Below are 57671 nucleotides of genomic sequence, written 5' to 3' on the forward strand. Positions count from 1 at the left end.
ATGGGTGCCTTGCTCGCGCTCGTTGGTGTGGTGGGCGGGCTATGGGTGACCGGCACGACACTGAACATTGTGTCGATCTTGGGAGCGATCATCGCGATGGGGATTGTTCACAAGAACGGCATCTTGATGTTTGACTATGTCGAACATTTGCGTGCGCAGGGCCTACCACTCAAAGAGGCGATGGTGCAGTCGGGGCGACGACGGCTTCGCCCCGTCTTGATGACGTCGCTGACCACTTTTCTCGGGCTGTTACCGCTGGCGTATGGGATCGGTGCCGGAGCTGACATGCTCCGTCCGATGGCCATTGCGGTCATCGGTTCCCTATGTATGTCGCTGCTGCTGTCGTTAGTGGCGACTCCCGTGTTTTACTACATGCTTGTCCAAATCTTCCGTCTCGATCAATCCGATACCCAGTCGGATTCCGTTTCAGCCGGAGCAGAGCCAATCTTATGAAACTGAACTCACTACTAAAATCTATTCTAATCGTTGCCGTGCTGGCCGTCGCCATCGGTGCCGCATTGATGATTAAATCGAATTTTGTGAAGGCGGGTGACGAACCCGTGGGTGCCGAGGCCGCCGCCGATCCCACTCAACCCGAGCCCGTTCCTGTACAAGTCGCGACTGTTCGGCGAGTCACGATGCGTCCCACCCTGGATTTGGTGGGTACGATCATGGCGATCCCGGAAAAAACCGCTATGGTCTCGGCACAACTCGGTGGTTGGGTCACCGAACTCAATGCCCACGACGGTCAAATTATTAAAACTGGGCAGCCACTCGTGCATCTGGATGAACGTACTGCCAAGAACAACATTCAGCGCACCAGTGCCGTCGTGGCGGAAAAGGAAGCGGCGTTGAAGCGTCTCAAACGCGGCTACCTGCCGCAAGAACTGGAAGTCGCTCGGCAAGACCGCGATAAAGCCAAAGCGACGGCCAACGGATTGAGATCCGAATTGAAGGCATTGGAAGACTTACGAGTACGCGGTGAGATTTCACCGGTCCAGTATGAATCGAAAATCAAAGCCCTGGAGTCAGCGGATGCGGCGCTCGCATCAGCCGATGCGCACCTCCAGCTCATTGAAGAGGGAACGCCTACGGAATTGGTTGAGGAAGCCCAGGCGTTTCTCGAAGCCGCCCAAGCCGATGAGGAACATGCCAAACTGACGCTACAGTGGTGTACGATCAACAGTCCCATTGACGGTGTCGTGACGCTCATGTCGGCTCATCAGGGGCAGTATTTTGCCCAGGCCCTTCCCTTGGCGACGGTGATGGATCTATCAAATATTTTTGTCCAACTGAGAATCCCCAGTCGTGACTTTGGCAAGGTCACCATTGGCACCCCGGTTGACATCGAATTGACATCGATTCCCGACCGCACTTTTCATGGAAAGATCTCACGGATCAGTGCTCAAGCGGATCCTCTAACCGGCAACGTCATCATGTTTGCCCTGATTGAGAACCCGGACGGCTCACTGCGGCCTGGATTGGCCTGTGACGCGAAAGTTTCGCTACCCGAGATTCCCGATGCACTCGCCGTACCCGTATCCGCCATCGGTGACCATTCCGGCACCTCGGTGGTGACCCTGGTTCGCGATGGCAAGACACAAGAAACGAAGGTGGAGCTGGGGGCGGAAACCAGCGAATTATTCCAAGTCACCAAAGGCCTCTCCGAGGGCGATGTGGTCGCGACTTCCGGCGGCTACGGCCTACCTGACGGATGCCCGGTCCGAGTGCTCGAAGACAAGCCAGTCTCGAAGTGATTTATGTCGCCTGAAAATAATCTATCCCAAGATTCCGGCGATCATCAGTCAGCACGTCCCAATTTTTTTCAGACTTTTCGCTCTTCTCATCTTGTTCTTATGTTGGGCCTCTACAATCCAAAACGTTCGCCGAGCTCACTTGCGAGCTTGGGACAAACCTTGATGACTCGAACGAAGGATTGAAACATGAAACGTTTTGCACTCGCACTGTCTGTCGGCTTGATCGGACTATCGACCGCCTGGGCCATGAAACCTGTTGAAGATGAGAAAGGGGAATCTGGCGACACCAAAATAATGCTAGCTGACGCTCCCAAGGCCGTTCAGAAGACGATCAAGAAGGAGGCTGGTACGGCTAAAATCGAAGAAGTCGCGAAAGAGATCGAGGAGGGCTTCACCGTCTACGAGATCAGTTGGAAAGTCGGCGACGTCAAGCATGAAGTCAATGTAAACGAAGCTGGCGACGTTCTGGAAACCGAAATGGCCGTCTCTGGCAAAGACGTTCCCAAAGCAGTACGGGCCGCTGCGATGAAACACATGCCCAAGGGTGCCAAGCCAGGATTTGAAAAGAAAATGGTGGTACTTTACGAGATCGAAGCAATGGTAGACGGAAAGGAAGTGGAATTGCTGGTCGATCCCAACGGACGTGTCGTGGATCTGGAAGCCGACGACGATGACGAAGAACACGAAGTTCACGGGGACGACGAAGAGGGTGATGAAGACGAAGACAATAACGAAGAAGAAGACTGAATGATTGAGGAAAAGGGGAGGCAAGGAGACAGTTAGTCTTCGTCATCGTACTTCCTTGTCTCCCTGTCTCCCAACTCCCAGAATTTCAATGCGTGTCTTGGTAATTGAAGACTACGAGCCAGTTCGCAGTGCGGTCGTCCAGGCGCTAACAGAGGACGGCTTCGCGGTCGACTCGGCAGAGGATGGGCGCAATGGGATGTGGTTGGCAAAGTCAGGCGAACATGATGTCATCGTTTTGGACATCATGTTGCCACACACCAGTGGTTTGGAAATTCTGGAGTCGATGCGGTGCAAGCAACAGCACACGCCAGTGCTGTTGCTGACGGCACTCGACGAAGTGGACCAACGGATTCGTGGACTCAATTGTGGTGCCGACGACTATCTGGTCAAACCGTTCGCCATTGCTGAACTCATTGCTCGCGTTCGCGCGTTGGTGCGACGCAGTTTCGGTGACGGTGTGCCCGTCATCCAAATTCGCGATCTGAGCATCGACACCGCTGCCCACTTGGTTCATCGCAACGGTGAGCAAATTGAGCTGACCGCTCGCGAGTACAATTTATTGGAACTCCTGGCCCGTCGGCGAGGCAAGTTGGTCACGCGAACGGAGATATGGAAGAGCCTGTACGACATGGAAAACGATTCCACCAGTAACGTCGTCGATGTCTACATCGGCTACTTGCGGAAGAAACTGGATGTTGCCGACAACCCATCGTTGATCGTCACGCGTCGTGGACAAGGCTATCTCATCGAGGCCAGTGATTCATGATCCCGTCCTTACATAGTCGTTTGATCGCATTGGTTGGCATAGGCGTGCTGGTCCTCTTTGCCATCAGCGGTATTGCCGTTTGTTGGTTGATCGAGGCATCGCTTTGGTCTGAATTCGACAGCGGATTGCAGGGCCGCTTGCAATCGCTCAGTCAACTGGTGGAGCAAGACCAGGATGGACTCGTTTTCGAATGGCAAGAAGACGGCGACGTGCAGACGCCATACGATGTCGACCATGAAGTGCTTTCGGTTTGGAAAGATGATCAAGTCATTTCTCATTTTCCTCGCCAAGCTTCGGCGTTTGAGATCCCCTTGGCAAAACGGCACGGCTTCGTCGATGTTCTGCTTGCCAATACGACGCCTGGTCGAGCCGCATTCTTGACATTCGAGCCACGTGTTGAATTTGAAAACATCCAGGACAGTGCGCAAAGCGAGTTGCCATCGGCTCAAGTAACGATGGCGATTGCAAGACCAACCACCGCGATCGAGACCACCATCGGTCGATTGCGGGCGTTACTCACTGCAGTTGGATTCGTTGGCGTACTGACGACCCTGGCAACGACATGGCTTGCCGTCAACCTTGGACTCCGCCCCCTCGGCGAGGCCGCGACTCAAATCGCTTCAATCAGCTCGGAATCACTCACTGATCGTATCGACGAAACTGAGCGGCAACCCAGTGAATTACGTCCGCTTGTACAAACGATCAATCAACTGTTGACACGATTGCAATCGACACTCGATCGCGAACGCGCTTTTTCTGCCGATGTCGCCCACGAATTGCGAACGCCGCTTGCCGGGTTACGAGCCAAACTCGATGTCGCACTCTTGAAACCACGGTCAGTGAGCGATCACGAACAAACGATGCGTCAGTGCTTGGCAATCACTCAGCAAACCGCAACCATTGTTGAAACGCTGCTGGCGACCACGCATTCCCAGCAACGAAAGAGTGCCGCAACACCGATCGATCTCCGTGAAGTGGTAATCGAAAACATCGCGACGCTCGACGGTATATTGACACAACGAGGACTGACGGTGTTATGGGACATCCCCGATGGCACGGTGATCAATGGCCCCGCCCAGGCGATCAGCATGTTGATTCGTAACTTGATCGATAACGCTGTTGCCTACGCCGACTCTGGATCAGCGATCAGCATCGTTGCTCAATCGAAGTCCAATCCTGAGAGACTCTTCGTCGGCATCAGTAATCCGACAGAAAATTTCCCAGCATCGGAGATTGAAAAAGTCTTTGAGCGGTTTTGGCGTGCCGACGGCTCGAGAACAGCAACGGGCAAACACAGCGGTCTTGGATTACCGCTATGCAAACGCCTTACCGAATCCCTCGGTGGCACGATTGATGCAGCTTACGAAGACAAAAAGTTCACGATCCGGTTGGAGTTCTTAAACTATGAAAATTGACGAAACGATTGAGTTGGATCTTGCATCGCCCACGGATCACAGCGATGAAAAAACCGACGTTTCGAACGCGGCTGAGCAGCCACCCAGAGAGCTTGGGGACTTCCAAATCGTTCGCGAACTGGGGCGTGGTGGCATGGGTGTTGTCTTTGAAGCGATGCAATCGTCTCTTGGACGTCTCGTTGCTCTGAAGGTGTTGTCGAAAGCCGGCGCTTTGGACCCCGTTCGAGTCCAACGTTTTCGCAACGAAGCGATGGCGGTCGCCCAACTCGATCATCCAAACATTGTTCCTGTCTATGCGGTCGGTAGTGATGCCGGTGTGTACTACTTCGCGATGCAACTGGTGACCGGTAACACATTGGAGTGGTTGATTGAGACGATGCGGGACGATCCCACGGTTCTCGCTAATTCAACGGTGCGCACTGACTATTTTCGCCGAGTCGTTCGGTTGGTCATTCAATCGGCGACTGCCATCGAACATGCCCACGTGTACGGTGTCGTTCACCGAGACATTAAGCCTGCCAATCTGATGTTCGACGAGCACGACCGAATCTGGGTTACCGATTTCGGTGTTGCACAAATCCAGCAAGCGGATTCGCAACTCACAGGCAGCGGACATGCTCCTGGAACACTGCGGTACATGAGTCCCGAGCAAGCTGCGGGCGATCACGCTGTGCTGGATCATCGAACGGACATCTATTCACTCGGCGTGACACTCTACGAATTGCTGACGCTGACACCTGCGATTGATGGCTTGGGCTACCATGAGTTATTGAGGAACGTCGTCGAGCATGAGCCAGTGCCTCCCAAGCAGATGATGCCGTCGTTGCCAACCGATTTGGATACGATCATTCGCAAAGCGATCGCGAAATCGGCGACTGAACGCTATGCGACGGCGCAGGAAATGGCGGACGATTTACAACGTTGGCTTGATGACATTCCCATCTTGGCGGAGCCGCCCACGCTGCCGCAGCGTTTTGCCAAGTGGCGTCGGCGTCATCGCCGCATCGTTCAGGTGGCTTTCACGGTGTTATTGATAGGATCAATCTTTTTAACGGCGACCACCGTCTACGTTGTCCGCGAGCATTCGCGAACCAAGATCGCACTCGCAAACGAGCGGCATCAACGGCAGGTCGCCGACGAAAACTTTGCCGATGCCAGACGAGCCGTTGATACCTTCAGTCGACTGAGCGAATCCCAGCTCGCCGGGCATCCGGAACTTCTCTCGTTGAGACGCGAGTTCTTGGAAACATCATTGGCGTTCTATCGGGGTTTCATGCTGCGACAAACCGAAAATGCCGCTGCCGTCTCAGCATTGCAAGACGTTTCGCAACATGTCGAAGGGATGGTTGACGAGCTAGGGGAACTGAACCGCAGTGCGATGTTCCTGCGACTCTCCGAACCTCAGGTTCAGCAGGAATTGGGTATCGATGTTGCGAAGTCGCCCCAACTTAAATCAGCCATCGACGATTTAGAGAATGCTTACCGTGAGTTCGGCGAAAAGCTGGCTGAGTTGGACGACGCGAGCATCGACGTGATGGAGAGACAAATCGCCGGACGCGTAGTGAAGGTCGCCAATCAACTGAGTGCAAAGCAGTTGATGCTGCTGGAACAAATCTCAAAACGTCCGTAATCGCAGCCGGTTTTGCCATCGGCTAGCGTATTGGCATCGTAAAGTTTCCGATCACGAAGTAACGCAACAACGGGTAACTCAAAGACAGAAATCGCACTACTACAGGTATGAACGAAATCATTTTTGGGTTGCTGCTGATTATTTGCACGCTTGCTGCGTCGATGCTGTCCGCCGTGACGGGGTTCGGGGGTGCTGCGATATTGCTGCCGGTGCTGGTGCTGGTGCTCATATTTGGCGTTCGAGACGCGGTTCCAATTCTGACAGTGGCCCAATTGATCGGCAACGGAAGTCGAGTTTGGTTCAACCGAAGCGACATTCACTATCCAGTTGTCGGATGGTTTCTCCTTGGTGCGGTGCCGATGGCAATGCTTGGCGGATGGTTGTTCGCTTCGGCCCCCCTTCCGTTGCTGACTCGGCTGCTAGGATTCTTGCTATTGGCTCTCGTCGCCGGACGTCACCTCATTCGGCGAGAGCTACCGCCGATGAGGCTGCCGTGGTTTGCCCCCGTCGGTGGATTGACCAGCTTTCTATCTGCACTCGTAGGAACGGCTGGCCCGATTGTCGCACCATTTTTTCTGGCGTTTGGTTTAGTCAAGGGAGCTTTTATCGGAACGGAAGCACTCGCGGCCGTGCTCATGCACGCCACCAAACTGGTTGCCTACGGCGCCGGTTCCGCACTTTCGACGCAGGCAGTGAAAATTGGTCTGCTTCTCGGCCCTTTGCTGGTGTTGGGTTCGTATCTAGGTAAACGACTAGTTGATCACGTTTCCGAAGAGCTGTTTCGGCGACTCGTCGATGTAACTCTGGTCGTTGTCGGATTGGCGTTCTTGATTTTGGGGTGATTCGGTCACGCAGCTATCATCAAGGGTTAGTGACCTGCGTGTTGATGGACGGCTCGGTGCATACGATTACAGACAGTAACGATCTGAAGACGTAGCGAAACCTGTAGATCTCTTTTGTTTTAAGCGACCGAGTGTTCACGTCTGGACATGCAGTGTGAGGTACCAGAAAGCAGCAGCTAACATCAGCAGCCAAATCGAGACAATGATAACGGCCATCCAGCGGCTCGTCGGTTTCTCGTCAGCCTGTTCGGCCCTGCGGCGACAATCCACCATCACGTTCGGCGGAATCAAACGGACTGCCAGCCAAATGCCGATTGGCAATAGCAGCAAGTCGTCGAGCAACCCGAGCACCGGAATGGGATCGGGGATCAAATCAATCGGACTCAGTGCATACGCAGCGACGGCCGCCGCAATTGCCTTCGCGTACCATGGCGTTCGCTGATCTTTGCAAGCAAGGTACAAGGCATGTACTTCTCGCTTCAATTTATTTACAGCGTTCCTCCAGCGTTGCATCCATTTCATGACTCGACGTCCACGCGACAAGATTCAACGGGGAATCGCATGACAATCCTCGTACCGCTGCCCAATTGGCTGTGCACCGTTATCTCGCCGCCATGCAAACGCACGATGCTGCGGACGATCGCCATCCCCAGCCCAGATCCACCCGAACGTCTCGAACGGTCCCGCTGGACCCGATAGAACCGATCGAACAACTGCGGCAGATGTTCGCCCGCGATCCCGCACCCGTTGTCAGCAACTTCCATTCTCAATTCGTTGGACTCGCGAAAAGCCGCCACTGCGATGGTCCCACCGTCGGATGTGTGTCGGATGGCATTGTCGATCAGGTTACCGAGTGCTCGTTGCAGCAAAGAACGGTTGCCGTGAAAACGCAGCGGCTCTTTGGAGTCAACAACAAAATCGATTCCCGATTCCGACATCACCGCATCATAAAACTCTCGTAGTCGCTCAAGCTCAATGCTCAGAGAAAACCAGTCGCGGTCGACGTCGGCTTGGGGTGATTCGGACCTTGCCAGCAACAGCAGGTTGTCGATGATGGCGGACAATCGGGTCGCTTCTTCCAGTCCCGATGCGAGTGTCTCACGATACTCTCGATCGCTACGAGGACGGCTGAGCACCACCTCCACTTCGCCGCGCAGATTGTTGACGGGCGTTCGCAGCTCATGCGCGATGTCGGCGGAGAACTGTGACAATCGGTCGAACGATTCCTGTAATCGGTCAAGCATCTCATTGAACGTCTCGACCAATCTTAGCAATTCCGACGGAAAGACGCCCGCTTCGATGCGTTCGTGCAGCGTGGTGGAACGAATTCGCCTTGCCGATTGCGTGACCTCGTCAATTGGACGGATGCCGCGATGAGCGATCCAGTACGCCATCACAACGCTGACCAAGACGACGAACACCAGCACGGCCAGTAGGGTGCTGCGGTACGCTCGGATCAACTGAGTCTGTTGCACGCGATCCAAGGCAATTTGGATGATTTGGCCCTCCCCGGAGTCTTTCGTTGAATACGTGGCGGTCATCAATCGATACGGACTTCCGTCGGTGGAAATACGATTGACGCCCACGGATTCTACTTCGCCGATTTCGCGAATCGGAAACGCATTGGCCGGTAAACGCTGTGGCATGCCTGGCGTTTCGATCAGCGTAGTCCCATCGGTGGCCAGCAAGCGGACGTAGACGCGAGCGTATCGCCGCGCCGCGGCTTCGAATTCAATCTCTTGCCGAATCGCATCGTTCTGCTCGCCGTTTTCACTCAACAGGTCACGCAGAATATGCACTTCGTCGATCAGGAATTGATCGTCCTGCTCATCCAAATGAGCGATCAACGTCCAATACATCAAACCGGTGGCGGTGGCGACGATCAGGCACGTTGACGCCGCGTACCAAAGTGTTAGTCGTATCGCCAATGATGAGAGGAAACGCCGATGATGTAGCTCAGGCATCGCCGGAGTCCTCCCGTTCTTCCAAGACATAGCCGACACCACGAACGGTATGAATCAATTTGACATCGAACGGATCATCTACTTTGGAACGCAGACGACGAACGTGAACATCGACCACGTTCGTTTCGCTGTCGAAGTTCATATCCCAAACTTGCTCGGCGATCATGGTCCGTGAGAGAACCTCGCCTTGCCGTCGCGTCAGCAGCGACAACAATGAAAACTCCTTTGGCGTCAGGTTCAACCGCACGGCTCCCCTGTTCGCGCGATGGCGGACCAGGTCCAACGTCAGGTCGGCAATGGTGACTCGTTCGGTCTGCCGAAGCGGACCGCGACGCAGCAAAGTTCGGATGCGAGCCAGCAATTCCGAGAACGCGAACGGTTTGACCAAATAGTCGTCGGCCCCGAGTTCCAATCCGCGAACTCTCGACGGAACATCGTCACAAGCCGTCAACATCAAGATCGGCGTCTGTCGACCGTCGCCACGCAGTCGCGACAAGACTTGCCAACCATCCTGGCCCGGCAACATGACGTCCAAAACGATAGCGTCGTACTGACCCGTCCACGCTTGATCCAAGCCATCGACTCCAGAATTGGCGACATCCACGACAAATCCGTTTTCCGAAAGGCCTTTTTGCAGGTAAGCCGCCGTCTTGGGCTCGTCTTCGACAATCAACAGTTTCATTTTTTCGAATCAGTGTAGAAGCCGCTCATCGACCGTACCATGACAACAAAATGACAATTCCGTCATGTACTGCTATCCAAAAACAGCGCACACCGACTGGCGACAGCCTCCGTCGCTTACGCTTCGGGTTGTGATTTTTGCGAGCGTGTTGCAAAAACGTTGAAATCAACTGTCCAGTACTGGCTACTGCCCAAACAGCAGAAATCGCTGGGTTTGACGGCCTCCTTCGATCTCTGCCTCACTACCGAAGAACGAAGTAGACGCACTATCGAGACTCGCTGGCGGTAGCTTTGCTAGCACTTCATCATAGAATTTCGCAAACCACGCGCCACGCAGCAGATCGCCCGACATCAACGATTGCGGGGTCCAAAATTCCACTCGTGGATGTTCGTCCGTATTCAGAATTGATGGTTGCATGACACGCCAAACGCCAATTGAGTCCAGCCGAAAGTCATTGACCGTCTTCAATTGCCAGTCGTTACCCCCAGGCAGTCGATTGAGTATCGCCAGACGTGATGCCAGCATCCGTTGATCCAGCTCCATTGGCTGCATCGAACCGACTAACCCGATGATTGGTTTACCAGGATCCATTTTCCCCCACCACAACGTCGTCTCGGGAAAAACACTGGCGAACGTGTCCGCGATCATCGTGAACTCCCGCTGGCCCATCTGATAGACCGGCAACCATTGACAGAACAGACCGCCGGGTTGTAGGCAATTGGCGGATGTCACGTAGTGCTCGCGAGTGTATAGGTATCCCGTCTCGCTTTCCCAAGGTACAAACAAATCCGACACGATCACATCAAAAGATTTTTGCCTGCCCAATAGATAATGCCTGGCGTCGTCCGTCGTTACATGCACGCGACTGTCGTCCAATACATGATCATTTCGATGGCCGAGTTCCTTGGCAGCCGCGGTCACATCGGCAATCAGTTCAACGATCTCGATCGTTTCGGTCTCGGAATGCTGGATCGCCCCGGCCGCAGTCACGCCAGTGCCCATCCCTAGAAATAAGACCTTCTCCGGATCGGGGTGAAGCAACATCGGCAGTCTCGCTTGCCTTCGTTCACGCATCGCCGCTGTGCCGGTGCCGCCGAGTCGGTAGTGAAGGTTCTGGCGAATGTACCACGCCTCGCTGTCTTCGCTGCGCGTCACGTCAATCCATCCATAGGCAGACTCTCGCCTCGTCAGAAACACTTCGTCAGGGTCGCGTCCCAACTCAGACCACGAAAATGAAGCAAACCAAGTCCCCAAGATGGATAGTGCCGCGAGAACGACAGAGGCCGATCGCCATTTCAGTGTGTCGATGCGCGCTGGAGAGAGTTGCACCGAAAGTAGCGCGATCAGCAACAATATCACTGCGACGAAGAGAAAGCCTGCCCACAAACCGATCGTCGACAATATGACGAAACTGGCTGCGAGCGAACCCATGGCGGCTCCAATGGCATTGACCATCGCGAGCTTTCCCACGACTTGCCCAGTTGAAAATCCTTTCGCCAGCACCTGCCACGTGGCCGGAAAGATCATCCCGCAAATCGTTACCGGCAACATTACATAAACAAACACCAATGCAAAACCACGCAGCAAATGTCCGACGAACGTCTCGCCCGAAACGAAGTACTGCAATCGCGTGACATTTACAAATAAGGCTAAGCACATGCAGCAACTAACAGTAGCCGCGATCCCACACCAAAACAGCAGCTTGCTAGGCTCGACGCGACGCATCAGCAGGGCAACCAAGCCAGCACCTACGGCCAATGCCAACAGGAACACAGCGACCACGTTGCCAAACGTGTAGGTGCTATTGTGAAACACCAACGAGAACAACCGTGTGTAAAGAATTTCAAGTGCCAACGTGGCAAAGCCGCTCAAGGCAGCAATTGCAAGTGCCACGCTCGTTTGCCTCCCGTATGACTGTTTATCATCCTCGACGCGCTCACGAGGAGCTTCGACTGGGCCTCCATGTCCCCGAGTCGTGATGACTTGCGCTGCCTGCTTTTGCGACAACACAATCGCAATTGCTCCCGCGATCACGCCGACCGCCGCCGCAACATAGCTGCTTCGCGACACTCCTACTTGGACCAATAAAAAATAGGTGCAGACCAACGTACCGGCCATCGCGCCAGCCGTGTTGATCGAATAGCCGATCGCAGCACTACGAGTCGGCTGTTCCGATACGCGGGCTAGCGTCTGCGACATGAGCGGCAGGGTTGCACCGAGTGCCACGGTGGCGGGGAGCAACAGCAACACGCCGACACTTGCTCGACTAGCAAACTGCCAAGGCATGCTTTCGCTCGACATCCATACGACGATCGCCTGCGACTGTAACATGCTCAGGAGGGTCGGAACGCACATAGCCCAGGCGGCTGCGGCAATCTCGCAAATTCCAAACCATCGCAAAGAATTCCCCGAAATGGAAAGCCTGCCGCCAAAGTAATATCCGATCGCTAGCCCCATGAACAAGCTCGCCAGCACGACGCTGCCCGCCAGAACGGTGTGCCCGAACAGCAATCCGGTTTGACGTGTCCACGAGATTTCATAAACCAGTGTGGTCGCACCGGAAACGAAGAACAGCAAGTACAACGGCAGCGCGTGACACGATTTTGCTGGCATCTCTCGTCTTCAAGTGTCGGTAGTTGATTGCAAGGTGCTTTGAGGCACACTTCAACGTATCGAAAACAACGTACCATTATTCCACGTGCATGCCATTGACCGTTCGTGCAACATCTTCAAGCGGCTTTGCCACAATGTCGCCCAGCTCTCCGAGCTGTTAGCGAATCTCGCGCCGTCCGAATGCTTGCAGCTTGGAGAGCTGAGCGACAATCGCCACGAAAATGCATCGAAGCTGGAGCGAGCTGACCTAGAGCATGCGGCGTCCTTGGGAAAGGACCACTTCAAGGCTGACACTTGCGATGAGGAGGAGCATGTTCCGCCAATTCCGTTTCCTCTGGTTCGCGGTTGGGTAATGCGATTGTCCGACGGCTGGTCGCTTGATGGTGCCATCGTCCAAATAACCGTCACGACCGGACTTCGGTGTGGGTTGGAAATATCGGATTGCAGCGATTTCACTTGATATCCGATCCGTGCTGCGTCGATGGGACACGTAGGCTGGTCGATGTCAATCACATGGAGGTGAATCCGATGACCACGTTCTCGAAGACCGGCTTTTTAACCCGGCGGACCAAGCGTTCGCTGCTGCTCGCGTCCTTGGGGCTTACGACAACTCTCAGTTTCACGACCGGGTGCCAGACAATGCGGCAACCAGGCGTAAACACCGACCCGGTGCCATACAACGACAGCATCCATGCCGCCGCTGCGGACACGGAGTTAAGCTCAGATGGTGAGGAAAGCCCCGTCCCGACCCCACCCGTCCAACCGGTTGGCTACACGGACGATGTCGTTGACGTCCCGCTGGATGATCTGACCGCTGATGCTGTCGGCATGGTCGCTGACGACACGTCGATGCAGCTTGGGGACCCGATGGCGCTGGATCCGATCCAGGGCGAAGTCAATCTGGCAACGCCAGTAGTCGACAATTTTAACGCTCCCCCGGAGCAACTCTCTGGCATCACGCTCGAAGCGATCGAGTCGATCGCGCTGTCAAACAACCCAACAATCGCAGAGTTGGTCGCGACGACGCAAAAAGCTGCCGGATTTAAAACACAAGTTGGTCTGCGAGCGAACCCCACGATCGGATACAACGGCAACCAGCTTGCCGATGTGAAGACCGATCAGCATACGGTGTTTATCTCTCAGACAATCATCACCGCAGATAAGCTGCAGCTCAACCGCAACGTGCTCAACGAAGCCCTGCGTGCACAGCTATTGCAGTTGGAGGCTCAGAAATACCGCGTGGCGACGGACATTCGGATTACCTTTTATACTGCCCTCGCCGCCCAACGGCGACTGAGCCTCATCGGTGATTTCCAATCCGTCGCTGACAAGGGACTGGAACTCGCGGAGCTGCGTAAGCAAGGCCAGGAGGGATCTCAACTTGACGTCGTGCAAGCGGAGGTTCAAAAGAATGAGATCGACCTGTTGCTGCAACAGGCTGAAGTCCAGTACCAGGCAGCTTGGCGTGAACTGGCGGCCCTCGCAGGTAGTCCAGAAATGCAACCGGTCCCACTGTTGGGTGATTTGCCCACCGAGGCTGCCGACTTGGACTGGCAGGAGGTCGCGTCGATGATGGTCGTATCGAGTCCTGAGTACGAAGCCGCCCGGGCACGGGTGTCCCAGGCGAGAGCCAACATCAGTCGTCAGGAAATTCAAAAGATCCCTAACCTGAACGTGAACCTCGGTGCTGGGTCGGATCAAGCTACCGGGACGGGACTCATCAATCTCGTCGTCGGCGTACCGATCCCGGTATTCAACAGGAACCAAGGAAACGTGTCGGCGGCGATGGCGGAGTACATCCGAGCTTGCCGCGAGGTGGAGCGAGTACAAAACTCGATCAAAGCACGTTTAGCGGTGGTTTCGCGAGATTATGGATCGTCTCGTGTCGCGGTGGACCGCTATGCCCGGCTGATTCTCCCAAATGCGGCTGAGTCGCTTAAATTGGCTGAGGTCGCATACAAGGCGGGCGAAACGAGCTTTGTCCAAGTCCTGGTGGCGCGGCGGACCTACTTTGATACGAACTTAAGGTACGTCTCTTCACAAGCGTTGCTGGGCCAGGCTCGCGCCCAAGTCGACGGATATGTACTCACCGGTGCCCTGAACCCCGTGTTCGACGGCAGTGGTAGTGCGAGTCTACGTGGCCAAGCACTTAGTCAACAGTAATCGTCTAGCGGGCGACCGTCCGCAGCAGATACGTGTAAGAGTCGTAGGATGAGACCGTTGTCCCGTCCTACGGCTAGCCTGCTTGCTTGGAATAGCGATCCTAAGCAAGCCAAGGTACATTGCAGCACTATCTATTCCATCATCCCCAAAATCAGAAACAACAGGAAGCCGATAAAGAAGGTGGCCGTCGCAAGTGGCGTTTCTGGTTCCTCGTGAGCTTCGACAAGTAGTTCTTCTGTCACTAAATAGAGCAGTGCTGCCAATCCGAACGAGAGAACGATTTCGATGACTTCTGGCGACGCACCTTGCAATGCTACCGAACCGACGACGGCGCCAACCACTACTAACGAAAAAAGCAACGACGTCGTCAGAATAATCCGACCACGACCTGATGCAGCTTTCGCCATGGACGACGCGACGGCCAATCCCAGCGAAAGTAACTCGACTGACAGCGCAAAGGTCAACAATCGACCCGCAGTCGCTCCAGCGGCAAATGTAATTCCAATCAGTAGTCCATCCAACGCGATGTCGATACCGACGGCCACCAGCAGACCCGTTGTGTCTCGATTGTCAGCCTCATCGTTGCCACTGAATCTCTTCGTCAGCCAACGAATTCCAAGCATCACTGCGACGCCAAGCGAGAATCCGAGGGCAACTTCGTATGGCTCATGCTTCGCAACGATCTGCGGCAGCAGCTCAACCGCGACAACGGAAACGACAACTCCTGCAGCCAAGTGCTGAATGTAGCTGCGGGCCATTGCTTGGGGCGGTCGAAATGCTGCAATGACGGCACCAATGAGCGCAGCAAGCATGGGCAACAGCGAAAACAGCAGCGAGTTTGCAATTTGGTCACTCATTTGGCACTTTCCAACTTTTAGTGATCGTGATCGCCATCGTCGTGATGGGTTTCAAAGCCGTTTTGCTTCAGCCATCCCACCAGTTGTTCAGCGATCTTATGATCGGCAACGTGAACGTCGCGCCAGGTTGGTGCGCGGAAGGCAATGTCAGAATGCCCGCCATGCTGGTCAACGCGAACCTCCACGCCCAGCTTTTTGAGCGTATTAATCATCTGTGTTTCTTCAGCCGAACCGTTACCGTGCATCTCCTTCCATTTCACAATGCGGAATTCGACTACTTCCGGCCCCTTAGCGTAGGAGGGATCGGCATGGCTATGAGAGACGTCGAAGCCTGATTTTGAAAGCCAGCTAGCCCATTGCTCAGCCATCTGATGGTCCTTTACCTGCATCTCTTTCCACTGCGGTTGGCGGTAGGACACGTCGCTGTGACCCGAGTGACTGTCCTGCTTGACTTCGCAACCGAGCTTTTTCAGCGTCGCGGCCAACTGAGTGGCTTGGTTGGCGTCATTCACATGCTGCGACTTCCAATCCGGCAAGTAGAACGCGAGTGTTTCGCCGTGCGAGTGATCGCCGTGGTCGTGATCTTGGCCCACATGGTCATGATCTTCGTGACCAAGCTCTTGGGCCGGCAGGTTGGCAGCTCCGAGTGACAAAGTCCCGACTGCGGCAAGAGCGAGAAGAGATTGTGCGAGAGTTAGAGTCGTTTTCATTTTAGTTTCCAGAGGTTTGAAGAAGGGGATATCGTGTTAGTAAACGCATGTCCGAACGCGATGCAAACATAGGTGCAGTGCGCAGCATAGAACGCATAAGCGTTTGTGATGGGGGACATTCTGTCGCCGAAGAGTGGGCGATAATACGTCAGCGTGATTTCGCTACAACACGGTTGCAGCGATCGCTACGTCGAGGAGTGGCAGCTCAAATCTGCCAGGATTGCTGCAGCGCGCAGCGATGCCCCACGAGCGTGAAAGCATTTCGGGGTTCAAACGCGGCTCGATTGAAATGGGATGCGTCCACGTTCGATATGAGACGCAGTTGGTCGATCGCCACAAGTGACATCTCGGCAGCGAAGTCAAGCTGCTGGACGGGGCGGGCCATCACGAATGTGCATGACCCCTCATCACAGGAATGCGTATGATCGCTCGGTGACTGTGTTGGATTATCGCAACCGACCCAAACGGCTACGAAACCGTTGATCAGACTTTCAGTGTGCTCGTCGACACCATCGTGAGTGTGGGAATCGTCATGAGTACTCGAAGCATCGCAGACGTCCGCGTGAACGCACGTGCTGTGCTCGTGCCTGTGATGCCCGCAACATCCAAACAACGCATGTACATTGAATGCAATTAATGTTAGCAGATGGATGACGGTCGAAAACAAACGCGAAAACCAATGGCGTGAGTGATTGAGGCTAGAACTCTCGACTGGCAGAATTATGCTGGTTGTCCCGAATGGGGTCAATCCCAATCCGTCCGCCGGGGTGCATGGTGCATGACCTATCTCTGACTTGGCCTTGACGGCCACTTCAGGCCCCTCTCCGCCTCCTCGCAAGAAGTAGAGAACCCCCCTTGACGGGGGTGGTGCGATGGTGTCTGCTGAGGAGATAGTGGTACCATGCTGCCACGTTCCCTTCGTCACAATCTAAGGCAGGACTCGTGCTATGAATCGGTTCATGTTTTCTTTAAGTGGAATGGCGTTTTCATCCCTGATGGTGCTGTCGGCTTTGCCCGCCTTCGCGCAGCACCTGCATCAACATGGTGGACACTATGATGTTCATCAGAACGTTCCGCACGGCCACGATGCCGCTGGGCACCTAACGGACAGTTGGGGTCATCACATCAATGGGCATGGGCAACATACGGGCTCGACTGGTGTCTACGAGGACGGGAGCTATAGCGTTCCTCGGACGTATCACTATCCGTATCAATCTTCGTATCCGACCTACGTGACACCCTCTGTCGCTACGCCGACGTACTACCCCAGCGTCAGTAGTTCGAATCCGACCGTCGTCGTGTCCTCGCCTCCACCTGCCAGAGTGGTTTCCAATAAAGTCCCGATCGCATCGCCGAGCAATTCCATTCCGGGCAGAAGTACGAGTGGTGGTACTGTGAAGCTGTCAAATCCACTGAACTCGGGCGGATCAATCAGCTATTCCTTGAACCAATATCCCTATACCATCAAGCCAGGTGAATCGCAGACGATAAAACTGACCAAAGAATGGACCATCAAGTTCGACAACGGACTGAGTCGTGAGGTTGTCTATCGCTTAGAAGACGGTCAATACAAGTTCACGGTCAACCCTCAGTCGGGTTGGGATCTCGCCAAAATCGAAGAGGAACTTCCAAGTGCCCCGGTCACAATGGACGGCCCACCGCCCAGCCTTGTCGGCAATACGATCCCTAGGCAATAGTGAGAAGCTGCCGTTGCCCGCTAGATGCCAGAACGCGTCGACGAATGTCGGCGCGGCCGCCTTCGGCAAGGGTCAACTCGATTGGCAACATGCAGCAGTCCGTCTCGTGTACGCTTAGGGCGAATGAGCCGCAATCAGCCGTGTTAATCGAGAATTGTATTGCGTTGACATGCAATCCGTGATGATGCAGACGGATGTTTATCTGGTACGAAGCAATCGCAACCCGTTGGCGATTACTAGAAGCGAGGCTCCCATGTCGGCGGCAATGGCTGCCCACAGTGATACATGACCGGCAAACGTCAGGACGACAAACACGACCTTGATTCCAATGGCAAAGAGAATGTTTTGGCGAATGATGGCGAGCGTGCGTCGCGAGTGATGGATCAACCACGGTAGTTTCGACAGGTCGTCGGACATCAACGCGATATCGGCGGTCTCAATTGCAGCGTCGCTTCCGGCGGCACCCATGGCAATACCGAGCGAGGCGCGGGCGAGAGCAGGCGCGTCGTTGACACCATCGCCGATCATCGCGACGTTTTCATGTTTCTTTACCAATGTTTCTACCACCGCTACTTTGTCTGCGGGTAGAAGCTCAGCATGGACCTCGTCGATGCCAGCTTCTTTGGCGATCGCCTGTGCCGTGCCCTCGTTGTCGCCCGTCAGCATGACAACGTGTTCGATACCGGCGGCGTGAAGCTGCTCGATCGCCGCACGAGATTCTTCCCGGATCGCGTCCGCCAAGGTGATGAATCCACAAACATGCGCATCATTTCCAATGACAACCACGGTACGACCTGCCGTTTGCACTGCCTTGAGCTGCTCGTGGATTTGAGGCGTTTCCTGTCTGCGCTGTTCTAAATAACGATGCGAGCCGAGCCAATAGGCTTTCCCGTCAATGCTACCGGACGCTCCTTTCCCTGGGATTGTTTCAAAATGCTCGACGCGAGGAATGGTAATACTGCGGCGATTTGCTTCTGCAACAATGGCTCGGGCGAGCGGATGATTGCTGTGGGAATCCAAAGCTGCCGCCCGTGACAACAACTCGGCCTCGTCATGACCGTTCATGGGTACGACGTCCACGACGGTTGGTGTTCCCTGGGTCAGCGTGCCGGTCTTGTCCATTGCAATGGCTTTCAATCGGGCTGGCAATTCAATGAACACGCCGCCTTTGATCAGCACCCCGTTGCGAGCGGCTGTGGCGAGGGCAGCGACGACACTGACTGGAGTGGAAATGACTAACGCGCAAGGGCAAGCGATCACCAACAGTACCAAGGACCGGTACAACCAAACCGACCATTCGCCTGCGGACAATAGTGGCGGAACGAGGAACGTGAGCAGCGCCAGAACCAGCACGACAGGCGTATAGACGGCAGCAAACTTCTCGACCCATTTTTCGGATGGCGCACGTTTTGAATTGGCATCACCGACCAACTTGATGATGCGAGCAAGCGTAGTGTCCTCCGCCGCCTTGGTGCTTTCCATTTCCAGCAGTCCGTCACCGTTAATCGTGCCGGCAAAGACTTCGTCTCCAGTTTCCTTTTCAACTGGGATGCTCTCACCGGTGATCGGAGCTTGATCGACGCCGCTGGCCCCTTTGATCACTCTCCCGTCCAAGGGAATTTTCTCGCCGGGGCGGATGATGAGAACGGAACCGACCGTCACATCGTCTGGCGAAACATTCTGGATCTCACCGGACTCGTCACGCAAGTGAGCAAGCGGAGGCGATAAGTCCATGAGAGAGGCAATCGCACGTCGCGCCCGTCCAATGCTCCACGATTCCAGCAGCAACGAGAGCGAAAAGAGAAACGCAACCGTCGCACCCTCGAACCATTCGCCAATCCCAATCGCCCCCAGCACCGCCACGGACATCAACAAGTTCATGTCCGGCCGTAGCGCAACAATCGATCGCCATGCTTTCGGCAATACCAAATACAAACCAGCAAAAATGCCGAGCAGGTAGCAAACAATCGCGACGGGCGACACCGTGTCAACGGATGGCTGCCAGAGGGATTCGATAATCAGCCCCGTCAGTCCCATCACACCGCTCGCGGCGGTGAAGATGACTCTCCGCTGCTGCTCCGTAGAAGGTCCATCACGGGACTCGCTTGCGCCATCCTTCCAAGCTTCCGCCCTCAAGCCCGTTCGTTGGATCGCTGCTAGAATTTCATCAGAGGTCACAGTCGTCTGCGACAAATCGACGGAAAGTTTACTGTTGAGGAGGTCAAAACCCAGTCGCTCGTCGTTGCCCAATAGCGGAACGAGTTCACGTTTCAACAGCGAGACTTCTTCGACACAATCCATGCCGTGAATGCGCAGTTCAAATTGATCCATGATGGAATCTCTCAACCTATACATGACGCAGCGGATTGACGATCGATATGGCCGCCGTTTGCAGGCCGGGAGCGAAGCCAGCGGCCAGGGCAACGAATCGTGAATTGAAGATCATGGTTATCGTTAACCCTAGAGCGCCGAAATGTGATCGCGGCACCTCCGGCACCACTCGCGTAGTCCCAGAGCGGGAGTGCAAACACCGTTCCGGAGACGCCGCTAGCGAGGCACAGCTTAGCAATTTCAGATAGGAACAAACGCATCGCTCGCAGCGAGCGAACACCGATCGTTAGTAGTACAGCGTACTCGTTGAAACGATCCTGCACGCTCCCTCACCGTATTCCCCAAGTGACAGCATTTGATTGAATATTTCAGATCGTTAATTGCTGACTTGGGAACAGGAGCAGAGAGTGGGAGATTGAAAGTGACCTCCCATTCTCCCGACTCCCATTCTCCCAACTTTCTTCTAAGCCTTTGGCTTGGAAGTGAACGTACCTCTTGGCGTGACCATCTTCTTCGGCGTTTTGCCGATGCTTTCCATGATCTCCCAAACGCCCTTCGGACTCAGCCGAACGTCTTTCGTGGGAACCAAGGTGACGGACTGCTTTTCGATACTGCATTGCACCTTAGCGATGCCTTCGACGCCATCAAAACGCTTGGTGATCTTTTTCACACAACCGCCACACATCTCGCCCACCGTCACCACGATGCTCGACTTCGGGACATCTGCCGCCTGGGCAGGGGAACTTGCGACGGAAACCGCCAGCAACATTAGACCGGTCACAAGACCAGTGCTACGAAACAATCTAAACATGCCAAAACTCCATTTTAGATAGGCATCACGAAACACCGTCACTCACCTACGAACGACCACCGCGCGCAGTACAAAAGCCACGGCAACAAAAAAGACAGGACCTAGAGAACTGGGGCCAGAACGATCACTCGCGTATCAGCAACACAAGCTGCGAGCGATTGCGACCAATCACTCAACGGCTTGTTGATTTAGTCGTTTTTGCAAAAGTAGTGTGCAAATCATAACTCGACGGGTCAGCGAGGGATCACATCGAATCCCTCGCTAACGCATCGGGTTACTAAATCAACAGGCCGTCAAGCGGTTCAGATCAACCAAGACTGATGCGCGGCGCGCAACTCTCGACCGCAGAGGAATTGCCCAACTGGAGCACGCGATCGACGTAGAGAAATTTTAATTAAGAGAGCAGCAGTCAGGTTCGCAGTCAGATGCGGGGAAACCCATTGCCCGGAGTGACTCGCCGAGTCAAGCAACTCCACATCCGCCTCGACGACCGCACCTTTACAAATGCAGTTCTGACAATTGCAGTCATCTCTGCATGGTTCAGGTGACTCCGGTGTCGGAGCGTCATCTCCCCGCGAGCAGCACGAACAGGCTGCGGGCGCACCATTCTCAGCCGTCGCCACGTTCGCTTCACACGAAAGGCAACGCAACGGACACGCCAACAGATTGACGATCAGCAGCAGGGCAAAGAGATGACTTCTCATACTAGCAACGATACTAATGGAGGCAGACTACCGCAAGATGAATCTTACCTGCTCGGGCTTTGGATGTTGTGTTCATTCCGATGCGGTCTCGGATTGATTTCAATGTTGCGACGTCCACAGCCGACCTGAATCAACACAAGCGTGGCAACCGCGATGAATAAAGATGGGCTCGAGATTCCGAAGTTGGTTTGGAGTGGAATGGTTTCGTGTTGCTCGGTTGAGGCAACCCACTCGGAACGCCGTGGCTCCAAATGCGGAAGACTTGCGGAGACGAGGGAAAAGCGGAAAAGCTGAAAAATGTGGCTGGGGGCGAGCGTTCTCGCTGGCTGGCAAAGCGCGCTCTTCATGCCCCCAGCCACGACGATCAAATGGGCGACACGCCTATTCGGGCTGTGGGGGTTTTTGCCCTGTCTTGGCTTCGTAGGTCGCCGCAAACTTATCGAATCGTTTGGGACTGCAAATGAAGCACTGTGATTCGGGGCGGTCGTGCTCATCGCACCAGTCGCCAGCCTCTTTGAACGTCGACACCAATGACTTGTCACACCGCGCGCATTCTTCCTCAGGCACGCCGTGCTCGACACACCACCAGCCACCGTGACTGAGATCGACATTCGTTGCCGCGACCGATTCGGCAGTCCCGTCCGATGCTGTCTCGCTCTTACTGCATCCAGCCAAGGCTAGCGTGCCGACCAATACGATCAACGTAGAAGCACGCATTGCTAAAATCCAACTCATCTTCATATCAAGTCTCCTTCGGCATTGCCGAATCAAGGGGGAAAACTAAACCGTCACGGGTTCGGGCGGTTGCTTGCGCTCGGGCGAATGCCCTGGCTCAAATTCCTGCTCGACCTCGGGATCGGTCGGTTCATTCGGTTGACGATGATGACCATCATCATCGCCTCCATCTCCATCAAACTTCTCTACTGGCATATTGAAGACAACGTAGAGCACCCGAAGCACGAGCAAGCTCATCACCATCGCGCTGCAAACGCCACCAATCACGACCGTTGCAAGAGGCCGTTGGACTTCCGCGCCCATGCCGGTGCTGAATGCCATCGGGACGAAGCCAAGACTGGCCACCAGCGTTGTCATTAAAATCGGACGCAGTCGTGTCATCGCGGCTTCTTCCACGGCTTCGTCAAGCGAACGACCAAGCCTGCGCAGTTGCCGAATCGTCGACACGAGCAGCATGTCGTCGAGGACAGCGACACCGGACAAGGCAATGAATCCGACCGCCGCTGAAATCGAAAATGGCATGTCGCGAATCCACAGAGCCAGGATTCCTCCGATCCATGCGAATGGTACACCGGTGAAGACACGTATCGAGTCAATCCAGTTGCGATAGGTCATGTATAGCAATGCCAGAATCATCAGTAAGGCAATCGGCACGACGATCATCAAACGCAATTGGGCACGTTGCAAGTTTTCAAACTGCCCGCCCCACTCGACCCGGTAGCGGCCCGGTGGCAATGGAACCTTCTCGGCAACGACTCGCCTCGCTTCGGCAACGAAGCTGCCCAGGTCACGTCCGCGCACGTTCGACTCGATTGTGATCCGGCGCTGATACCAGTCCCGCTTAATCGTATTGGGGCCATCGACTTTTTCGATGGTCGCCAATCGCGAGAGCGGAATGCGTTGCCCCGATGGCGTTGCGACCAGAATTTGTTTGATGGCTTCCGGATTCGCTCTCGCTTTTTCTGGCAAACGAATGATCAACGGGAAACGCAATTGACCCTCGTAGACTTCGCCCACGTTATGGGTGCCGAGGGAACGAACCAGATTCATCACAGTGCTGGCAGGGATTCCATACCTCGCGATTTCATCTTGCTTGATGCGAATCTGCAACAGCGGTTGTCCCGAGATTTGCTCGACCTTGACGTCTTCGGAACCGGGGACGGAATTGAGTGCCTTCTCAATCTCGCTGGCCTTTTCCACCATCAAATCCAAATCGTCGCCGTAGAGAATCGCGGCAACGTCCGAACGAACGCCTGAGATCATTTCATTCATTCGCATCTCGATCGGCTGCGACATCGCAAGCCGTGGCCCAGGTAAGTCTCGCAATTCTTCCTGAATCGCGACGGTCAACTCTTCCTGTGTCTCGGCACGTATCCATTGCTCACGCGGATGAAGCGTGACAAAGAGGTCCGTCAGTTCGGTTCCCATCGGGTCAGTCGCAACCTCCGCCGTGCCCATACGACTCCACACCTGTGCGATCTCATCGGGAAACTTTTCAAGCAGCACCTGCTCCATTTTCGTGTTGTATCGAATGGATTCTTCCAGCGTCGTTCCCGCCAGCCTGACCACATTGATCGTGATCGCCCCTTCGGATAAACGCGGTACGAACTCGCTGCCAAGGTTGGGCGCCACCAGTCCAAAGACACTGACCAGCAGCAACAGCGCTGAGCCGATTACAAACGTCTTGTGGTGCATCGTGAATCGCAGCACCGGCGCGTAGAGTCGTTTGAGAACTCGAATCAGCAGCGGCTCTTTCTCTTGAATGTTCTTTGGCAGAAACAGGCTGGCCAATACCGGCATCAAGGTGAGCGAAAGAACCATCGAACCGGCCAGAGCCATGATCACCGTCATCGCCATGGGACGAAAGAGTTTTCCCTCCACGCCTTCGAGCGTAAGAATCGGCAGGTACACGATCATGATAATCAGTTCGCCGAACATCGTCGGTTTGCGAACTTCAATCGCCGCATCTCGAATGATTTCGAGCCGGCTTTTTCCGTGTTTGTCATGAGCCAAATGCCGCACGCAGTTCTCGATCATCACGACCGAACTATCGACAACCAAACCAAAGTCGATCGCCCCAAGGCTCAAAAGACTCGCCGCAATGCCGAATTTCAACATGCCCGAAAATGCAAACAGCATTGAAAGCGGAATCGCCGTAGCAACGATCAAGCCTGCTCGCAAATTGCCAAGGAAAATGAAAAGCACCGCGACAACCAGCAGCCCTCCTTCAAAGAGATTCTTTTGGACGGTGTGGATGACGTGGTCGATCAATTCCGTGCGGTCGTAGACGGTTTGAATCTTGACGCCTGGTGGCAACGTAGCTTGGATACTGGCAATCTTTTCCTTGATGGACCAAGTGACTTCGTTGCTGTTTTCGCCCATCAGCATGAAGCCCAGGCCCAGCACGGCTTCACCGCGTCCGTTCGCTGTGACCGCACCCCGCCGAATCTCGTGTCCGAGTTGAACGTCGGCCACGTCGCTCACTCGCACCGGAACGCCTTTGACCGCAGTGATGACGATATCGCCGATCTCCTGAAGATTGACGGTTCGCCCCACGCCGTGGACCAGCAACATCTCACTGCCATCGGTGACCGTCCCACCGCCAACATTTTCGTTGTTAGTCTTAATTGCGTCAGAGACTTCCTCGAACGTCAGCCCGTATTTGAATAGCCGCTCGGGATCGAGTCGCACTTGGTATTGCTTTTCGTAGCCCCCCCAACTGTTGACCTCAGCAACACCACGAACCGATCGCAACTGCGGCTTGACTACCCAGTCATGGATCGTTCGCAACTCGCTCATCCGCTTGACGCGTTCTTCCTGCGTAGTATCCGAGAAATCAGCACCGTCGTAGACCAATACATAGTGAAACACCTCTCCCAAGCCCGTCGAGACTGGACCCATCTGAGGTCGCTGAATCCCGTCGGGTAATTCGACGGTCGTCAACCGTTCGTTGATCAGTTGTCGGGCAAAGTAAATATCAACGTCGTCATCAAAGATCACGACGACCTGCGACAATCCGAATTTGGAAGTTGAACGGAGAGTATTCAATCCCCGCAATCCGCTGATCGCTTGCTCGACCGGAAACGTGATCTGTCGTTCGATCTCTTCGGACGCCAGCGATGGCGCGACGGTATTAATTTGAATCATCACCGGCGTGGTGTCCGGAAACGCATCAATGTCAAGTTGCCTTAGCGAGAAACCACCGACGACCGCGAACAGTAGCGCGGCCAGGATCACCAGAGCGCGATGCCTGAGTGAAAAATCAATGAGCCAATTAAGCATCCGTGCTCTCCCTATTCGGCGACGCAGTCACAGCCTGCACCTAAGTTGTTTTTTAGTAACTGGGCACGCAGCACGTCGCTACCCGCCGTTGTGATGACTTCCCCCGGTAACACGCCAGAAAGCACCTCGGTTCGACTCCCGTTGACGGCTCCCAGTCGGACGCTGCGCACATGAAAAACCTTGTAGCTTTCCGGGCTATCGAAATAATCCTTGTCGCGAACGAAGACGACTTGGCAGCACCCTTCCCAGTGCGATGCACCAGTCGGAATTACGATCGCGTCGGATTCGCTTCGCAAAATGATCTCGCCTGTACCGAAGGTTTCGTTTCGGAGGCGCCCGCCAGGGTTATCCAACACGGCCCGGACCTGAACCATCCGCGTCATCCGATCCGCCGACGTGCTGATCCAATCCAGTTTTCCCACCACCGTTTCGCGGCTTCCATCGGCGTGAAAATAAACTGGCTGACCAATCGCGAGTTGGTTCATATTTTCGAGTGGCACGTTCAATGTCAGCCACATTTGGCGAACGTCCGCCACTTGAAATAGAATCCGTGCTGGATCAACAACTTCACCACGGGCCACGCTTCTCTCGATAACGACGCCATCGATCGGCGAGCGGACCGGCAGTAGGTTGGATGTGACCGTTTCCGAATCGACTTGATCGCGAATCGAATTGGGGATACCAAGCAACCGCAGTTCATCGAGCACCTGCTGCTCAGAAAGCCCTTGCAGCGAGTTGACATCGGCGGGCAGTCCCAGGTTCCGTAGCGACTGGTCAGCGGCCAGCACATCAGCTTGGGCTTTGGCGAGTGCCGCCTCGGCATCTAAAATACGCGATCCAGCGACGGCGTTACGGGCCTCGCGCAGTCGCGCGACGTTCTGCTGCTGTAGCTTCCGTTCGGCCAGTGCTCGTAATAATGTCGTTTTCAGCTCGCTAACTGCTGCCGCATCGATCACGGCCAGCACCTCGCCTTTGGCAACAGGGTCGCCAACGTTCTTGCTTACCAACCAAACCGTTCCAGGTAGTCGCGAAGCCAGACTGGCTTGACGGGTTGGGTCATAAACGATTTCACCACTGCCGGTGATCGATTCGATAACCGGAGCACGTTCCACCAGCTCGACGTCAACGCCAGCCTGCCGTACCGATTCAACCGAAGCGAACTGAATCCGCGTTCGATAAACCTGGCAAGCGCTGTTGTTCTCTTTCCGCGGTGCGATCGATAAGGCGCGGGATGCTCGTTCCAGGTCATCTGGCAAAACTGATGGAACCTCTTTCAACTGCGCGATGTCGGGATGTTCCAGAGTGCAGTTATGCACGCCGTGAACCTCGCACCAACCATAGTCAGGACCTTTCGGCATCAAGGTCGGATCGCACTGAACGCAAATGGACTCGGGCACCCCGTGTTCCTCGCACCAGTCGCTGACGACCGGTTCGGCAGTACCTGTCAAAGCGGCGAATTTCGGAATCCGCCAATCGTTTTGGTGTCCGTAGTAGAAAACGGCTGCGAAACCAATCAGGACCAGCGTCGGCCCGATGCTGCCCAGCACAAGCGATAGCCCGCGCCGCAGCGGTCCGCGATGTTCTGTTTTTGCACCTGGTAGAGTCTCGGTTGTCTCAACACGATGGCCGTTGACGGACGGCGGGGATGGATGACGCATTGGACTCTGCTTCGGCGCATCAACAATGGAATGACTCATGGAAAAACTCCTGCTGGCAAAAGACTGGACGAACCGGGAATGCAACAGTTGCGATCCCAGCCACGACCCATGGGTGGATGCAGGCTAACCAGACACGACAAATCAATACGCGCAGCGACGAACCAAGATTGGTAACGGCAACGCAGTTCGCTGGTTAGCGAGCGATGGCCAGCAGCGGCCTAGAGCAAATAAGAAGCGTGCGCAATACGCACCGATCGCCCCGTAGGCAGATCGAGTCGGCGAGGTTGTTCCTCGAACCTGACGACGAAAGTTTCGGCGAGGTCAAGCGTGTCCAAGCTGAGTGGTACAAACCCCAACATCCACTGAGCATTCACGATCACCCGATGTTGAGTTTCAGGGGCGAGCTGGCATTCACAGCCACCTTCGCAAGGACAAGGGGAGTCCGCTGGTGGCACGTCACCCTCACCACACGGCTCGCCATCGTGCCTGCAACAGCAATCCGATTGCAATGGCCCAATTTCGGAAACCACGCCATGCGCATCATCGCCTCCGCCAGCACAACATACCGGACACGCAATCACACGAAGTGCGATCAACGACAAGAAAAACAGGCGAAACACGAGTGAGTTGGTTGCTTCTGGATAGGAGAATTGGACCGAGGCATTTTCAGCTTACACGACAAAGAGCCTTGGGGCAATAGTTTTTTGCCGCCAATGACTTAGCGTCGTCAAGGCATCGGCAGACGTGAGTTAAAAACGCCTTCCGAAGCTGCAGACCTATCATCCTCATGTCACAAACAGCCTGAATTGTTCGTTTTTTGTAGAAAGTGTAGGCTTTTCGTGAAGAGGACGACGACGGACAAGCATCCAATGAAGCGTGTGAGGGCAAAATGTCGCTTAGTGCCACCGCAATCGGGTCGGACGCATTTTTGGTCGTTTTCTCAGCCCTCAATGATTCTTACCCCGATCAAGAATGCAGTCTGTCCTGGACGTCGGCGTTAACTCAGAGTTAGATGACTACCATGCGTTGCGAAACCGTTATTGAACAACTTTCGGCCCACTTTGACGGCGAACTCTCTCAGGCTCTGTCCGGAGATATTGAGTTACACATTGCGCATTGTGAGTCGTGTCGCGCAGAGTTGCGTAGTTTTGGGCTGATCCGTGACTTGATCAGTGCGAGTAGCCTCGATGGATCGCAGCCACCGTCATGGGCTGCAATCGCGGCACAATTGCAATCCGAGCACGCGGCGCTGGTCACTGTGCCAAGCAACCCGCCTTCAATGCGTACAACACCATCGAAGGCCAAGAATATCCTCGTGATCGCCGCGTCTCTGGCTGCGTCGTTCTTGATTCTTTCCTGGGCCTGGCGCGCGTCTGACCAGTCGACGCATTTGGCTGATTCGGGGCATTCACATCAGACGGATCACTCAGGTCATGCGATGAACGCGACAGCCATCAGTTTCCAAGACACTGTTACTCTTCAGCAACAGGACACGGGACTGGCGATGCAAGCCTTGGCACGCAAGTACGCAGGCCGTGAGGCCTCAGTCGACGACGTGGTCAAGAATATTGGCTTCCGATCGATGACGCAGTCGTCGCTTCCTGACGGCACCAAGTTGGTTTCGGCGCAACTTCTGACACTTCCGCAGTGCAGCTGCGTCGAAGGCGTGTGCACATGTGGCCCCGGCGATTGCAATTGCGTCGCATGCGTTTGCGAGCGCCCCGACGGCTCGACTTTCCTGGTCATTGAGCAGTGCAACGGGCAGAAAGTCAACTTCGGCGACCTGCCCGTCCAGCTTGTACATCGTAGTAACCATGAGCTGCTGGTGACCGGCAATGACAAGGGGTTGGCTGTTGCATGGACGGCCAACCAGACACGCAAGATTGCTATCGGCTTACGTGATCTTAGCGAAATAGACCAGTTGCTGGCCGCCAACTAAGATCATGTACCAGATAGTCGTTGATCAGATGCTCTTCCTTCATCCGCTTTTCATTCAAGACTCGGGTTGAATCTGCTGATTGGCCAGTACCAAGACAATGGATCGACGGAGCGATCCACGACAATCTAAAGATATTCCGAATTTGCGTGAAGAAGCGGTTATGCCGAAGCATCTAATTTGTAACGTCACACGCGCAACGCGTTTCAGTGGTGCGTGATTTTTGTTGGTAGGCCGAATTTATCAGCCCCGCAAATTGCGCCGCACCCCCAAAACTTCCCCCGATTGAAGGACAATCAAAAGATGATGATGGCACGATTCCCAATGATGGCCTTGGCCCTGACCGTTTTCGCAAGCGGCTTCATCACGATGTCGGTATCCGCCGACGACGGCCACGAACATGCTGCTGACCACGATCACGCTGGTCACGATCACGCGGCGATGCAGAAGGCCGAGAAGAAGATATCCGAATCCTTGTCGAGCTTGTCACCGGAAGACCAGAAGCTTGCTGTGGCTCAGCGATTCTGCCCGATGATGGCGTACAGCCGACTGGGCGCAATGGGCACTCCGATCAAGCTGACGATCGAAGGCAAGCCGGTTTTTGTATGTTGCAAAGGTTGCATTGACGATGCGAAAGCTGGCGGCGCGGCGACCGTCAAGACAACTGCCAAACTGACGGACGCTTCCGCAGAACTTGCGAAGCTTTCCCCAGCAGAACGAGCCGCTGCTGAATCACAGAAATTCTGTGCGATCAACACCAAGGGTTTCCTCGGCTCGATGGGCGCCCCGATCAAGCTAGTGATCGAAGGCAAGCCAGTCTATCTGTGTTGCAGTGGCTGCACTAAGAAAGCCCAGGCCAATCCTGCTGCTACGCTCGCCAAGGTTGAAGAGCTGAAGAAGGCGGGAACGAAAAAAGGTCACGATCACGCGGATCATGATCACGCCGACCACAAGTAATAGCAAAAGATAGAGTCTCGAAAGCACGGAGACGCAGTGGAATTTCTCCATCACTCCCCTCGGAGGCTCCGCAAGTCAGGTTTCGTTAGACCGCATCGACGCGTACCAAAACGGTGCATGTCGCTGCGGTTTTTTCGTGCAAAATCTTCAACTTCCCATGGAGCTGTTCTGTTCCTGCTTTGTTGGACGGATTGGATCGCAGGACGGCAAACTTTTAAGCAAAAAACAGGTGAAGAATGAGCGATACGGAATCATCTGGTGGTTACGAAAAAAACAGCCTGTCGCTAGCTGGGTCAGTTGCGATGGGAACCGGCGTGATGATCGGTGCAGGGATTTTTGCCCTCACTGGGCAAGTCGCCGAGCAGGCGGGCGGACTGTTTCCATTGGCGTTTCTGGCAGCAGCTGCCGTGGCGGGATTCAGTGCATACAGCTACGTAGAGATGGCCGAACACTATCCGTCGGCCGGCGGTGTCGCCATGTTTCTGGTGCAAGCGTACGGCAAGGGAACTGTCACCGCAGCCATGTCACGATTGATGTACCTTTCGATGGTCATCAATGAAAGTCTCGTTGCTCGAACGTTTGGGACGTACACACGAATCAGGAATCCATCGTCGGCGGATTCGCACCAATCATCTCTGTCCTCGACATTGGCGGCGAAGGCCGCTACCCAAAAGCCTGGAATTTGAATCCCCGATCATCATGGAACGAGCACCCTTGCGACACGCCGCTGTCATTGAAATGCTTCGAGTGATCGCGTCGGGTGGCACCATCATTCTCAGGCACCATGGTGGCACTGATCGAAATCCGCACGCGATTGCTCAGCAGTTAATCCAAGCCGACGTTGCGGTGGAACAGACCACAATCGGTCGCCAAAAACTCCAACAGTCACGTTTTCTGAATATCCGTCACAACACGATGGTGACCGCAGGCGGAAATTCACCCAGTCCAGTCTCTGCTCAAATTAGCTAGCGTCGGCACCGGTGGTCGAGTGTTCACGCTGAACTGGCTTCGGAGACATCGCGGTCGATGCAGCGACGATGGAGATAACGCCAAGGATAAAGATCGCCACCATCCAGGTCTTCGCACGGGATGTTGGCGAGGGCGTCTGTGATCCGCATTTTCGGCACATCTAAATGTTCCCGTGTGAACGAAAGTGATTCATGAGTGAAAGGGGTCGGTTTACGCGAGCGATTCTTGGTGAACATCCTGCCCTCAATTCCCAACTCTAATTCGCATTCCATTGCCGCACAATACAGCACCGGCACGGCTACGATAGGCATGCCCCCGGATCCGGGGCCCGCCAACGGTTACGCTCGCAAGACTTTGCCGGTTGTTTGGATTTTGCCGCAATTTCAGCGAGGATGCTGACATTTTATCGGTTTTGCAACACACAGTTGCGACCATTCTTCCGATGCCTCCATTGAAGGCATTCACAACAGACGTAGCGATAAATTGGGTTGGCAGGGACGCCAGCCCGGTCGGTGCGGATTTCGTTGTTCGTTCGTTGCATGGATGCCATGAAAAATCATTTCCATTGTCTGTCCGCTAGTCTCTGTTTGCTGCCCCTTGGGTGCGTGCAACTCTCGAAGATGGCGAGTCCCTCTGCATCGACACAGATCGAGAACACGTCCTCGGCAGCCGCACCGGAACAGGTTCAGAACTCTAGTCCAAGTAGTCTCGTTGACGACGAAGTCGAAACAGTGGCGTTCACTCAACGCGAGGAACACGGCGAGGCTTCGCCATCCAGAGTCAGTGATGCAGACAGCGCGGACGAATACACGACCGATAGCAATTTGATGCTTCTCGAACCGGTCAGATTATCGCAGTTTGATACGATGGACGTCGCTGACGTCGCCAGCTACTCACTCTTCGATATTGAGCAGCTGGCCCTAAGCAACAACCCCACGATTGCTGCGGCAGGCGCGGCGTCCAGCAAGGCGGCTGGACTGCGGCAGCAGGTCGGCATGCGTCCAAACCCGACGCTCGGCTACTTCGGCTATCAGATCGCCGACCGAAACACGGACCAGCACGGCGTTTATGTGCAACAAGAGTTTATTCGGGGTGACAAGCTGGCACTTAATCGTGAAGTTTTGCAGCAGACAACAAACGCTCAGCAATGGGAAATCGAAACGCAGCGGCTCCGCGTTCTGACCGATGTTCGAGTTCGCTTCTTTGAAGCATTGGCTGCACAGCGTCAGCTGGATGCCATTACTGAGTTTGTTGGCGTTGCGGAGAGAGGTGTGGAGGTGGCGACCGATCGAAAAGATGCCGACGAGGGCACGGCCATCGACGTTCTCCAGTCACAAACACTACTGAGCGAAGTCACACTCGCTGCTCAACGCACCGAAGTCGCTTACCGTGGCGCTTGGCAAGACCTCGCCGCGGTCGCGGGCTTGTCCGCTACCACGCCTGTCCGATTAGCCGCCGAGTTCAACGCCCCGGAAGATCCACCAAACTGGGATGAGGCGTACACTGAGACCGTCTCGCAAAGTCCTGAATTGTCGGTCGCTAGAGCATTGGTTTGTGAAAAACAAGCAATGCTTAAACGGCAACAAGTTCAGATGGTTCCCAATGTTACGGGCCAACTTAGCGGGGGATATGATGACGCGACCAACTCTGGAATGCTCAACGTTCAAATCAGCGCACCTATCCCAGTCTGGAACAAGAACTCAGGAAACGTTTCCGCTGCGTTCGCGGACTACACACAGGCAGTTCAGAACGTCAAGCGAATTGAGCAAGCGATTAAAGCTAGGCTCGCACGGGCGGCTCAGGAATACGACGCCTCGCTGGCTTCGGTGAGGAAATATCAGTCGCAAATACTTCCGCAAACGAAAAAGAGCTTGGAACTTTCAGAGCAAGCCTATCGCGTGGGAGAGCTAAGCTTTTTACAAACGCTCGTTGTCCGGAGGAGCTATTACGAATCTCGAATCCAAATGATCGCGGTGCAAGGACAACTAGCTCAGGCAGGTGCGAAGGTCGAGGGCTTGCTGCTGACCGGTGGACTCGATGCACCAGCAGACTACACCAACGGTGACGGTATTCGAGGTCAAGCACTCAGCGGTCTGTAAGTGATTTTGTCAATTGGCAAAATCGCCAATTGCGTACACGGTATGACAATCTCGAAGAAAGTGGTGGGCGGAGGATTGCCCCTTCGGCCCTATCATAGAAGGCATTCACAGATAGGACCGACGACCGACGAAATCACCGATCGCCGCCCACCGGTTTTACTGTCGATTTTCAATTGAAGATCGACGGTGTGTCGGTGGCGATGAAACCCAGAACCAAGTTCCGATTGTTAACGAGGCTAAGACGACGCCGATCAGGAACGACGGCCAAAACGTCAAGCCAGTGCGATTCGATAGTGCGAATGGGACGAAGAACGGAAGTCCGAGCGGCACGAGAATCAATGTCTCGCGGGCCAGTCCGGCAATTGCGCTCATATCATGGTCTTTGCTCCACGCCATTATGAATGCGAGAATGCTGACGACTGGAAGTGTCAACAATAACGCACCCACTCGCGGCATCCGTCCCGCGATCTCAGCAACCGCAACAATCACGATTGCCGAGATCAGAGCTTTGACTATTAGCATGGTAGATTGTCGATTGAAGATCTAAAAAACAGATGACGTCGATACGATCGCCGTCAATTGGCGATCGACAATCTTCGATCGATAATTATTCATGTCCGTGCGCTTCTTCTGCAAAATCACCGGAATACGGAGTGCCATCGATGACTCCCGCTATCGTCCCGGCGTATTCTTGAACGACGCCCAGCTTTTCGTGGTTGCCGACGAAGCGTGACGCTTTCCCTGCTGGATCGGTGTCCTGAGGGGCAGCTTTCAGCGTGACTTGCATCACGGGATCACCAATGCTCAGGTCGATTGACTGGACGTCGATGGGAACGGGCGACTTTTCGTCTGAGCCGAGGATGTACACCGTGCCCTCTTGTTTGTCATGATCGACAGTGAACTCGACGTGGTATTTTCCGCCGCCCCAGTCAGCGACAGTGCCGTCGTGTGGCCCTGTGCCATGAGCGCCATGGGGAGCGTGCTCGGTGCCGTCGGCATGGACGTGCCCGCCGTCGTCGCTCGTGGCTGCGGTGGGTGCAGGCGTCGTCGTGGTGGTGTCCTGTTTGCAACCGGCCAAGCCGATGAGTCCACAGAAAACGAGTGAAAATGTTGTGATCGAGAGTTTCATTGAAAGGTTCCTTGAGATCGGGAGGTTAAAGGCTTGGGGCCAAAGGCCCGGCGAGTTTTTGTAGCGAAACTCGCCAAGAGTTTCGGCAACCATGCGCAAGACGCCGAAGTGTCGAAAGTCTTGGCGACTTTTGCTACGTCAGTTAATGGTCGGAGCTTCGCCCCTTGGTGTGTTCACATAAATTCGTCCTCCTCTGTTTCAAGTTTTGCAAGTCGAGCGGCATCTTTACCACTGAATTGCCAGAACAATCCTGGGTGAATCAGGAATTCACAGAAGGTCGAAGTAGTCAGACCTCCAAGGATGACTGTGGCGACGGGGTAGAGGATTTCTCTTCCTGGTTCCTGGCCTCCTAAAACCAGCGGTATCAGTCCGATACCCGCTGTCAGCGCGGTCATCAACACCGGTGCGAGTCGTTCGAGGCTACCCCGAACCACCATTTCTTGCGTGAATTCTTCGCCTTCTTCCTTCATCAGGTGGAAGTAGTGTGTGACCAGCAGAATGCCGTTGCGAACTGCGATTCCACCGAGTGAGATGAAACCAACCAGACTCGCAACGGTTAGACTTTGCTGGGTGATGACCAGTGCCAACACACCTCCGATGAATGCTGTTGGTAACGCGTTCAAAATTTGCAGCACGATGCGGATTGACGGGAACAAAACCAACAACACCACAAACATGCCGATTACCGAGATACCCGCCAGCACGATGATGAGTTGAGTTGCACGCTGTTGGCTCTCGAACTGTCCGCCGAACTCAATGAAATATCCGATTGGCATTTCAACTTGATCGCCGATGCGCTGTTTGATGTCGCCCACAGCTCCGGCCAAGTCCCGACCCTCTGTATTGCAGCGAATCACAATCCGACGACGTGCATTCTCGCGATTGATCGAGTTTGGCCCAGAGCCGATGCCCACATCGGCGACTTCGCGAAGTTCGATCTGTCCGCGATCGGGTTGTCCCTCACGGTCAGGCAAGTCGATGCGGAGTCGATCGAGGTTGGCATAATCGGTGCGGTATTCTTCTTCGAGCCGAACGAGCAAGTCGAACCGACGTTGACCTTCGAGTACTTGTGAGACCACTTCGCCTTGCAATGCCGTTTGCAGCACGTCGGCGACATATTGGCGAGTCAGCCCATACAGCGCCAAGTCGTCCGCTCGTAGCGCAATATGCAACTCCGCCGTCTCTTGAATCGGCTCAACCACTGGCGGCGTGATTCCTGGCACGTCTTGAATGGTTGTCTTCACTTGCTCCGCGACTCGCCGCAATGTGTCTAAATCGTCGCCGTGAATTTTGATCGCAATTTGAGCGTAAACGCCCGAAATCATGTGACTAATCAAGTGAGCGAGCGGTTGCTCGACTTCGATATCAACTCCGGGAGCTTCGTTGCTGATTCGTTCTCGCAGTTGGGCAATGAGTTCGTCTCGTTCCGTCGGTGACTCGGGATTCATGCTGAGGATGTATTCCCCGAAGTTGACTGGTGATGCGTGTTCGTCCATTTCGGCTCGACCGGTTCGACGCACGAAGTGCAGGATTTCACCGTCGGGGTTTTTGTCAGTTTTCTGCATCGAAAGGAACACGGAGTCAATCGCGCGAGAAACCCGATTCGATGCGTTGAGCGATGACCCTGGCGGAAGGGTGACATTAACTTGCACACTGCCTTCGTCGAATGGTGGCAAAAAGTTTCGGCCCAACATTGACATCTGCCACGCGGCGACAGCGACGGCAAGCCACGTCAAGATCAGCAGCGTTCGTGGGATCGCCATGCTCAAACGGATTAAATGGGATACGCCCAGCTTCAGAGCGTGTAATAGAAAACCATCGCCCTCGTGATGAGTTGCCCGCGAGTTCGGTAGCAGGTAATACGAAAGCACCGGCGTCACTGTCATTGAAACCACGAACGACGACAGGATCGACACAATGTAGGCAATCCCCAGCGGAGTGAATAACCGGCCTTCAACACCTGAGAGTGCGAACAGCGGCATAAACGACAGAATCACGACCGCCGTACCGAACACGATCGAACTGCGGATTTCTTTACTGGCCTCAAACGTAATGACGATTGAAGATTTTCGATTGCCGATTGGTTGCAGATTATTTTGCTTGAGACGTCTGAAAATGTTTTCGACATCCACGATGGCGTCGTCGACGAGTTCGCCCATCGCAACGGCGATACCGCCCAACGTCATCACGTTGATGGAAAGCTCGGTGCCGCTGAGCCACCCCATGACGCGAAACGTGAGTATCGTCAGCACGAGCGAAAGCGGTATTGCGGTGAGAGTGATGAACGTCGTGCGAAAGTTCAGCAAGAACAGAAACAGCACGATGATGACCAGCACAGCACCGATCACGAGAGCCTCGGCGACATTAAAAATGCCTCGGTCGATGAAGTTCCGCAGTCGGAACAATTCCGAATTGACGACAATGTCGGCTGGTAAGGACGCTTCGACTTCGACAAACGCTTCCGCGACGGCATCACTCAGGTCGCGAGTATCTACATGAGGTTGCTTGACGGTCGTGAATACGATTCCAGGACGACCGTTGACGCTGCCATCACCACGTTTGAACTGCGGACCCTCGGTCACACGCGCGATTTGATGGAGCAGCACCGCACGTTTGGCATGGTTGCCGACAGGAACCTTTTTTAAATCCTCGATCACGACTCGCGATTCCGGCCCCAGTCTACCGAGCACGCGAATCGGTCGCTCGGTTTCACCTGTTACCGCAAAGCCGCCACTGGTATTGATGTTGCTCGCGCGGAGTGCCCGTTCCACGTCTTGAACCGTGACGCCGTATTCGAGCAGCGCCGTCGGATCGATCAGGATTTGATACTGCTTACGATCGCCTCCCAACATGAAAACTTCGGCGACACCGGTCGTCTTGAGCAATCGTGGTCGAATGATCCAGTCGGCAACGGTGCGAAGTTCGAGCTGTTGTTTCGCATCGCTGTAGAAATGAGTGTCATACGACTTGCCTTCGATCTTGATCGAGGCGGAGCCGATCGGTGTCCGTTGTGAGTCGAAGACGCCAGCCTCGGTCTTCTTGCCGTTCGTCACACGCGCGGCGAACGAAGTCGGCTCAATTTTGGATGTTTCAGCATTGGGGTCGTCGTTCCACTCAACGTCCTGCGTCTTGATCTTCTTCCATGTCGAGAAATCATGCCGATTGCCGGGCATCCAAACCGTGATCTTGAAGTTACCGTTTTCATCAATGACCATTTCGGCCATCATTTCGGTGTTACCAACTTGGGCAAGTCGCCCACCATCGGGTCCATTCTGCCTGTAAATTCCGGCGACGATGATTTGTCCCATGATCGAAGACGGCGGCGTCATCTGAGGACGAATCCCATCAGGCAGGATGCCTTCGAGCGTCGACAATCGCTCTTGCACTGTTTGTCGGGCAGCGCGAATTTCGGTTGACCAATCGAATTCGATGTAGATCACGTTCAATCCAGCGGTCGATTGACTGCGAACCGCTTGGACACCGTTGGCACCCATTAGCGCAATCTCAATCGGCTGCGTCACCAACGTCTCGACCTCTTCCGTCGCCAATCCAGGTGCTTCCGTGATGATGACGACGCGCGGCCGATCGAGATCCGGAAAGACGTCGATCGACATCTGAGTCGCCGAGTACGATCCGTAGATCAGCACAAACAGGCTAACGACGACGACAAGCATCCGGTAACGGAGCGAAAATTTGATAATTGAATCTAACATTGTCGATCTTCGATTGTTGATTTCCGATTGGCAATTTCCAACAGACTGTTCACTTTTGCTACTTCTCGTTGATGATGGATCGCTCGTCCGACTGAGTCATTCGGCAACGCACCAATCATCTTCATTGCACGCAAACCAAATTGTTTCGTCCGCTTCTTCAGTTCTGCCTGATCCATTTTCGTTCTCCCGGTTTTCAAATCGACAATCGACAATTCAAAATTTTCAATCAATGCGCAGCATGAGTAGTGCCGTCGGCGTGGACATGAACACCGGGTTCTTTGCCACTGGCCGACTGTGACTTTAGTACGCGATTGAGGGACGCTGCGGAGTTTTGTGCCATATACGCTCCCGCCGTGATGCTGCCGTCGTTCGCGATAACAACCGAGCGACGGTCTTCATGGAGAACGTGAACAGGGATCTGCTTGAACATCTCGCCGTTTTGCCGGAACACGTAAGCTTCCGGTCCTTCACGCACAACCGCCTCCGCTGGAAGCACGAACACGTCGTCAAACTTTTCAACCGGAACGTGGATTCGAGTGCGCTGTCCAGGTCGAAAACGCCAAACGAGAAAGACACGTCCCTGATCGTTATAGGATCGTGATTGATTCGATAGCGGAATATAGAAATCAAACGTGCGGCTGTTCTTGTCGATCGAGTTTGACAGGTGGCGAATATTGAAGGTCTGATCGAGTTCAGGCCACTGTCCTTTTGCATCCTCAGCGAACTCAACGTCGATGGGGCGTTTCTCCTGTGCGGCTTGTTCCAAAAACGTCGCTTCGCGTTTAAAGGCGTGGCCGACGACGTACAGCATCTGATGGTTCGACAGATTCGCGAGCAACTGACCGGCTTGGACTTGTTGGCCCAGTTCGACAGCGAGTTCTTGGACTTCATACGCGATGCCTTCATCGCCTGCGGCTTGGTTGATGAACTTGACCTGCTGAATCGTCTGAGGTGGCGAGCGATCTGAAAAAGACGCGAGATCGCGGACCGGTGGAGCAACGATATCAACTGTCGACACAAATGTTCCTGCTTCAATTTGCGCGACTTGATCGGGCGTCAGCCCGCGAGTGAGTAGTTCTTGGCGGGCAGCTTGGATCAGCGTACTCTGGCGACTGATCTCGCTCTGCAATTCAATCATTTTCGATCGCGAAACCGCCCCGGTTCCGACTGCCTCCGACAGCCGATCGATCTCGGCCTGAACGATCCCCGTCTCCTGTCGTGCCTTGAATAACTGCGTCTGTGTGGCTTGCAAGTATTCGCTGAACAATCGCAGCGTAAACAAAGGTTCGCCGGGGCGCATCGTGTCGCCTGGGAAAGCATGAATCGCAGTCACAACGCCGACGGCCGGCGAGGTCACACCGCGATCCGACAACCCGGGACGATCGGCGACTTCGCCCGGAATCGCCACTTGCCGCCAATAGGTCTGCGGACGCGCCGCTTTCGACGTCAGCGATAAGTTCTTGCGAGCCTGCTCACTGATCTCCAGGACGGTTTGCTTCTCGGCGGACTCTGCGGATTTGTCCGTCGCTGGCGCTTCGCTCGCCTGATTGCCGCCAAACAGTTCCGCACGAAAGAACCAAAGTGCCGCAAGCACACCAATGATGATTACCGGCCCAATTAAAGCCTTCAATATAGATATAAGATGTTTCATGTGGATTTAGTTTTCACGGATTTTCAGCAGGCAACACAAATGGGTGGCGAAAGTCGCGCGGACTTGCAGCCAAACATCGAGCGGATCAGAACTTTGAGTAAGTTTTGCTAAGAAAAAGAGAGCGGCTCGCGATGAAAGCAAGCGCGCAGGGGGCCGCTACAGCCGAAGAGAGCCGGTGAGAAGAAAGAGCGGTAGTGTCGCCGTTCGATCCAACGGAACTACCCCGCGTAATCCATAACCTGAGTCGACGACGCCACTGATCCAACTGGGAACCCAGTCCGTCGCGATTACACCAATCGAAATCGAGTTTGCAGGGCGGATTGAAGATTGATCCGTTGATGCCAAATAGATTGCATCCGAATCATGCTCTGCTGCGAGCGAAACAGTATCGCCAGTCGAAATCGCTTCAGTGTCCGCTGCATGTTGATGGTGGTGGTCGTGACTGTGACCATGCGAATGTAGATGCACATGCGGACGCTCAGCATGATCGTTCGGCTCACCCACGCGAGACCCCGCGTGCGAATGAGGCAGCGGTTGCCCCAGCACAAAGAAAGGTATCAGCAAGAGAGAGACGAATCGAAACATGTGAGTGATTGTAGATTCTGTTGAGGAGAACTACCAGAGGGATTCTTCAGAAAATGCACGACGATGATTCAATGGTACGGAATCAAGCATTCTGAGCGAACTTCTCGTCATGAATGCATAGCTTGAGCTTCCATTCCATTGCCGCACAGTATAACACTGGCACGACTAACATCGTCATGATCTCAATTGACATGCCGCCGAAACTGGGGATTGCCATGGGAACCATGATGTCGCTACCACGACCGGTGGATGTCAGAACAGGAATCAATGCTAGGAGCGTTGTCGAGGTGGTCATCAAACAAGGCCGAACACGTCGCACGCCAGCCGTCACGGTCGCTTCGCGTGCGTGTTCGGCGCTCGTGATTTTGTCTTTCCGGAAGCTTTCGTCCAGATACGATGCGATCACCACACCATCATCGCTAGCGATTCCAAACAATGCGAGGAAACCCACCCACACTGCCACACTCAAGTTGATCGTGTGGACCTGGAACAAATCCCGCATGTTTGTGCCGAGGAAGCTGAAGTCGAGAAACCAATCGGTCCCATAGAGCCACAGCATGATGAAACCGCCCGCCCACGCGATTCCGATCCCACTGAAGACCAACGAGGTCGTGATGACCGACTTGAATTGCATGTACAGAATTAAGAATATCAATCCGAGTGCCAGCGGCAGAACGACGATCAGAGTCTTCTGCGAGCGAATTTGGTTCTCGTAGTTGCCTGCGAACGTGTAACTGACACCGGCTGGAAGTACCAGCTCACCACTGTCAACCTTCTCCTGCAAGAAAGCCTGGGCATCTTCGACCACGTCGACTTCCGCATTTCCAGGTCTCATGTCGAAGAGCACATAGCCGACCAGGAATGTATCTTCACTCTTGATCATCTGCGGTCCGCGAACGTATTTGATATCCGCAAGTTGTTCGATGGGAATCTGTGGTCCCATCGGTGTTGGCACCAGTATCCGACCGAGTGACTCAAAATCATCTCGCAGCTCGCGGAAGTAGCGAACGCGAACGGGATAGCGCTCGCGTCCTTCGACAGTCGTCGTGATCATCTTGCCGCCGATCGCCACTTCGATCACGTCCTGAACGTCACGGATTTGCAAGCCGTATCGCATAATGGCATCGCGATCAATGTCGATTTCCAAATACGGTTTCCCAACAATTCGGTCCGCGATGACCGCGGCGGGCTCCACCGTGGGAACCTGCTTCAGATAGCCTTCGATCTGCAGGGCAACACGTTCAATCGTTTCCAGATCGGGGCCTTTGATTTTCATTCCCATCGGCGCACGCATGCCACTCTGCAACATCACGATTCTCGCGGCGATTGGTTGCAACTTCGGTGCCGATGTCGTTCCAGGAATGTCAGCGGCCACGGTGATTTTCTCCCAAATGTCATTGGGCGATTTTATCTCTTCTCGCCATTGCCGAAACGGCCGACCGTATGTCTCGGGGATGAGTTTTCCATCTTCATCCCGCGCAAAGTCGCCTACTTCCTCGTCAAAGCGGAACTTCAATCGGTTTCCATTCTGGTCGGACTTGTATTCAGATTTGTAGGTGATGAAGGTTTCGATCATCGAGATGGGAGCGGGGTCGAGTGGGCTCTCGGCACGCCCAATTTTCCCGACAACCGATTCGACTTCGGGAATCGAAATCAGGAACTTGTTCTGTAACTGCATCACATCCATCGCTTCGCCGATCGACGCATGCGGCATCGTCGTTGGCATGTACAGAAACGACCCTTCGTCCAGAGGCGGCATGAATTCCTTGCCCAGCCCTGGAAAGGCGGAACTGGCCGAGACCCACGTCTTCGATTCCCGCACCGTCGATTCCGAAACACCCACCATGGAAACAGTTTTGGGGATGAATGAAAACACCTTGTCGAATCCTAACCATGAGCAGGCACCTAGCAACAGGATCATTAACGGCATGGAAAGGAAAAGTAATTTGTGCCCCAGACACCAGCGAAGGATCGGTTCATAGAGGTAGCGTTGGAAGACTGTGAAGAAGCCCAGCAGCACGCCAATGAGCAAGCTAACAAATATCAGATTACGGATCACGCCCTTTTCAGGACCAAGCGGCAGCCAATGCTCGGCCAAGATGTAGGTGACGACGACGACTGCCAACGCATTGGCGATCGTGGGCCCGAACCATTGAAATTTCGCGGGAATGCGATCTTCCAGGAGTTTATACAAACCAAGGGCGGCGATGATCGCACCGGCCCACCATGAAACGAGAGCGGAAATCAACACGCCTGCGCCGATCAATGCGGTGTTCATGAAACGGCGCAGGACGCCAGATTTGACACGCCCGCCCATCAACACGTGGGCGGCGGTCGGAATGATCGTCAATGCGACGATCACCGATGCTGCCAGGGCGAAGGTCTTCGTAAACGCTAACGGTCTAAACAGTTTCCCCTCCGCCGCGACCATCGTGAAGACGGGCAGGAAACTGATCACAGTCGTCGATACCGCCGTCAGCACCGCGCTGGCGACTTCATTCGCGGCTCGGAAGATGACGATGGCACGATCCTCGTAGGGATCGGCTTCATCCAAGTGTTTTAAAATATTTTCACACAAGATGATCCCCATATCGACCATTGTCCCGATTGCGATTGCGATGCCGGAGAGGGCAACGATGTTGGCGTCCACACCGAAAGTCTTCATCGCAATGAAGCACATCAACACGGCAATCGGCAGCAAAGCACTGATCAAGATGGAGCTGCGCAGGTGCAACACCATGACGATGATCACGATGATCGTGACCAAAATTTCTTCGCTGAGCGCCGTGTTCAGGGTGCCGAGAGTTTCGCTGATCAACCCGGCCCGGTCATAGAACGGAACAATGCCGATCTGGCTGGTGGTGATCCAGTTGGGCCACCGTTCACGAGGCATGTTCTTGAGATGCGCGACCCAACGATCATGAACAGGTTCGATACCGTTGGTAGGGGGCAGTTCATTCGCCGCCGCGTAGGCATCGACCTGTTCGGCAGTGGTTCGCGAGTAGTCGATGACGACCTTTGTCGGAAGACCAGTCGAAACCTCCGCGATCTTCTTCTTGACGTTCTTGATCGCTTGCAGCGGATTGTACCCGTAACGAACGGTGACCACCGCCCCGACGGCTTCCGCTCCGGCTTTGTCCAAGGCTCCGCGGCGTAGCGCAGGCCCCAAACGCACACTGCCGATGTCCTTCACTGTGATTGGAACGTTATCGGTAACCTTGACGACTGCCTTCTCAAGATCCTCCACCCCTTCAATGAAGCCAAGGCCACGAATGATATATTCAGCTTTATTCAGCTCGATCGTGCGAGCACCCACATCCACGTTCGACATTCTCGCCGCTGTGTAGACGTCTGTCAGACTGGCCCCAGTAGCTCGCATGGCATCGGGGTCAACGTCGATCTGATACTCTTGAACGAATCCCCCGATCGACGCGACTTCGCTGACACCCTCGGCGGCGGTAATCGCATAGCGGACGTACCAATCCTGGTAGGTCCGAAGTTCGTTGAGGTCCCAGCCACCAGTCGGATTGCCGTCGGGATCGAGACCTTCGAGCGTGTACCACATGATTTGGCCGAGCGCCGTCGCATCGGGTCCGAGTGCGGGTTGCACGCCTTCGGGCAGCGTACCCGCCGGTAGGCTACTGAGTTTCTCCAGGACCCTCGAGCGCGACCAATAGAACTCAGCATCTTCGTTGAAGATGATATAGATTGTCGAAAAACCAAATATCGAATAGCTGCGAATCGTCTTCACTTCGGGCAGCCCCAAGAGTGCGACGGTCAGCGGATACCCGATCTGATCTTCAATATCTTGCGGGCTTCGTCCGGTCCATTCGGTAAAGACGATCTGCTGGTTCTCGCCGATGTCGGGAATTGCATCTACCGGAACCGGATCGCGTGGCAGGTCGCCGACCTTCCAGTCAAACGGCGCGACCATCACTCCCCAGCCAATGATCGCCACCACAAGCAAGGCGACAACGAGCTTGTTCTGGATACAGAACCAGATAATACTACCAAGGAAACTCCGCTTCGCTTCGTTTGGTTGAGAGTCGAGAGTTGAGGGTTGAGAGTTGGACATGTTTAGACGTTTAAGCTCCGTTTGAGTCCGCTAATCATGCGTGCGATTTCTTCGCAATTTTGATAAACGATTCGAGCATCCTCTTTAGAGATTAACTCTTGACGCTGAGCGATGGGCAGTTGCGACACAACCTCCATGACCGATCCGTATGCGATTTGCAGGAAGCGAGCAAAGTCCTTCTTGGATTCACGACCACTTCCCTCTGCAATGTTGGATGAGATCGACACAGCCGCCCGCCACACCTGACTTGCCAATCCGAACTTCTCGTAGTCAGGAAAGTTGCGAGTAAGTCGATACACTTCATCAGCCAAATCGACCGCTTTCTGCCAAACGTCAAGTTTTTCAAATCCAAACACTGGTTCCCTTATTGACTCTCAACTCTCGACCCTAAACTCTCCACTCGATCTGCACACTGCAGCATCGACTCGCCGTAGTAGGGATTGCGGACTGTGTCGCTATCCTGAATCCATGTCGCTCCACGTCCATCAAACGCCATCGGGCAATGCAGTTCAAACAACTGATTCGCATTTTGGAAGCCGAATGTCCGCTGGATTGTCAGCATCTCGTCAGAGAGTAACGCAAACGCCGAACGCATCGAATCGAAATCGTTGGCCTTCGAAAGTCGCCTCGCGATCGCCGATAAACTTTTTTCCTCGGCCTGCCACCTCTTTCCCGTTCCCGCATTGATGCTGCTGCTGTCAATCGAGTCGAGCACGTCCTGCAATTGGTTGACAACCTTCGTTGCAGCACCCAAATTGTCCGACGCGAGTCCTTCGCTGATTGCCTGATAGGGTGACAATAGTCGATCAAGTTGTTGGCGGAACGCCGCTGGCACGTCGAGCGTCTCGACTGGCACTTCGTCGATAGGAAGGGATACGCCGAACATTGTCCGCAAACGCTTCGCATGGTCTTTCGCGACCAAGTACACACGGTCGGCGTCGTGCAACGAATCGACATCATTTCCTTCGACGGAGTCGTTACGCAGCAACATCGCGAATTCGCCCCATTGCGCCGCCTTGTCCCCCATCAACGCTTGTCCATTCACCGCCGCAACCTGTTTCCCGAGAGCAGCAAAGGCCTCACGAATTCTCTTCAGTTCAGCTTCTTCGATCGCCGTCTCAATGTCATGAACCGAATCGAGGACCGCCACCATTTGCTGATTCACTTGGGGCGGAAGCGACATCGCCGAATGGTCGGTCATCTCTCCGCCCTTTCCTGTGGGCATCGCGTCACCACCGTGGTGGTGCATTCCCGCACTGCCACCACCTTCGGGTGTCATCATCGATGGTTTGGCTGAGATCTGGAGCGCACTATCGAGTTTGAAGTTGCCGTTCGTCACAACTAACTCGCCTTCTTGAAGTCCCGATTTGACGAGATAGTAATCGCCCGCACGTGGGCCGAGTACGGTTTCGCGACCCTCATAACTGGGCTCCTCGGCATCAGGAACCTGGACGTAGACGATTGCTCTCGTTCCCGTCAGTAGCGCCGCCGACACCGGAATCACCAGCGGCTTCGCCACATCGCTGGGTTCCGCCGTGACGTAACCGAGCGACTCCGCACGAACGAGCGGCATCCCGCAAATGTCGCAGTTCCCCGGCTTATCTTTGACAATCTCGGGATGCATCGGACCAATCCATTTTCCCGCCAAGGACGCATCGAGTACTCGACCACCCGAAGCGATCTTGGATCGAACCACGGCACGGACAAACATTTCGGGCTTCAATCGACCGTCTTCATTGGAAACATTCACGCGTACCTTTACCGTCCGCGTGTCTTTGTTCAAAACGGGGTCAATGAACGCCACGCGTCCCTTGAAAACTTCGCCTGGATAGGCTTCCGTCGTGAACTCGACTTCCTGACCGTATCGCAACCAGGTGAGGTCCGATTCATAGGCATCCAACTGCACCCACAAATGGCTCAGGTCCGCGACGGTGTAGATGCGATCGCCCGTGCGAACACGATCACCTTCTTGTCGCAATTTCTCAATGACAATACCGCCGACCGGCGAGTAAATCGTGATGTGCTCATTCGGCTTGCCACGCTGTTCGATTTCTTGAATCTGTTCCTCAGTGATCCCCAGCAATCGTAATTTCTCGCGAGCGGACTTGGCTAAGTCGATGGGTTCGACAAAACGTGAAGTCGGGCGGCTGGCATTGGATTCCAGTGCCGCAATCAATTCCTGCTGCGCGGTGTAAAGTTCCTCGCTGTAGATGTAGACCATGTGGTCGCCCTTCTTGACCTCGACGCCTGTGTAGTCGACGTATAGCCGATCTAATCGACCGGAGACCCAAGCAGTAATGTAGGCGAGCGTTGTTTCGTCATAGTCGACTTTGCCGACCATCCGCACCTCGGCCGTGACGTACTTGCGAGCGACGGGCACCGTTTGGACCTGCATCAACTTCCGAATATTCTCGCTGATTGAAACCGTGCGGATACCTCCAGCCGATTTTTTGACCGGGACCAGATCCATTCCGCAGATCGGACATTTCCCAGGGCCGTCGCGGCGGATTTGCGGGTGCATGCTGCACGTCCAAATCGCCACCGCGTCGGCTTCGCCGCGTGACGCCTCCGTTGTAGTCGTATGCAAAGATTCCGAAGGCCTGCTTGATCCACGTAACCACCAAGCCGCGACGAAGCCAATCGCAACAAACGCTATCGCTTGTAAAAACCAACCTTGAGTGACGAGTCGTTTCAGAAGATCTTTCATTTTCGATTATCCTATTGAGGAGCGATTAGCCCCCCTTGAACCAATTGACCAATGACACGACCTCAATTTGATCTCTCACCCCAACGGCTGTCACACTGCGCGTCCCAACTTGCCAAGACGCGGCGATGCTCGAATCCAAAGCTACTAGACAGCACTCTTTGTCGCCACACATGGCCATCTTAGTCGGGCGATCACCGAACCAATCGGCTTTCTCATCATCATGCTCAAACAGAACGAGCGTTGACCCGTCGGTACGCTTGCAGACTGCCTTCACACACGTGCAGCACGGCATTTTCAAGACGCTGGTCGAAGCCAGGGTATAACCCTTCGGAAGCCCGTCGGCGACAGTCGGACGATAACCAACCAGGCTGATGGCCTGCTCCGGCGGCACCACCTTGCCGTCGTACTTTTCGAGCAAAAACTGTTCTGCTTGGTCCGGATGCTCCGGCAGTAGGTTCACGTAGTGATCCATCGTCGCCACGAATTCTGTTCCGTGGTCGTGGTGCATGTCCGCTATTGAATCTGGATGGCGGAGCCAGGTAGCCAATCCGAAAACGATCAGTATCGACGCAGCGATGGCCAATCGCTGATAAGTCACCCAAGGCCGCTCAGATCGTCTAGAACCCGAAGCCTTCACGACTTCCGGCTTATCCGACAACTTGCCAGGCTGATTCAGTTCGTCGACGATATTTACCCAGACATGCTCGGAAACAGCGTCCGCTCGAGCCGTCGAGAATGACTGGCTCACTCTTCCGTACCCAGCCAGCACATCGGCACAAGACGTAAAGTTTCGTAAGTGCTCAGTAACCGAAGTGCGTACGTCGCTCGCGAGTTCACCGTCGTAGTAAGGCGAAAGCAGTTCTTGAATTTCGATGCAGTTCATTGTCGCTTGCCTCCGGCTACTCACAGTGGACACCAGAAAAAGGATCGCAGGCTCCACGTTCGAACACGTCTCACCTGACATACTATCTGATGCGGCGGCGTGCGATTCCCTTCACGGTCTCCTTTGATTTTTAGAGAAACGGCCTAGGATGTCAGCCGATTTTCCGTAAATCCAATAAGTTTCATGAAGGACGGCAAGCTCGCGACCATCCAACGCGTAGGTTGCAAACTCGAATCGTTCCTCCCTGTGCTCCGGAGCTACGCAGACGCCGCCACTCGATCGCCCCAATTGACCGATCGTTTGGCTGGCATGAAGAAATGTTGGATGAGAACCGTTCCCGCCTCGACTACTCTGTGATGCTCCGACTCAAAAATCAAATCTTCGGACTTTCGGTAGCGGGAAAAAGCTAGCTTTTCTCCGAGCATCCGGATCTGCTCCCGTTTTTTAGCAATATTCTTGCCGACGCCTGTAAGGCGAGCGGCAGGAATAAATTTACCAGAAATTGATATTTGAGGAAATCGAGTAATCGGTCAAACTTGCTGAAGATGTTTGTGGAGGAATTCAACTTTAGGAGCCGAGGCCATGGATGGTGTTATCGATGAATTGTTAATCGATGCTGCGAGAGAATTGCGAGGCAGTCAGCGGCGGATGTTTCTTGCCAAAGTATGCGACGTCTTGTGCGATGGCAGCGTGCGCAAGGCTGAGGAGAGATTTGGTTGGGGGCGAGAAACGGTTAGCAAGGGAATGCAGGAGCGACAGGCCAACGGTACGCTTGCACTTTCGACTATACCAGAGCGACGCGGGCGTCCGAGAAGCGAAGATAAGAATCCTCAACTTAAGATTGATATCCGCACCATTGTCGAACCACATACGCACTCCGATCCAGAACTCAAAACGGCTCGGAATGAAGTGGACCCCAATATTCGGACCACGAGCGCGCTTCGCTTAGATAGAGAGTGCGAGGCGTTTTGACCGGCCGCTGCGGTACACTTCCGCAGGCGTTTGGCGATCGAGCGAACTGTGTTTTCGTTCGCGGGTGTAGAAGTCAAAGTAACTTCTCATCCCTTTGTAAAGATCGGTTCCTGTGGCGTACTCCTTGAGGTAGATGTCCTCGTATTTGACAGTTCTCCAAAGTCGTTCAATCATCACGTTGTCGATTGCGCGGCCCTTTCCATCCATACTGATCGCAACTCCGTGTGATTTCAGTTTCTCGGTATGTTCGCGGCTCGTGAACTGCGAACCTTGGTCGGTGTTGAATATCTCCGGTGTAGCGAGTTGCAACGCATCGTCGAGGGCCTCCACGCAGAATTCCGCGTCCATGCAATTGGATATACGCCAGCTCCAAACGTGGCGGCTATACCAGTCCAGCACGGCGACCAAATACATGAAACCATGACGCATCGGAATGTACGTGATGTCACTGCACCAGACCTGGTTGGGACGTTCGATTTTGAGGTTTCGCAAAAGGTACGGGTAGACCTGATGCCCCGCGTTTCGCAGGGTCGTTCGACGCTGAGGCGAAATGCCCTCGATGCCCATTTTTCGCATCAATCGCTGCACACGTTTGCGGTTGACAATGAATCCTTGGTCTTCAAGGAAGTCGATCATCTGCCGAGATCCACGGGCCGGATGCTTGAGGTGTTCTTCATCCATCAGTCGCATGAACTGAAGATTCTCCTCGGTCTCCGGCTGGGGACCGAAATAGATGTTGCTTCGATGGATTCCAAGTAGCCGACACTGCTCACGCACACTTAGCTCAGTGTTCTCAAAGTCAATCCAAGTCCTGGCTTCAGTCACTGTCCTGGGCCACTTTTTTTTTGAGCCATTCCAACTGCACCTTGAGCCGACCGATTTGCTCGTAGAGTTCTGTCGACTCGGGTTCGTCGGTTGGTTTTCGCGGCGTCTTGGCTTTGCCATCGAGGAAAACGTCCTCGGCCCCGTCGAGCAGCTGCTTCTTCCAAAGGTTGATTTGAGTCGCGTGCAGCTTGTGCTTCTGGGCGATCTCAGCGATCGTTTTAGCTCCCTTGATTGCCTCCAAGGCTACCTTGGCCTTGAAAGAGGGAGCGAATGAACGGCGTTTCCCTGCCATAATTTCTTCTCGGTAAATGGGATCTTGGATTAGTCCTGGTTTTACCGCTCAAAACGAAACATTTCTATCTTAGCTCGTGGTCCGAATATTGGGGTCCACTTCAGAAGTACACTAATTATTCTGCCGAAGAAGTCCGTGCCGATTTGATTGGCATGGGATACACTCCCGATTCGCTACCGAGCGAACGGACCATTCGTGATATTCTCAATCGGATGAACTATCGACTCAAACGGATTCAGAAAAGTAAGCCGCTGAAGAAAACAGAGCACACCGACGCGATCTTCGAGAATGTGCCTGCGGCACGCAAGAAATACGAGGCAGATCCTGAGACCCTTGAAATCTCGGTGGATACGAAAACAAAAGTCAAATTAGGCGAATACGCTCTCGGGGGAAAAAACACGGACAGACAGTGAGGGTAAAGTCACCAAGGGTTGGGACCACGATCCTCCTGCTGAAAACAAATTGGTTCCGTTTGGGATTTTGATGCTTGCCACCGGCACGCTGACGCTGGTCTTCGGTAGGCACGAGACGAGTGACTTTTGGGGCGACTGCTTGCGTTTGTGGTGGAACAGCGTCCGCGAAAAACATGGTGCTGTTCGTCGCCTAGCAATCTACTTGGACAATGGCCCGAAGAACTCGGGAGTGCGAACTCAGTTCCTCAAGCGAACGATTGAGTTTGCCGATTGGTCGGGGCTGGAGATACATTTAATTTACTATCCTCCCTACCACAGTAAATACAATCCGTGTCAATTTGCGCCTGAAACAGTACCACCGGACCGCTACGCGGCCCGGCTTCACCAACTGGTACCGTTTGAAGCGCCAATGAGTGGTACTGTTTCAGGCGCAAATTGACAGGGAAGGACGATTTCGGGCACGGGTGTTCCTCGATGAAGCAAGTTTGTTGGCATGTGCGGCGTACGTTGATCTCAACCCAATTCGAGCCGCCATGGCGGAGACGCCTGAATCGAGCAAATACACCGAAGCCAAGGACCGGATTGCCGACTTCACTCAATGCTCAGATCGGACCCGCCAGAGCACCCATGACTGGGAGCGAAGCCGAGGTCGCCAGCTTATTCCGCGACTAACATGCCTAAATGCCGATACGATGCTCGTTCGTAGTCACCGACCCACAGAACCTTGATGCTTGAACCGCCATCGGCGAATTCACAGACATCAACTCCTCCATTGTCATCAATGCAAACCACCCTCTCATTCCCGTAAGCAGCCCATCGTTTATTTGTTGAAAGTCCGTTGATTATGAGTACGCCCTTGGAGCCGAACGTCCATTTTTTACCTCGATTACCTTGCTTTTCGCCAAACTTAATCAGGTATGTCTTACCTAGCAACTGATTCGCAAGAGGGGCTGCTTGTGAAGCAAACAGATTCTCTAACGAAGACAGTTTCTTTTGGAGTTCCTTGTTCTGTTGGTAGAGTCTGATTGCTGGCTCGCTAAGCGATTTTTCGGTTTGAGACGAGTTATTCTTGTCGGTCCCTGGCACTGAGGTCGGTGCCGATGTGAGTTCCTCGATGACATCTCGAATTTTTACTGCCTCATCCAAGTCCTTACTGGCAATTTCAATCTGTTGTTTTTCAAGCTTGTTGATTGATCCCGCCCGTAGTGTTCGCACTTTTGCAGTATACGCCGCGTCAAGCTCGCGTTTTTTGTGCGCGTACACGTCGTTCAGCGCCGCAATATCCTCATCCAATGCTGCAACAATATCGACCCTAGCAGATGTGCTGATGGATTCTTGCGCAGATACCATGCCGGCCACTAAAACGAGCATCTGAGTAACGATCACGAATTTCATTGCAGTTAACTCCTGCGTTGGCGCACATTTCGACTATGGCTCATCCGACGGAAGAGTTCGCTGGAAGTTTTCCACGCAGGCCGCAAAGAAACTCCGCTGAACTCTGCGCACACTTCCGCCGGATGAATGTAAAAAGAACTGCCTGGATGCGTATCCATGCTTGGACCAGATCCTACTTCTCCGAATATACCAAGACATCACCTGCAGGGCCATGGCCAATCCCCTCTTCGGTTCTCGTTTGCATTCAGACTGGATTGCTCCGGCAAAAGAGAAAAGTGAAAGGGCAAGAGAAAAGGCCACCAAGCGAAAGCAAGAGAAAGAGCCACCCAAATTTTAGATAGGGTCTGCGCGGTGGACAAGGCATTCTGATTGAAAAATTGCTACCAACAACGTCGAAATCAGCTCATTGGCTACGGTGACTTGAGCAAGGAACGCTGCGCAGCGGTTGCCCCGTCTCTCGCTAGCAGTCGTTCAAAGTGCTTATTTTGCGGGCGATCTGCTGGATACTCGTAGTAAAAAATGCTCCCGCCGCCGTAAACGCCCAACGGCACCATGTGCCGTTGGGGCGGGCGGATCGTTTATTCGGACTCGGGTTGGCTGAGGCGGCGATCCAGACGGGCTCGGTCGCGTCGAGCGTTTCGCTGTCGACGTTCCTCGGCTCGGTAGGCACGAACCGATTCGGGGTGTGACGTCGCCCACGCGTCCGGGCGTAAACTCGCGTAGTCCTTGCTGCCCGATAACAACTGATCGAGCACGTCCTTGATGTAGGCGTAAACATCCAAGTCATTGCGGATCGCACTGCTGCACAACGTCATCAAGTCCGCCGTGCGATAACCCGCCGCGACACTGCCGATGAACAGCCAATTCTTACGACCCAGTGCAACTTGTTTCATCAACTGCTCACACTCGTTGTTGTCGATCGGAATCCGGCCATCGGCGAGGTACTTCACCAAGCCATCCCATTGATTGAGCAAGTAGCCTTTCGCTTCGCCGATCTTCTCTTTCGTCGACACCTTCGACATCTCGTTTTCTAAATAGCTCCGAAGCAGCGTCCACACCGGCGCAGCATGCTCCTGGCGAAACGCCAATCGCGCATCCGGATCCATGTAGCGACACTGATCTTCTAAGTCGTATAGTCGATTGAAACACTTCAATAAAGCTGTTGCATGCTCGCGATGATTGCCAAGTGCGTACTCCGCTTTGCGACGCGCATGGGCGACGCAGGCGGCATGGTCGACCAAGCCATTGGAGCGCATGTGGATCCCTGTGTTCGCGCCGTAGCAATCGCCAAGCAGCGTCCCTTCGTAATCGTGATCAATCAAGAATAAGTCCGGCCCATCGCGATGCCGACTGACCGTGAAATCGAACACGTTGATCGGAACGCTCACCCCGCGATAAGCCCACATCTTCGCTCGAACACTCTTCGCGTTCTCCGCCTTGGCTTTCGCAATCACCTCCGCAGCCCGCCGGCTCTTGGAGTCCTCTTCGTCAATCTTCGGGATGTCTTTACAGCACTGCCCGTTTACCTGTTCGTCATATGCGCTTGTTAGAATCACGCGGATCGCACATCCAAGCCGAATACGCTAGCGGGCAGTGCTGTAGGAAGCAACAGCAACACACCGGTATCATCGCTGCCGATGCAATGATCGGTGCGAACCAGGTCGGCCAGGTAGGCGGCAAACGGACGAATCAACTTCGCCGCCGCCTCTTGGATGTTCAGCAACGAGCTACGTGAAATCGTGATCCCGCAGCCGGCGAACAAATCCTCTTGGCGATAGATCGGCATGTGATAACTGAACTTCGCGGCAATGATTTCTGCGGCGAAAGACGTATCTTAGCGATCCCCGGCGATCAGCGATTCGGGCCGTGGCACCTGCATCACGCCCGCATCAGGCTCTCCGCTGCGGACGTACTTGGGATAGATCTTCTGCAAGATGTAAACGATCGGCCGGCGATAGTGAGCCGTCTCGACGATGTCTTCACCGATCCGCGTCAGCCCTTCTTTCTCTTCGTCGGGCAAGTCGACGATGACTTGCTTTCGTTCCAAACTTTCGGGGAACCGTTCGCTGCGTTTGCGACGGCGTGGTTTGGGTTTCGGCTTACCAGTGTTGTTGTTGTTTTCATCGCACGCCTGTTCGATGCCTTCCCGCGCGTCGGCGGCTTGCTCGGGCGTCGCGAATTCAAACTTGAGTTGGTCGACATCGTCGAAACGTTCGCTTTGGCGACCAAACAGACGACGGATCATCGCTTCGAGTTGATCCCGAGACTTGCGAAGTTCATCATTGAGCTTTTCATTCTCAGAAACAAGCTTCTTGTTTTCATCATGGAGTGTTTGAACTTCATCAACGTGCACCTTGGCATCCCGCGCGAGCTTGTCATTCTGCTCACGCAGGATCACGATTTGTCGCTCGAGTTGCTTCAGCTTGCTCATGACCCCAAAGGTAACGATGCTGTCCCAAAGCGCAATAGCAAACCGAGAAAAGCGACAAAAAAAAGAGGGCTCATCCGTCGGAAGCGTGCGCGGAGCACACGGGAAGGTTTTTCTAGGATCGCGGTAGGGACGGCTGTTGCCAGCCGCCCCCCGCACAGATCCGTACGTGAGCCTTGACTCATACGGCTCCTGCCGCAAGTCGGGCGTGAAATCTTACGCTGGGATAGGGGTGCAGTATCGTCAGCTCAGGTAAGTACCGTTCAGACATCGCAGTAAAACGATCCCAAGTCCAGCGGTGGCGTTGGCTTCGTCGTCGAAGCTGATGCACCCACATTTTCTTGATCTCGTCGCTAAACTGTTCCAGTCTCTCGTGGTTTCCAGGAACGGCATAATACTGCAACCAGCCCTGGATCACTTGCCTCAGCCATCTTCCAACTTCACCAATCGAGTGATGACGACGCTTCCGTAACTCCTCTTTGATCTTCGCCAGGGATGCCCGCATCCGCTTCGCGATCGTTTCTCTGCGAAGTGCGAACCAGCCTGCCTGGGTCACATCGCAGCGATGCGTGAAGCCAAGAAAGTCAAACGTTTCCGGTCGACTTTTACCGCGAGCCTGGCGACGTCGGGCCGCATGGCGGCCAAACTCGATCAGCCGGGTTTTCTTGTCGTGCAGTTTCAAACCGAACTTGGCGAAACGAGTTCGGAGGTCATCCAAACAACGCTGCGCGTCATCCTTACGTTCAAAGCCAATCACGAAATCATCGGCGTAGCGGATCACGACAACTTCGCCGCAAGCACGCCGTTTTCGCCACCATTTTATCCATAGATCAAACACATAGTGCAGGAACACGTTCGCCAGTAGTGGTGAAATCACCGCACCTTGGGGCGTCCCGACGGTTGTAGCTGACCATTGTCCATCGTCACTGACTCCCGCGCGGAGCCATTTACGAATTAACCAAAGGATTCGATTGTCGGCGATGCGGTGCTCTAAGAATTTAATCAACCACTCGTGGTCAATCGTGTCGAAGAAGCCTTCTACATCACCATCTAATACCCAGTTCACCTTTCTGTCCGAGAAGCCAACATTGAGCGCATCGAGCGCCTGATGCTGACTTCGTCCGGGCCGGAAACCATAACTGAAATTGGCAAAGTCCACTTCGTAGATGCTCTGCAATACCCAAACAACCGCTTTTTGGACTAGCTTGTCCTCAAGGGACGTGACGGTGGCTGCATACTGCACCTTTTACGGTAGGCTTTCGGGGTCTTGAAACTAAAAACGTCGTGATTACTTGGGTTTGATGCGTGTTGAATTTGCGATGCGTTTTGCTAGCCGTTGTTCAACCTCCGGCGTGAACGCTAGCAAATAGGGCGAGCCGGCATTGCGGCGGCGGCCAGGAATCAGTCCTTGGTCGATCCAGTAGTAGATCACTCCAGGGCCGACACCCATTCGCTTGGCCACCTCTTTGACTGTCAGTTCGCCTTCTTTTCTATCATCGGCTGGCGGGATGCTGTGCTTGTGTCGAATCCACTTGATACTTTTCACCGTGAATGTATTTCCCTTGTTCGTCATCAGGCCGTCATGGTTCAACCGCTCGGCGATCTGAGCGTCGTCAAGCTGCTTGGCCAACTCTCGCACTCGCTCAATCAACGCCTCATCATGCCGCCAGCGATCGCATGTAGATTGAGGCAGCTCCACTCGTAGAGATTCGTCTGCCCCTCCCTGCCAACGCAGTTGTAATAATGCGACATGTGGCTCTGGCTTGGCCACTGTGATGTCGCGAATTAACAGTTGCAAGATCCGTTTTTTATCCTTCCAGGCGGATGTCGTGTTATTCCACAGCTTAGGAAGATCCTGTGCCAATGCGAGTACTTCATCTCGCTGTTGCGAACTAAACTGAAGCGTCTCTTGCTGAAGTCGATCGATTTGATCCTGGACGTCCTGCAGTTCGATCAACGCGTCGTTCCAACGTTGTTCGAGTGTCGAAGCCACCAAGCGATTGTTCGGATCAACTTGCTCGTAACGACACTGAGCCAACTCTGCTTCGTACTCCGCTCGTTGCAATCGCATCTTCCACTGAGAATCGATTTGCTCATGTCGCTGCATGATTATCTCATACGCCTGGATCGCTAACTGCAGCTGCTCGTTATTGAGTACATCAAGCACGCGCCGCTCGACGGCGCGATCCAAGGCCGCGCATTGCACTGTCATACACGCTGATTTTGACAGGCCTTCACGCTTTCGCCAGTTGCATTCGTAGATTGGGTAAATGCCACCATTGCCGCGATAGCGTGGGGTCAAACGGCGACCACAACAACCGCAGATCAAAAGCCCTTGAAGCAGTGCCAATCCTTCTCTTGCCGGACCGCTCAAAATCATCTCCTTTGCATTCGTTCGGTTGCGTGACAGCTGTTCCAGATTCTGCGTGTACTGCTCGAAAGTGATATAGGCTTCATGATGATCCCGCAAGTTCACCAGCCAGTTCTCCTCCGGCATGCAGCTAATGCGTGATCGCACTTCTCCGTTCTCCAGAATCCCTTTAACCGATTGACAACGTCCGAATGCATAAACCCCGGCGTACGATGGGTTTTTTAAAATACCTGCGACGCGTGATTCGGTGAGTCGTCCCCAATGCAGCTTTCCGGCCCAAGTACCACCGTAACTCCGCTTGGGGAAATCCAGCTTTTCCCTGGCAAAACGCTGCACAACACCGTAGGCACTGCCGCATTGCCGGAAGTAGTCAAAGACCAAGGCGATCATCGAACGCACTTGCGCATCGGCGTCTTTGACGATGCAGCCCAAGTCATCGAACACATAGCCCACCGGCAACGGGAATCGCAGTTCCCCCTTGCGAGCCTTGTTGAGTTTGTTGCCTTGCAGACGAGCGCGGATGAAATGCAGCTCAGCTTGAGCCATTGTCCCTTTGAGTCCCAACAACAGTCCATCGTTGAAGTCGCTCGGATCGTAGCAACCGTCTTCGTCAATGATGAGCGTGCCGGTGATGCCACAGATTTCGATCAGTCGATGCCAATCCGCGTTGGAGCGAGCCAACCGCGAGGCCTCGATGGCCAGCACAGCTCCGGCCTTACCAAGAGACACGTCGGAAACAAGCTTCTTAAAATCTTCGCGATCAGAGGTGGAAGTACCCGACTTGCCGAGGTCGCGATCCAGTACAACAATGCGTGTGACTGGCCAACCCAGGATCTTCGCATGATCTTTGAGCGCATACTGTCGCTCGGTACTTTCGCGATGGTTACGAACTTGCCCCATACTCGAT

45 protein-coding genes and 3 pseudogenes (2 of these 48 running past the window's edge) are annotated in these 57671 nt (G+C 54.3%); 19 read left to right on the forward strand and 29 right to left on the reverse strand.

Annotated elements, in window-relative coordinates; genetic code table 11:
- From SH410x_RS25725 to SH410x_RS25760, 8 genes are all read left to right on the forward strand, one after another.
- A protein-coding gene (locus SH410x_RS25725) for an efflux RND transporter permease subunit (RefSeq protein ID WP_473672069.1) crosses the window boundary here: on the forward strand, positions 1-453 show its 3' portion. 2691 nt of this gene lie to the left of the window's left edge; the window shows 453 of its 3144 coding nt (coding positions 2692-3144); the start codon falls outside the window, past its left edge; its stop codon occupies positions 451-453.
- A complete protein-coding gene (locus tag SH410x_RS25730; RefSeq protein WP_473672071.1) occupies positions 450-1757 on the forward strand; it encodes an efflux RND transporter periplasmic adaptor subunit in 1308 nt (435 codons plus the stop codon). The genes SH410x_RS25725 and SH410x_RS25730 overlap by 4 nt, the downstream gene beginning before the upstream one ends.
- A gap of 186 nt (positions 1758-1943) precedes the next feature.
- Positions 1944-2504, forward strand: a complete 561-nt coding sequence (locus SH410x_RS25735) for a hypothetical protein (RefSeq protein ID WP_473672072.1) — start codon at positions 1944-1946, stop codon at positions 2502-2504.
- Between the two features lie 88 nt (positions 2505-2592).
- Complete coding sequence (locus SH410x_RS25740; RefSeq protein ID WP_473672074.1) at positions 2593-3270, forward strand: response regulator; 678 nt, start codon at positions 2593-2595, stop codon at positions 3268-3270.
- On the forward strand, positions 3267-4685 hold the full coding sequence (locus tag SH410x_RS25745) for an ATP-binding protein (RefSeq protein WP_473672076.1): 1419 nt from the start codon (positions 3267-3269) through the stop codon (positions 4683-4685). The genes SH410x_RS25740 and SH410x_RS25745 overlap by 4 nt, the downstream gene beginning before the upstream one ends.
- Positions 4675-6315, forward strand: a complete 1641-nt coding sequence (locus SH410x_RS25750; protein ID WP_473672077.1) for a serine/threonine protein kinase — start codon at positions 4675-4677, stop codon at positions 6313-6315. Before SH410x_RS25745 ends, SH410x_RS25750 begins: the two co-directional genes overlap by 11 nt.
- Positions 6316-6422: 107 nt before the next feature.
- The gene (locus tag SH410x_RS25755; protein ID WP_473672079.1) at positions 6423-7157 is read left to right on the forward strand and encodes a sulfite exporter TauE/SafE family protein; all 735 of its coding nucleotides are present in this window, start codon (positions 6423-6425) and stop codon (positions 7155-7157) included.
- Positions 7154-7252 (forward strand): DUF1559 family PulG-like putative transporter, encoded by a 99-nt coding sequence (locus SH410x_RS25760; protein ID WP_473672080.1) that lies wholly within the window; start codon positions 7154-7156, stop codon positions 7250-7252. Before SH410x_RS25755 ends, SH410x_RS25760 begins: the two co-directional genes overlap by 4 nt.
- A 40-nt stretch (positions 7253-7292) precedes the next feature.
- Here the strand turns inward: SH410x_RS25760 and SH410x_RS25765 are convergent, their stop codons facing one another.
- The 4 genes from SH410x_RS25765 to SH410x_RS25780 all read right to left on the reverse strand — a co-directional run bounded on the left by SH410x_RS25765 (position 7293) and on the right by SH410x_RS25780 (position 12416).
- Positions 7293-7640 (reverse strand): YkvA family protein, encoded by a 348-nt coding sequence (locus SH410x_RS25765; RefSeq protein WP_473672082.1) that lies wholly within the window; start codon positions 7638-7640, stop codon positions 7293-7295.
- A gap of 35 nt (positions 7641-7675) precedes the next feature.
- Complete coding sequence (locus tag SH410x_RS25770) at positions 7676-9121, reverse strand: heavy metal sensor histidine kinase (RefSeq protein ID WP_473672084.1); 1446 nt, start codon at positions 9119-9121, stop codon at positions 7676-7678.
- Positions 9114-9803 (reverse strand): heavy metal response regulator transcription factor, encoded by a 690-nt coding sequence (locus SH410x_RS25775; RefSeq protein WP_473672086.1) that lies wholly within the window; start codon positions 9801-9803, stop codon positions 9114-9116. Before SH410x_RS25775 ends, SH410x_RS25770 begins: the two co-directional genes overlap by 8 nt.
- A gap of 183 nt (positions 9804-9986) precedes the next feature.
- A complete protein-coding gene (locus tag SH410x_RS25780; protein WP_473672088.1) occupies positions 9987-12416 on the reverse strand; it encodes a fused MFS/spermidine synthase in 2430 nt (809 codons plus the stop codon).
- Positions 12417-12944: 528 nt separating this feature from the next.
- Between SH410x_RS25780 and SH410x_RS25785 the strand changes: the two genes are divergently transcribed.
- Entirely contained in the window at positions 12945-14579 is a 1635-nt protein-coding gene (locus SH410x_RS25785; RefSeq protein WP_473672090.1) for a TolC family protein, read from the forward strand.
- 131 nt (positions 14580-14710) lie between these two features.
- Here SH410x_RS25785 and SH410x_RS25790 read toward each other — a convergent pair whose 3' ends face one another.
- Together SH410x_RS25790 and SH410x_RS25795 are read right to left on the reverse strand one after the other, a co-directional pair.
- Positions 14711-15436 (reverse strand): ZIP family metal transporter, encoded by a 726-nt coding sequence (locus tag SH410x_RS25790; protein WP_473672092.1) that lies wholly within the window; start codon positions 15434-15436, stop codon positions 14711-14713.
- Positions 15437-15453: 17 nt separating this feature from the next.
- Positions 15454-16146, reverse strand: a complete 693-nt coding sequence (locus tag SH410x_RS25795; protein WP_473672094.1) for a hypothetical protein — start codon at positions 16144-16146, stop codon at positions 15454-15456.
- Positions 16147-17093: 947 nt separating this feature from the next.
- Between SH410x_RS25795 and SH410x_RS25800 the strand changes: the two genes are divergently transcribed.
- On the forward strand, positions 17094-17843 hold the full coding sequence (locus SH410x_RS25800; protein WP_473672096.1) for a hypothetical protein: 750 nt from the start codon (positions 17094-17096) through the stop codon (positions 17841-17843).
- A gap of 198 nt (positions 17844-18041) precedes the next feature.
- Here the strand turns inward: SH410x_RS25800 and SH410x_RS25805 are convergent, their stop codons facing one another.
- From SH410x_RS25805 to SH410x_RS25825, 5 genes are all read right to left on the reverse strand, one after another.
- Positions 18042-20174 (reverse strand): heavy metal translocating P-type ATPase, encoded by a 2133-nt coding sequence (locus SH410x_RS25805; protein WP_473672098.1) that lies wholly within the window; start codon positions 20172-20174, stop codon positions 18042-18044.
- Between the two features lie 463 nt (positions 20175-20637).
- Positions 20638-20985 carry a heavy-metal-associated domain-containing protein gene (locus SH410x_RS25810; protein WP_473672100.1) on the reverse strand — a complete coding sequence of 116 codons (348 nt, stop codon included), beginning with the start codon at positions 20983-20985 and terminating at the stop codon, positions 20638-20640.
- A gap of 1085 nt (positions 20986-22070) precedes the next feature.
- The gene (locus tag SH410x_RS25815; protein WP_473672102.1) at positions 22071-22406 is read right to left on the reverse strand and encodes an RND transporter; all 336 of its coding nucleotides are present in this window, start codon (positions 22404-22406) and stop codon (positions 22071-22073) included.
- Between the two features lie 63 nt (positions 22407-22469).
- Positions 22470-25706 (reverse strand): efflux RND transporter permease subunit, encoded by a 3237-nt coding sequence (locus SH410x_RS25820; RefSeq protein ID WP_473672104.1) that lies wholly within the window; start codon positions 25704-25706, stop codon positions 22470-22472.
- An 11-nt stretch (positions 25707-25717) separates the two neighbouring features.
- The gene (locus SH410x_RS25825) at positions 25718-27403 is read right to left on the reverse strand and encodes an efflux RND transporter periplasmic adaptor subunit (RefSeq protein ID WP_473672106.1); all 1686 of its coding nucleotides are present in this window, start codon (positions 27401-27403) and stop codon (positions 25718-25720) included.
- 982 nt (positions 27404-28385) lie between these two features.
- Here SH410x_RS25825 and SH410x_RS25830 point away from each other — a divergent pair.
- The 5 genes and pseudogenes from SH410x_RS25830 to SH410x_RS25850 all read left to right on the forward strand — a co-directional run.
- Positions 28386-28484, forward strand: a pseudogene (locus tag SH410x_RS25830) (zf-HC2 domain-containing protein); the annotation flags it as partial.
- Positions 28485-28679: 195 nt separating this feature from the next.
- A complete protein-coding gene (locus SH410x_RS25835; protein ID WP_473677449.1) occupies positions 28680-29303 on the forward strand; it encodes a hypothetical protein in 624 nt (207 codons plus the stop codon).
- 306 nt (positions 29304-29609) lie between these two features.
- Positions 29610-30257, forward strand: a complete 648-nt coding sequence (locus SH410x_RS25840) for a hypothetical protein (protein ID WP_473672108.1) — start codon at positions 29610-29612, stop codon at positions 30255-30257.
- A gap of 236 nt (positions 30258-30493) precedes the next feature.
- Positions 30494-30943: an amino acid permease gene (locus tag SH410x_RS25845; RefSeq protein WP_473672110.1), complete on the forward strand. Its 450-nt coding sequence runs from the start codon at positions 30494-30496 to the stop codon at positions 30941-30943.
- Between the two features lie 13 nt (positions 30944-30956).
- Complete coding sequence (locus tag SH410x_RS25850) at positions 30957-31226, forward strand: hypothetical protein (protein ID WP_473672112.1); 270 nt, start codon at positions 30957-30959, stop codon at positions 31224-31226.
- Positions 31227-31249: 23 nt separating this feature from the next.
- Here the strand turns inward: SH410x_RS25850 and SH410x_RS25855 are convergent, their stop codons facing one another.
- The gene (locus SH410x_RS25855) at positions 31250-31537 is read right to left on the reverse strand and encodes a hypothetical protein (RefSeq protein WP_473672114.1); all 288 of its coding nucleotides are present in this window, start codon (positions 31535-31537) and stop codon (positions 31250-31252) included.
- A 237-nt stretch (positions 31538-31774) separates the two neighbouring features.
- Here SH410x_RS25855 and SH410x_RS25860 point away from each other — a divergent pair, with 237 nt between their 5' ends.
- Positions 31775-33325, forward strand: a complete 1551-nt coding sequence (locus SH410x_RS25860; RefSeq protein ID WP_473672116.1) for a TolC family protein — start codon at positions 31775-31777, stop codon at positions 33323-33325.
- A 156-nt stretch (positions 33326-33481) separates the two neighbouring features.
- Here the strand turns inward: SH410x_RS25860 and SH410x_RS25865 are convergent, their stop codons facing one another.
- The 10 genes from SH410x_RS25865 to SH410x_RS25910 form a co-directional block, all read right to left on the reverse strand.
- Complete coding sequence (locus SH410x_RS25865) at positions 33482-33847, reverse strand: DUF3147 family protein (protein WP_473672118.1); 366 nt, start codon at positions 33845-33847, stop codon at positions 33482-33484.
- An 85-nt stretch (positions 33848-33932) separates the two neighbouring features.
- On the reverse strand, positions 33933-34454 hold the full coding sequence (locus tag SH410x_RS25870; protein WP_473672119.1) for a hypothetical protein: 522 nt from the start codon (positions 34452-34454) through the stop codon (positions 33933-33935).
- A 173-nt stretch (positions 34455-34627) separates the two neighbouring features.
- Positions 34628-38167 (reverse strand): efflux RND transporter permease subunit, encoded by a 3540-nt coding sequence (locus SH410x_RS25875; RefSeq protein ID WP_473672121.1) that lies wholly within the window; start codon positions 38165-38167, stop codon positions 34628-34630.
- Positions 38161-38343: a hypothetical protein gene (locus SH410x_RS25880; RefSeq protein WP_473672123.1), complete on the reverse strand. Its 183-nt coding sequence runs from the start codon at positions 38341-38343 to the stop codon at positions 38161-38163. The genes SH410x_RS25875 and SH410x_RS25880 overlap by 7 nt, the downstream gene beginning before the upstream one ends.
- 50 nt (positions 38344-38393) lie before the next feature.
- Entirely contained in the window at positions 38394-39818 is a 1425-nt protein-coding gene (locus SH410x_RS25885) for an efflux RND transporter periplasmic adaptor subunit (RefSeq protein ID WP_473672125.1), read from the reverse strand.
- A 287-nt stretch (positions 39819-40105) separates the two neighbouring features.
- Positions 40106-40318 (reverse strand): hypothetical protein, encoded by a 213-nt coding sequence (locus tag SH410x_RS25890; RefSeq protein WP_473672127.1) that lies wholly within the window; start codon positions 40316-40318, stop codon positions 40106-40108.
- Positions 40319-40485: 167 nt separating this feature from the next.
- Positions 40486-44478, reverse strand: coding sequence for an efflux RND transporter permease subunit (locus tag SH410x_RS25895; protein WP_473672129.1), 3993 nt, complete (start codon positions 44476-44478; stop codon positions 40486-40488).
- A 2-nt stretch (positions 44479-44480) separates the two neighbouring features.
- Positions 44481-44834, reverse strand: a complete 354-nt coding sequence (locus tag SH410x_RS25900; RefSeq protein WP_473672130.1) for a four helix bundle protein — start codon at positions 44832-44834, stop codon at positions 44481-44483.
- An 8-nt stretch (positions 44835-44842) separates the two neighbouring features.
- Positions 44843-47185: a heavy metal-binding domain-containing protein gene (locus tag SH410x_RS25905; protein WP_473672132.1), complete on the reverse strand. Its 2343-nt coding sequence runs from the start codon at positions 47183-47185 to the stop codon at positions 44843-44845.
- 25 nt (positions 47186-47210) lie between these two features.
- Positions 47211-48068 carry a hypothetical protein gene (locus SH410x_RS25910; protein WP_473672134.1) on the reverse strand — a complete coding sequence of 286 codons (858 nt, stop codon included), beginning with the start codon at positions 48066-48068 and terminating at the stop codon, positions 47211-47213.
- A gap of 582 nt (positions 48069-48650) precedes the next feature.
- Here SH410x_RS25910 and SH410x_RS25915 point away from each other — a divergent pair.
- Complete coding sequence (locus tag SH410x_RS25915; RefSeq protein ID WP_473672136.1) at positions 48651-49040, forward strand: hypothetical protein; 390 nt, start codon at positions 48651-48653, stop codon at positions 49038-49040.
- Here the strand turns inward: SH410x_RS25915 and SH410x_RS25920 are convergent.
- Positions 49014-50160 (reverse strand): IS3 family transposase gene (locus SH410x_RS25920; protein ID WP_473677400.1). Its coding sequence is split into 2 segments (ribosomal slippage): positions 49014-49869 and positions 49868-50160, totalling 1149 coding nucleotides; the frame shifts between segments, so codons are not numbered across the junction. The two genes, SH410x_RS25915 and SH410x_RS25920, sit on opposite strands and share 27 nt — an antisense overlap.
- A 32-nt stretch (positions 50161-50192) precedes the next feature.
- On the opposite strand from SH410x_RS25920, the gene SH410x_RS25925 reads away from it, so the two are divergent.
- Together SH410x_RS25925 and SH410x_RS25930 are read left to right on the forward strand one after the other, a co-directional pair.
- Positions 50193-50570: an ISAzo13-like element transposase-related protein gene (locus tag SH410x_RS25925; RefSeq protein ID WP_473677401.1), complete on the forward strand. Its 378-nt coding sequence runs from the start codon at positions 50193-50195 to the stop codon at positions 50568-50570.
- 10 nt (positions 50571-50580) lie between these two features.
- Positions 50581-51009 (forward strand): annotated as a pseudogene (locus SH410x_RS25930) (ISAzo13-like element transposase-related protein); the annotation flags it as partial.
- 218 nt (positions 51010-51227) lie between these two features.
- Here the strand turns inward: SH410x_RS25930 and SH410x_RS25935 are convergent.
- From SH410x_RS25935 to SH410x_RS25960, 6 genes and pseudogenes are all read right to left on the reverse strand, one after another.
- Positions 51228-51965, reverse strand: a complete 738-nt coding sequence (locus SH410x_RS25935; protein ID WP_473672138.1) for a hypothetical protein — start codon at positions 51963-51965, stop codon at positions 51228-51230.
- 578 nt (positions 51966-52543) lie between these two features.
- Positions 52544-53521 (reverse strand): IS66 family transposase, encoded by a 978-nt coding sequence (tnpC, locus tag SH410x_RS25940; RefSeq protein ID WP_473672140.1) that lies wholly within the window; start codon positions 53519-53521, stop codon positions 52544-52546.
- Positions 53518-53784: pseudogene (locus SH410x_RS25945) on the reverse strand (IS66 family transposase); the annotation flags it as partial. The gene tnpC and the pseudogene SH410x_RS25945, both read right to left, overlap by 4 nt.
- A 15-nt stretch (positions 53785-53799) precedes the next feature.
- Positions 53800-54396 carry an IS66 family transposase gene (locus SH410x_RS25950; RefSeq protein ID WP_473672142.1) on the reverse strand — a complete coding sequence of 199 codons (597 nt, stop codon included), beginning with the start codon at positions 54394-54396 and terminating at the stop codon, positions 53800-53802.
- Between the two features lie 178 nt (positions 54397-54574).
- Complete coding sequence (locus SH410x_RS25955; RefSeq protein ID WP_473672144.1) at positions 54575-55636, reverse strand: reverse transcriptase domain-containing protein; 1062 nt, start codon at positions 55634-55636, stop codon at positions 54575-54577.
- Positions 55637-55681: 45 nt separating this feature from the next.
- Positions 55682-57671, reverse strand: partial view of a recombinase family protein gene (locus tag SH410x_RS25960; RefSeq protein ID WP_473672146.1) — the 3' portion only. It continues 77 nt past the right edge of the window; the window shows 1990 of its 2067 coding nt (coding positions 78-2067); its start codon lies beyond the right edge, outside the window; its stop codon occupies positions 55682-55684.

The organism is Rhodopirellula sp. SH410 (assembly GCF_055811895.1).

What these genes read in the sequence shown, in the direction of transcription:
- SH410x_RS25875 (WP_473672121.1), bottom strand. Translation starts at nt 38,167, where the DNA reads ATGTTAGATTCAATTATCAAATTTTCGCTCCGTTACCGGATGCTTGTC.
- SH410x_RS25750 (WP_473672077.1), top strand. Translation starts at nt 4,675, where the DNA reads ATGAAAATTGACGAAACGATTGAGTTGGATCTTGCATCGCCCACGGAT.
- SH410x_RS25820 (WP_473672104.1), bottom strand. Translation starts at nt 25,706, where the DNA reads ATGCTTAATTGGCTCATTGATTTTTCACTCAGGCATCGCGCTCTGGTG.
- SH410x_RS25870 (WP_473672119.1), bottom strand. Translation starts at nt 34,454, where the DNA reads ATGAAACTCTCGATCACAACATTTTCACTCGTTTTCTGTGGACTCATC.
- SH410x_RS25790 (WP_473672092.1), bottom strand. Translation starts at nt 15,436, where the DNA reads ATGAGTGACCAAATTGCAAACTCGCTGCTGTTTTCGCTGTTGCCCATG.
- SH410x_RS25795 (WP_473672094.1), bottom strand. Translation starts at nt 16,146, where the DNA reads ATGAAAACGACTCTAACTCTCGCACAATCTCTTCTCGCTCTTGCCGCA.
- SH410x_RS25840 (WP_473672108.1), top strand. Translation starts at nt 29,610, where the DNA reads ATGGCACGATTCCCAATGATGGCCTTGGCCCTGACCGTTTTCGCAAGC.
- SH410x_RS25755 (WP_473672079.1), top strand. Translation starts at nt 6,423, where the DNA reads ATGAACGAAATCATTTTTGGGTTGCTGCTGATTATTTGCACGCTTGCT.
- SH410x_RS25845 (WP_473672110.1), top strand. Translation starts at nt 30,494, where the DNA reads ATGAGCGATACGGAATCATCTGGTGGTTACGAAAAAAACAGCCTGTCG.
- SH410x_RS25745 (WP_473672076.1), top strand. Translation starts at nt 3,267, where the DNA reads ATGATCCCGTCCTTACATAGTCGTTTGATCGCATTGGTTGGCATAGGC.
- SH410x_RS25895 (WP_473672129.1), bottom strand. Translation starts at nt 44,478, where the DNA reads ATGTCCAACTCTCAACCCTCAACTCTCGACTCTCAACCAAACGAAGCG.
- SH410x_RS25915 (WP_473672136.1), top strand. Translation starts at nt 48,651, where the DNA reads ATGGATGGTGTTATCGATGAATTGTTAATCGATGCTGCGAGAGAATTG.
- SH410x_RS25780 (WP_473672088.1), bottom strand. Translation starts at nt 12,416, where the DNA reads ATGCCAGCAAAATCGTGTCACGCGCTGCCGTTGTACTTGCTGTTCTTC.
- SH410x_RS25935 (WP_473672138.1), bottom strand. Translation starts at nt 51,965, where the DNA reads ATGAAATTCGTGATCGTTACTCAGATGCTCGTTTTAGTGGCCGGCATG.
- SH410x_RS25865 (WP_473672118.1), bottom strand. Translation starts at nt 33,847, where the DNA reads ATGCTAATAGTCAAAGCTCTGATCTCGGCAATCGTGATTGTTGCGGTT.
- SH410x_RS25805 (WP_473672098.1), bottom strand. Translation starts at nt 20,174, where the DNA reads ATGGATCAATTTGAACTGCGCATTCACGGCATGGATTGTGTCGAAGAA.
- SH410x_RS25860 (WP_473672116.1), top strand. Translation starts at nt 31,775, where the DNA reads ATGAAAAATCATTTCCATTGTCTGTCCGCTAGTCTCTGTTTGCTGCCC.
- SH410x_RS25885 (WP_473672125.1), bottom strand. Translation starts at nt 39,818, where the DNA reads ATGAAACATCTTATATCTATATTGAAGGCTTTAATTGGGCCGGTAATC.
- SH410x_RS25775 (WP_473672086.1), bottom strand. Translation starts at nt 9,803, where the DNA reads ATGAAACTGTTGATTGTCGAAGACGAGCCCAAGACGGCGGCTTACCTG.
- SH410x_RS25730 (WP_473672071.1), top strand. Translation starts at nt 450, where the DNA reads ATGAAACTGAACTCACTACTAAAATCTATTCTAATCGTTGCCGTGCTG.
- SH410x_RS25910 (WP_473672134.1), bottom strand. Translation starts at nt 48,068, where the DNA reads ATGAACTGCATCGAAATTCAAGAACTGCTTTCGCCTTACTACGACGGT.
- SH410x_RS25880 (WP_473672123.1), bottom strand. Translation starts at nt 38,343, where the DNA reads ATGGATCAGGCAGAACTGAAGAAGCGGACGAAACAATTTGGTTTGCGT.
- SH410x_RS25785 (WP_473672090.1), top strand. Translation starts at nt 12,945, where the DNA reads ATGACCACGTTCTCGAAGACCGGCTTTTTAACCCGGCGGACCAAGCGT.
- SH410x_RS25800 (WP_473672096.1), top strand. Translation starts at nt 17,094, where the DNA reads ATGAATCGGTTCATGTTTTCTTTAAGTGGAATGGCGTTTTCATCCCTG.
- SH410x_RS25950 (WP_473672142.1), bottom strand. Translation starts at nt 54,396, where the DNA reads ATGAGCAAGCTGAAGCAACTCGAGCGACAAATCGTGATCCTGCGTGAG.
- SH410x_RS25735 (WP_473672072.1), top strand. Translation starts at nt 1,944, where the DNA reads ATGAAACGTTTTGCACTCGCACTGTCTGTCGGCTTGATCGGACTATCG.
- SH410x_RS25770 (WP_473672084.1), bottom strand. Translation starts at nt 9,121, where the DNA reads ATGCCTGAGCTACATCATCGGCGTTTCCTCTCATCATTGGCGATACGA.
- SH410x_RS25815 (WP_473672102.1), bottom strand. Translation starts at nt 22,406, where the DNA reads ATGCGTGCTTCTACGTTGATCGTATTGGTCGGCACGCTAGCCTTGGCT.
- SH410x_RS25740 (WP_473672074.1), top strand. Translation starts at nt 2,593, where the DNA reads ATGCGTGTCTTGGTAATTGAAGACTACGAGCCAGTTCGCAGTGCGGTC.
- SH410x_RS25850 (WP_473672112.1), top strand. Translation starts at nt 30,957, where the DNA reads ATGGAACGAGCACCCTTGCGACACGCCGCTGTCATTGAAATGCTTCGA.
- SH410x_RS25855 (WP_473672114.1), bottom strand. Translation starts at nt 31,537, where the DNA reads ATGCCTATCGTAGCCGTGCCGGTGCTGTATTGTGCGGCAATGGAATGC.
- SH410x_RS25905 (WP_473672132.1), bottom strand. Translation starts at nt 47,185, where the DNA reads ATGAAAGATCTTCTGAAACGACTCGTCACTCAAGGTTGGTTTTTACAA.
- SH410x_RS25810 (WP_473672100.1), bottom strand. Translation starts at nt 20,985, where the DNA reads ATGTTTAGATTGTTTCGTAGCACTGGTCTTGTGACCGGTCTAATGTTG.
- SH410x_RS25825 (WP_473672106.1), bottom strand. Translation starts at nt 27,403, where the DNA reads ATGAGTCATTCCATTGTTGATGCGCCGAAGCAGAGTCCAATGCGTCAT.